Origin of the sequence: Roseomonas gilardii subsp. gilardii, from assembly GCF_023078375.1 — a bacterium.
GTDB lineage: Bacteria > Pseudomonadota > Alphaproteobacteria > Acetobacterales > Acetobacteraceae > Roseomonas > Roseomonas gilardii.
The window spans coordinates 4,100,958-4,156,240 of the sequence record NZ_CP095554.1; the positions used below are offsets into that span (position 1 = coordinate 4,100,958).

Annotated in this window: 57 protein-coding genes (2 of these 57 cut by a window edge); 27 read left to right on the forward strand and 30 right to left on the reverse strand. The window is 72.1% G+C overall.

Annotated elements, in window-relative coordinates; genetic code table 11:
- The 15 genes from MVG78_RS19040 to phoB form a co-directional block, all read left to right on the forward strand.
- Positions 1-294, forward strand: the 3' portion of a protein-coding gene (locus MVG78_RS19040) for a hypothetical protein (RefSeq protein WP_247555558.1). Its footprint begins 78 nt before the window's first position; the window shows 294 of its 372 coding nt (coding positions 79-372); the start codon falls outside the window, past its left edge; the stop codon is at positions 292-294.
- Between the two features lie 90 nt (positions 295-384).
- Positions 385-1,005 carry an ankyrin repeat domain-containing protein gene (locus MVG78_RS19045; RefSeq protein WP_247555561.1) on the forward strand — a complete coding sequence of 207 codons (621 nt, stop codon included), beginning with the start codon at positions 385-387 and terminating at the stop codon, positions 1,003-1,005.
- A gap of 90 nt (positions 1,006-1,095) precedes the next feature.
- Positions 1,096-1,275 carry a hypothetical protein gene (locus MVG78_RS19050; protein ID WP_247555562.1) on the forward strand — a complete coding sequence of 60 codons (180 nt, stop codon included), beginning with the start codon at positions 1,096-1,098 and terminating at the stop codon, positions 1,273-1,275.
- A gap of 134 nt (positions 1,276-1,409) precedes the next feature.
- Positions 1,410-2,708, forward strand: coding sequence for a flavin monoamine oxidase family protein (locus MVG78_RS19055; protein ID WP_247555565.1), 1,299 nt, complete (start codon positions 1,410-1,412; stop codon positions 2,706-2,708).
- Positions 2,708-3,805, forward strand: coding sequence for an ABC transporter permease (locus MVG78_RS19060; RefSeq protein ID WP_247555582.1), 1,098 nt, complete (start codon positions 2,708-2,710; stop codon positions 3,803-3,805). Before MVG78_RS19055 ends, MVG78_RS19060 begins: the two co-directional genes overlap by 1 nt.
- A gap of 39 nt (positions 3,806-3,844) precedes the next feature.
- Complete coding sequence (locus MVG78_RS19065; protein WP_247555601.1) at positions 3,845-4,600, forward strand: ABC transporter ATP-binding protein; 756 nt, start codon at positions 3,845-3,847, stop codon at positions 4,598-4,600.
- Positions 4,601-5,644: an MlaD family protein gene (locus tag MVG78_RS19070; RefSeq protein WP_247555637.1), complete on the forward strand. Its 1,044-nt coding sequence runs from the start codon at positions 4,601-4,603 to the stop codon at positions 5,642-5,644.
- Positions 5,641-6,285 carry an ABC-type transport auxiliary lipoprotein family protein gene (locus tag MVG78_RS19075; protein WP_247555658.1) on the forward strand — a complete coding sequence of 215 codons (645 nt, stop codon included), beginning with the start codon at positions 5,641-5,643 and terminating at the stop codon, positions 6,283-6,285. Before MVG78_RS19070 ends, MVG78_RS19075 begins: the two co-directional genes overlap by 4 nt.
- 119 nt (positions 6,286-6,404) lie before the next feature.
- Positions 6,405-6,938 carry a hypothetical protein gene (locus MVG78_RS19080; protein WP_247555660.1) on the forward strand — a complete coding sequence of 178 codons (534 nt, stop codon included), beginning with the start codon at positions 6,405-6,407 and terminating at the stop codon, positions 6,936-6,938.
- Between the two features lie 255 nt (positions 6,939-7,193).
- Complete coding sequence (gene pstS / locus MVG78_RS19085; protein ID WP_247555678.1) at positions 7,194-8,237, forward strand: phosphate ABC transporter substrate-binding protein PstS; 1,044 nt, start codon at positions 7,194-7,196, stop codon at positions 8,235-8,237.
- A gap of 213 nt (positions 8,238-8,450) precedes the next feature.
- Positions 8,451-9,311, forward strand: a complete 861-nt coding sequence (gene pstC, locus MVG78_RS19090; protein WP_247555681.1) for a phosphate ABC transporter permease subunit PstC — start codon at positions 8,451-8,453, stop codon at positions 9,309-9,311.
- Positions 9,312-9,315: 4 nt separating this feature from the next.
- Positions 9,316-10,209: a phosphate ABC transporter permease PstA gene (gene pstA, locus MVG78_RS19095; RefSeq protein ID WP_247555683.1), complete on the forward strand. Its 894-nt coding sequence runs from the start codon at positions 9,316-9,318 to the stop codon at positions 10,207-10,209.
- 107 nt (positions 10,210-10,316) lie between these two features.
- Positions 10,317-11,060, forward strand: a complete 744-nt coding sequence (pstB, locus tag MVG78_RS19100) for a phosphate ABC transporter ATP-binding protein PstB (RefSeq protein WP_247560535.1) — start codon at positions 10,317-10,319, stop codon at positions 11,058-11,060.
- Between the two features lie 17 nt (positions 11,061-11,077).
- Positions 11,078-11,794 (forward strand): phosphate signaling complex protein PhoU, encoded by a 717-nt coding sequence (phoU, locus tag MVG78_RS19105; protein WP_247555703.1) that lies wholly within the window; start codon positions 11,078-11,080, stop codon positions 11,792-11,794.
- Positions 11,791-12,504, forward strand: a complete 714-nt coding sequence (gene phoB / locus MVG78_RS19110; protein WP_247555720.1) for a phosphate regulon transcriptional regulator PhoB — start codon at positions 11,791-11,793, stop codon at positions 12,502-12,504. Before phoU ends, phoB begins: the two co-directional genes overlap by 4 nt.
- Positions 12,505-12,519: 15 nt before the next feature.
- Here phoB and MVG78_RS19115 read toward each other — a convergent pair whose 3' ends face one another.
- Positions 12,520-13,317: a glucose 1-dehydrogenase gene (locus tag MVG78_RS19115; RefSeq protein ID WP_247555722.1), complete on the reverse strand. Its 798-nt coding sequence runs from the start codon at positions 13,315-13,317 to the stop codon at positions 12,520-12,522.
- A 233-nt stretch (positions 13,318-13,550) separates the two neighbouring features.
- Between MVG78_RS19115 and MVG78_RS19120 the strand changes: the two genes are divergently transcribed.
- Together MVG78_RS19120 and MVG78_RS19125 are read left to right on the forward strand one after the other, a co-directional pair.
- Positions 13,551-15,158: an ABC transporter substrate-binding protein gene (locus MVG78_RS19120; RefSeq protein WP_247555725.1), complete on the forward strand. Its 1,608-nt coding sequence runs from the start codon at positions 13,551-13,553 to the stop codon at positions 15,156-15,158.
- Between the two features lie 193 nt (positions 15,159-15,351).
- Positions 15,352-16,575, forward strand: a complete 1,224-nt coding sequence (locus MVG78_RS19125; protein WP_247555728.1) for a multidrug effflux MFS transporter — start codon at positions 15,352-15,354, stop codon at positions 16,573-16,575.
- Here the strand turns inward: MVG78_RS19125 and MVG78_RS19130 are convergent.
- The 4 genes from MVG78_RS19130 to MVG78_RS19145 form a co-directional block, all read right to left on the reverse strand.
- Complete coding sequence (locus MVG78_RS19130; RefSeq protein ID WP_247555730.1) at positions 16,564-16,734, reverse strand: hypothetical protein; 171 nt, start codon at positions 16,732-16,734, stop codon at positions 16,564-16,566. The two genes, MVG78_RS19125 and MVG78_RS19130, sit on opposite strands and share 12 nt — an antisense overlap.
- Positions 16,735-17,074: 340 nt before the next feature.
- Entirely contained in the window at positions 17,075-17,284 is a 210-nt protein-coding gene (locus tag MVG78_RS19135) for a hypothetical protein (RefSeq protein ID WP_247555733.1), read from the reverse strand.
- Positions 17,281-17,796 carry an MFS transporter gene (locus tag MVG78_RS19140; RefSeq protein WP_247555736.1) on the reverse strand — a complete coding sequence of 172 codons (516 nt, stop codon included), beginning with the start codon at positions 17,794-17,796 and terminating at the stop codon, positions 17,281-17,283. The genes MVG78_RS19135 and MVG78_RS19140 overlap by 4 nt, the downstream gene beginning before the upstream one ends.
- On the reverse strand, positions 17,793-18,437 hold the full coding sequence (locus MVG78_RS19145; protein WP_247555739.1) for an MFS transporter: 645 nt from the start codon (positions 18,435-18,437) through the stop codon (positions 17,793-17,795). Before MVG78_RS19145 ends, MVG78_RS19140 begins: the two co-directional genes overlap by 4 nt.
- Positions 18,438-18,562: 125 nt before the next feature.
- Between MVG78_RS19145 and MVG78_RS19150 the strand changes: the two genes are divergently transcribed.
- Positions 18,563-18,889, forward strand: a complete 327-nt coding sequence (locus MVG78_RS19150; protein ID WP_247555758.1) for a YnfA family protein — start codon at positions 18,563-18,565, stop codon at positions 18,887-18,889.
- A gap of 46 nt (positions 18,890-18,935) precedes the next feature.
- Here MVG78_RS19150 and MVG78_RS19155 read toward each other — a convergent pair whose 3' ends face one another.
- From MVG78_RS19155 to MVG78_RS19165, 3 genes are all read right to left on the reverse strand, one after another.
- Positions 18,936-19,997: a Bug family tripartite tricarboxylate transporter substrate binding protein gene (locus MVG78_RS19155; protein WP_247555761.1), complete on the reverse strand. Its 1,062-nt coding sequence runs from the start codon at positions 19,995-19,997 to the stop codon at positions 18,936-18,938.
- Positions 19,998-20,095: 98 nt separating this feature from the next.
- Positions 20,096-20,830: a TrmH family RNA methyltransferase gene (locus MVG78_RS19160; protein WP_247555763.1), complete on the reverse strand. Its 735-nt coding sequence runs from the start codon at positions 20,828-20,830 to the stop codon at positions 20,096-20,098.
- 47 nt (positions 20,831-20,877) lie between these two features.
- Entirely contained in the window at positions 20,878-21,888 is a 1,011-nt protein-coding gene (locus MVG78_RS19165; protein ID WP_247555766.1) for an Ldh family oxidoreductase, read from the reverse strand.
- A 302-nt stretch (positions 21,889-22,190) separates the two neighbouring features.
- Here MVG78_RS19165 and MVG78_RS19170 point away from each other — a divergent pair, with 302 nt between their 5' ends.
- The 5 genes from MVG78_RS19170 (at position 22,191) to MVG78_RS19190 (ending at position 27,600) form a co-directional block, all read left to right on the forward strand.
- Positions 22,191-23,057 (forward strand): branched-chain amino acid aminotransferase, encoded by an 867-nt coding sequence (locus MVG78_RS19170; protein WP_247555768.1) that lies wholly within the window; start codon positions 22,191-22,193, stop codon positions 23,055-23,057.
- Positions 23,058-23,238: 181 nt separating this feature from the next.
- Positions 23,239-23,940 (forward strand): RluA family pseudouridine synthase, encoded by a 702-nt coding sequence (locus tag MVG78_RS19175; protein ID WP_247555770.1) that lies wholly within the window; start codon positions 23,239-23,241, stop codon positions 23,938-23,940.
- 230 nt (positions 23,941-24,170) lie between these two features.
- Entirely contained in the window at positions 24,171-25,157 is a 987-nt protein-coding gene (locus tag MVG78_RS19180; protein WP_247555790.1) for a sensor histidine kinase, read from the forward strand.
- A 59-nt stretch (positions 25,158-25,216) separates the two neighbouring features.
- Positions 25,217-25,852, forward strand: coding sequence for a DedA family protein (locus MVG78_RS19185; protein ID WP_247555793.1), 636 nt, complete (start codon positions 25,217-25,219; stop codon positions 25,850-25,852).
- A 185-nt stretch (positions 25,853-26,037) separates the two neighbouring features.
- Positions 26,038-27,600 (forward strand): TerC family protein, encoded by a 1,563-nt coding sequence (locus MVG78_RS19190; protein WP_247555796.1) that lies wholly within the window; start codon positions 26,038-26,040, stop codon positions 27,598-27,600.
- 13 nt (positions 27,601-27,613) lie between these two features.
- Here the strand turns inward: MVG78_RS19190 and MVG78_RS19195 are convergent, their stop codons facing one another.
- The gene (locus MVG78_RS19195; RefSeq protein WP_247555798.1) at positions 27,614-28,327 is read right to left on the reverse strand and encodes a glycosyltransferase family protein; all 714 of its coding nucleotides are present in this window, start codon (positions 28,325-28,327) and stop codon (positions 27,614-27,616) included.
- 310 nt (positions 28,328-28,637) lie between these two features.
- Between MVG78_RS19195 and MVG78_RS19200 the strand changes: the two genes are divergently transcribed.
- Complete coding sequence (locus MVG78_RS19200; protein ID WP_247555817.1) at positions 28,638-29,831, forward strand: PA0069 family radical SAM protein; 1,194 nt, start codon at positions 28,638-28,640, stop codon at positions 29,829-29,831.
- Between the two features lie 72 nt (positions 29,832-29,903).
- Here the strand turns inward: MVG78_RS19200 and MVG78_RS19205 are convergent, their stop codons facing one another.
- The 9 genes from MVG78_RS19205 to MVG78_RS19245 all read right to left on the reverse strand — a co-directional run bounded on the left by MVG78_RS19205 (position 29,904) and on the right by MVG78_RS19245 (position 40,246).
- Positions 29,904-30,413: a F0F1 ATP synthase subunit B gene (locus tag MVG78_RS19205; protein WP_247555820.1), complete on the reverse strand. Its 510-nt coding sequence runs from the start codon at positions 30,411-30,413 to the stop codon at positions 29,904-29,906.
- Positions 30,413-31,162, reverse strand: coding sequence for a F0F1 ATP synthase subunit B (locus MVG78_RS19210; protein ID WP_247555823.1), 750 nt, complete (start codon positions 31,160-31,162; stop codon positions 30,413-30,415). The genes MVG78_RS19205 and MVG78_RS19210 overlap by 1 nt, the downstream gene beginning before the upstream one ends.
- 56 nt (positions 31,163-31,218) lie before the next feature.
- Positions 31,219-31,458 carry an ATP synthase subunit C family protein gene (locus MVG78_RS19215; RefSeq protein ID WP_019459606.1) on the reverse strand — a complete coding sequence of 80 codons (240 nt, stop codon included), beginning with the start codon at positions 31,456-31,458 and terminating at the stop codon, positions 31,219-31,221.
- Positions 31,459-31,512: 54 nt separating this feature from the next.
- Positions 31,513-32,268 (reverse strand): F0F1 ATP synthase subunit A, encoded by a 756-nt coding sequence (locus MVG78_RS19220; protein WP_247555842.1) that lies wholly within the window; start codon positions 32,266-32,268, stop codon positions 31,513-31,515.
- Between the two features lie 15 nt (positions 32,269-32,283).
- Positions 32,284-32,490, reverse strand: a complete 207-nt coding sequence (locus MVG78_RS19225; RefSeq protein WP_247555866.1) for an AtpZ/AtpI family protein — start codon at positions 32,488-32,490, stop codon at positions 32,284-32,286.
- A 155-nt stretch (positions 32,491-32,645) separates the two neighbouring features.
- Positions 32,646-34,511 (reverse strand): ABC transporter ATP-binding protein, encoded by a 1,866-nt coding sequence (locus tag MVG78_RS19230; RefSeq protein WP_247555869.1) that lies wholly within the window; start codon positions 34,509-34,511, stop codon positions 32,646-32,648.
- 400 nt (positions 34,512-34,911) lie between these two features.
- Positions 34,912-39,015: a chromosome segregation SMC family protein gene (locus MVG78_RS19235; protein ID WP_247555872.1), complete on the reverse strand. Its 4,104-nt coding sequence runs from the start codon at positions 39,013-39,015 to the stop codon at positions 34,912-34,914.
- A 52-nt stretch (positions 39,016-39,067) separates the two neighbouring features.
- Positions 39,068-39,736, reverse strand: a complete 669-nt coding sequence (locus tag MVG78_RS19240; RefSeq protein ID WP_247555875.1) for a DsbA family protein — start codon at positions 39,734-39,736, stop codon at positions 39,068-39,070.
- A 21-nt stretch (positions 39,737-39,757) separates the two neighbouring features.
- On the reverse strand, positions 39,758-40,246 hold the full coding sequence (locus MVG78_RS19245) for a DUF721 domain-containing protein (RefSeq protein WP_247555894.1): 489 nt from the start codon (positions 40,244-40,246) through the stop codon (positions 39,758-39,760).
- Between the two features lie 213 nt (positions 40,247-40,459).
- On the opposite strand from MVG78_RS19245, the gene MVG78_RS19250 reads away from it, so the two are divergent.
- Positions 40,460-41,650, forward strand: coding sequence for an A/G-specific adenine glycosylase (locus tag MVG78_RS19250; protein WP_247555897.1), 1,191 nt, complete (start codon positions 40,460-40,462; stop codon positions 41,648-41,650).
- Positions 41,647-42,180 (forward strand): biotin transporter BioY, encoded by a 534-nt coding sequence (locus MVG78_RS19255; protein ID WP_247555915.1) that lies wholly within the window; start codon positions 41,647-41,649, stop codon positions 42,178-42,180. Before MVG78_RS19250 ends, MVG78_RS19255 begins: the two co-directional genes overlap by 4 nt.
- A 212-nt stretch (positions 42,181-42,392) precedes the next feature.
- Here MVG78_RS19255 and MVG78_RS19260 read toward each other — a convergent pair whose 3' ends face one another.
- The 8 genes from MVG78_RS19260 to MVG78_RS19295 all read right to left on the reverse strand — a co-directional run bounded on the left by MVG78_RS19260 (position 42,393) and on the right by MVG78_RS19295 (position 49,904).
- Positions 42,393-42,647: an acyl carrier protein gene (locus MVG78_RS19260; RefSeq protein WP_247555918.1), complete on the reverse strand. Its 255-nt coding sequence runs from the start codon at positions 42,645-42,647 to the stop codon at positions 42,393-42,395.
- 13 nt (positions 42,648-42,660) lie between these two features.
- Complete coding sequence (locus tag MVG78_RS19265) at positions 42,661-44,292, reverse strand: AMP-binding protein (protein WP_428480827.1); 1,632 nt, start codon at positions 44,290-44,292, stop codon at positions 42,661-42,663.
- 113 nt (positions 44,293-44,405) lie between these two features.
- Positions 44,406-45,296, reverse strand: coding sequence for a WcbI family polysaccharide biosynthesis putative acetyltransferase (locus tag MVG78_RS19270; protein ID WP_247555958.1), 891 nt, complete (start codon positions 45,294-45,296; stop codon positions 44,406-44,408).
- Between the two features lie 22 nt (positions 45,297-45,318).
- Complete coding sequence (locus tag MVG78_RS19275) at positions 45,319-46,653, reverse strand: hypothetical protein (protein ID WP_247555961.1); 1,335 nt, start codon at positions 46,651-46,653, stop codon at positions 45,319-45,321.
- A 200-nt stretch (positions 46,654-46,853) separates the two neighbouring features.
- A complete protein-coding gene (locus MVG78_RS19280; protein ID WP_282615029.1) occupies positions 46,854-47,939 on the reverse strand; it encodes a site-specific DNA-methyltransferase in 1,086 nt (361 codons plus the stop codon).
- Between the two features lie 148 nt (positions 47,940-48,087).
- A complete protein-coding gene (locus tag MVG78_RS19285; protein ID WP_247555963.1) occupies positions 48,088-48,348 on the reverse strand; it encodes a hypothetical protein in 261 nt (86 codons plus the stop codon).
- Between the two features lie 72 nt (positions 48,349-48,420).
- Positions 48,421-49,065 (reverse strand): ribonuclease HII, encoded by a 645-nt coding sequence (locus tag MVG78_RS19290; RefSeq protein WP_247555966.1) that lies wholly within the window; start codon positions 49,063-49,065, stop codon positions 48,421-48,423.
- Positions 49,065-49,904: an alpha/beta hydrolase family protein gene (locus MVG78_RS19295; protein ID WP_247556027.1), complete on the reverse strand. Its 840-nt coding sequence runs from the start codon at positions 49,902-49,904 to the stop codon at positions 49,065-49,067. Before MVG78_RS19295 ends, MVG78_RS19290 begins: the two co-directional genes overlap by 1 nt.
- Positions 49,905-50,269: 365 nt before the next feature.
- On the opposite strand from MVG78_RS19295, the gene MVG78_RS19300 reads away from it, so the two are divergent.
- Positions 50,270-51,157 (forward strand): cation diffusion facilitator family transporter, encoded by an 888-nt coding sequence (locus tag MVG78_RS19300; protein ID WP_247556030.1) that lies wholly within the window; start codon positions 50,270-50,272, stop codon positions 51,155-51,157.
- 18 nt (positions 51,158-51,175) lie between these two features.
- Here MVG78_RS19300 and MVG78_RS19305 read toward each other — a convergent pair whose 3' ends face one another.
- The 4 genes from MVG78_RS19305 to gcvT form a co-directional block, all read right to left on the reverse strand.
- Entirely contained in the window at positions 51,176-51,712 is a 537-nt protein-coding gene (locus MVG78_RS19305; RefSeq protein WP_247556033.1) for an NUDIX hydrolase, read from the reverse strand.
- A 17-nt stretch (positions 51,713-51,729) separates the two neighbouring features.
- A complete protein-coding gene (gene gcvP, locus MVG78_RS19310) occupies positions 51,730-54,657 on the reverse strand; it encodes an aminomethyl-transferring glycine dehydrogenase (RefSeq protein ID WP_247556053.1) in 2,928 nt (975 codons plus the stop codon).
- 7 nt (positions 54,658-54,664) lie between these two features.
- Positions 54,665-55,039 (reverse strand): glycine cleavage system protein GcvH, encoded by a 375-nt coding sequence (gcvH, locus tag MVG78_RS19315; protein WP_247556072.1) that lies wholly within the window; start codon positions 55,037-55,039, stop codon positions 54,665-54,667.
- A gap of 69 nt (positions 55,040-55,108) precedes the next feature.
- On the reverse strand, positions 55,109-55,283 hold the final stretch of the coding sequence (gene gcvT / locus MVG78_RS19320) for a glycine cleavage system aminomethyltransferase GcvT (RefSeq protein WP_247560539.1). The gene runs 932 nt beyond the window's last position; 175 of the gene's 1,107 nt are visible here — the last part of the coding sequence; its start codon lies off the right edge, out of view; it ends in the stop codon at positions 55,109-55,111.

The window sequence follows — 55,283 nt, forward strand, 5'->3', positions numbered from 1 at the left end:
TCGCCGCTGGTGGGGCAGTCGGAGGGCCAGCTCGTCTCCACCCTGGGCGTGCCGGTGCGGACCTATGAGGCGGATGGGCGGAAGTTCCTCGAATTCCAGAGCCAGCGCCTGACCGCCATGCCCGGCGACCCCTTCTGGGGCGGCGGTTTCGGCTATGGCGGGCGTCCCTTCGGCTGGGGCGGCGTCTGGGGGCCGCCCACCACGGTCTGGGCGCCGGTGACCTGCAACGTCACCTTCGCCCTGCGGGCCGACCGGGTGGAGGACTTCACCTACCGGGGCGACGGCTGCGCCTAAGGGCGGCCGCCCCCCCGCCCCGCCTGAATGTCACCGCGGGAATTTCCCCGCTGGCAGAATGCCGCTCTGCCCGCTAGACAGGCACGCATTATGCGCCGCCTGCTCCTCGCCAGCCTCGCCACCCTGCTGCTGCCTGCCGCGGCCGCGCAGGCGCAATTCGATCCGACCCGCCCACGCGGCCCGTTGCAGCCCAACACCCCGGGCGCGGCGCCAGCGATGGCGCCCCCGCCCCTGCCTGGCGCCGGCAACGGCCCTGGCGGCGCGATCCCGTCGGACAAGCCCGTCGCCAGCATGTCGCCGAATGACGAATTATTCGACGCCATCACCCGGGGCGACATGGCCGCCGCCCGCGACGCCGTCTCGCGCGGCGCCGATCTGGAGGCGCGGAACGTCCTGGGCCTGACGCCGATCGACGCGGCGGTGGACCGGGGCCGCAACGACATCGCCTTCTACCTGCTCTCGGCCCGCGCCTCCTTCCGGCCCAGTGGCCCGTCCTCCCCGCCGCCGCGCGAGGCTGCCGCGCCGCGTTCCGGCCCCTCCCGCTCCGCCGCGCCGCGCGAGGCCGCGCGCGGGCGCAGCCCGGACAGCGCCTCCAGCCCCCGCCCGACCCGCACCGCCGAGCAGGCGCCTGGCGGACGGGCCCCGGCGGGCAATGGCGGCACGCCCCGGCCGGAAGCCGGCTTCCTGGGCTTCGACGGCCGCGGCGGCTGATTCCGCCCCTCCGGCGAAACCCATCGGCCGGCGCGGGCTTTTCCCCGCACCGGGCCTCGGCCCGTTTCCGGAAACAAGGACGCGGGCCGCATGAAGGGCACCCCGATGAGCCTCTGGCTGAGTGCCGCCAACCGCACCATCGGCTGGTGGCAGGGCCATTTCGCCCATGCCTGGCGCCAGCAGAGCAGCAAGGCCATGCGCACCGCCCTGTCCCCCGCGCCGAAACCCTCCGCGCCCCGGACGAAGCGCCGGCGCGCGAAGAAGACCTGACCCCTGGGCCACCCACCCGTCCGGACATCTCCCGGCATGCGGGGCGGGCGCATCACACCTCAGGCATTCGTGGGTCGCCTGGACCGCAAGGTGGATTGGCGGCTGGGGCAGGCTGACGTACATCCATGTATGTAATGTCCCCTCCGAGCCATCCTGACGTCCTGATCCTCGGCGCCGGCGCGGCCGGCCTCGCGGCGGCGCGCGCCTGCCTCGCGCGGGGGTTGAGCTGCACCGTGCTGGAGGCGCGGGACCGCGCCGGTGGCCGGGCACTGACCGATCACGGCTTCGGCTGGCCGGTGGATCTCGGCGCCACCTGGCTGCACGCGGCATCCCGGAACCCGCTGACGGCCCTGGCACGGGATCTGGGCTTCCGGCTGCTGAACCACGACGACCATCGCCTCCACCGACTCTATCTGGATCAGGCCGGCGATGCCCCCGGCACGGGGCGCTGGGCAACCGAGGCGGAACAGGCGGAATTCGACGCGGCCTATGACCGGTGGATGGAGGCCGTGCGGGCCGCTCCGCGGGAGCCGGACCCCGCCCTGGCCGAAGTGGCGCCGCGTGGTGGCCCCTGGGATGCCAGCATCGCGGCCTGGGAGGGCCAGACCATCGCCGCGGCGGAGCCGCGCGACATGGGGGTGGAGGATTTCCTGCGCAACCAGTTGGAACCGCCCAACCTCCTGCCCGAACCCGGCTTCGGCACGCTGCTGACCACCTTGGCACAGGGCCTGCCGATCCTCACCGGCTGGCCCGTGGAGCGGCTGTGCTGGTCCGGCACCGGCATCCGCGCCGAGGGGCCGCGCGGCGTGCTGGAGGGCCGGGCGGCCATCGTGACCCTGCCGGCCAGCCTCCTGGCCGCCGAAGCGCTGTGCTTCGACCCGCCCCTGCCGCCGGGATACCAGGAGGCGCTGCGGGGCCTGCCGCTCGGGCTGCTGACCAAGTTCATCCTGCCGGCCCATGGCGAGGACCGGCTGGACCTGCCGCCCTTCGGAGGGGCCGAGCGTCGTGTCACGGAAGGCGAGACCCGCATGACCTTCGTGGCCTGGCCCTTCGGCCGGCCGCATCTGGAGGGCTTCCTGGGCGGCGATCATGCCTGGGCGCTGGAGCGTGAGGGGCCGGCCGCCCAGCTCGCCCATGCCCGGGAGGAGCTGGCGCGGCTCTATGGCAGCCGGGCACGGCGGGCCATCGACTGGGACCGCGCCCTGGTCAGCCGCTGGGGCGCCGACCCCTTCTCGCGCGGGGCCTACAGCTATGCCCGGCCCGGCGCGGCCGGCGCGCGCGCGGCCCTGTCCGCTCCGCTGGCGGATGGGCGCCTGGTCCTGGCCGGCGAGCACTGCCACCCCGATCAGGCCGGCACCGTCGGCGGCGCCTGGGAAACCGGCGAGGCCGCGGCCGCGACGATCGCCGGAACCCTGTCGCCGGGGGCCGGCTGATGGCGGGCGGGACGGAGACCGGCGCGCCCTCCTTCGAGACGGAGGGCGGGACACTGCGGGTTTCGGGGGACCTGACCACGGAAACGGTGGCCCCCTTCTGGAACCACCTGCCCGGCGAGGCCCAGGGGGTGCGGCATGTGGACCTGTCCGGCGTCGGGACGATCGACACGGGCGGCGCCACGCTGCTGCTGCGCGCGGCCGGGGCCTGCGAGAGCTTCGAGGGCGCCAGCCGCCCGGTCGCCGCCGTGCTGGAACGGGTGCGGCTGGCGCGGGAACAGCCGGAGCCCCGCCCGGACGCGCCGCCCCTGCCGCTGATCCCGGCGTTGGGCTCCTGGGGCGTGGGCGTGTGGCGGGCGATGCTGATCCGCATCGCCTTCCTGGGCGAGGCCGCCACCACGCTGGTGAGCGCCTTCCGCCGCCGCCGCCAGCTCCGCCCGTCGGAGCTGCTGCGCCATCTCGACGAGGCCGGGACGCGATCCTTCCCCTTGGTCGCCCTGCTGGGCGTGCTGATCGGCCTGATCCTGGCCTTCCAGTCCGCCGCCCCGCTGCGACAGTTCGGGGCGGAGACCTTCATCCCCCGCATGGTCGGGATCTCCCTGCTGCGCGAACTCGGCCCGCTCCTGGCCGGGGTGATCCTGGCCGGCCGCACCGGCTCGGCCTATGCCGCCGAGCTCGGCACCATGACGGTGAACGAGGAGGTGGACGCGCTCCGCATCATGGGCATCGACCCGATGGTGATGCTGGTGCTCCCGCGCCTGATCGCCGGGCTGGTGGTGATGCCGGTGATGACCCTGCTGATGAACCTGTCGGGGCTGATCGGCATGACGGGCGTGATGCTCAGCCTGGGCTATCCGCTGGTCTTCACCGTCAACCAGGTGGCGCAGGGCGTGGTGCTGAGCGACCTGCTGCAGGGGCTGCTCAAGGCGGCGGTCTTTGGCCTGGTCATCGCCGGCATCGGCTGCCGCGCCGGGCTGACGGCCGGGCGGGGGCCGCGCGCGGTGGGCGACGCCGCCACGGCGGCGGTGGTCGGCGGCATCGTGGCCATCGTGGTGCTCGACGGCCTCTTCGCCATCCTCTTCTACCGCCTGGGCTTCTGATCGATGGTGGAACAGACGGCACCGGAAGGAACGGCCGCCATGGGGCGCGCGGAGACGGTGATCCGGGCGCGGGACATCGCCATGCGCTTCGGCTCCAACCTGCTGTTCCAGGATGTGAGCTTCGATGTCCGGCGCGGCGAGGTCTTCGTGATCCTGGGCGGCTCCGGCTGCGGCAAGTCCACCCTGCTCAAGCTGCTGATCGGGTTGATGCCGCCCAGCGAGGGGCGGATCGAGATCCTGGGCACGGACATGCTGGCGGCGGAGGGCGCCGCGCGCCGGACGCTGCTGAGCCGGCTCGGCGTGATGTGGCAATCGGGCGCCCTCTTCGGCTCGATGACCCTGCTGGAGAATGTGATGCTGCCTCTGGAGGCCCATACCGACCTGCCGCCGGAGGGCCGGGCGGAGATCGCCCGCACCAAGCTCGGCCTGGTGGGGCTCAGCGAGGCGGCGAACCGGCTGCCGGCCGAGATCTCGGGCGGCATGGCCAAGCGCGCCGGCATTGCCCGGGCCATGGCGCTCGACCCGCCGCTGCTCTTCCTCGATGAGCCCTCGGCGGGGCTCGACCCGATCACCTCCGCGGGGCTCGACCAGCTCATCAAGGACTTCGCCCGCGACCTCGGCACGACCTTCGTGGTCGTGACGCACGAGCTGCAATCCATCCTGAACATCGGTGATCGCTGCATCATGCTGGACAAGGCCGCCAAGGGCATGATCGCGGAAGGCCGCCCCGGCGACCTGCGCGACGACCCGCCCAACGACACCGTCCGCCACTTCTTCCGCCGGGAGGCCGAGTAGATGGCCGCGCCCGGGCGAGGCTCCGGCCTCTATCTGCGGGTCGGGCTGCTGATCCTGGCGGGGATCGCGCTAGCGGTCGGCTTCGTGATGTTCTTCACCGCCGGACGGCTCAACCGCCATTCCGAGATCTTCGAGACCTATTTCCGGGAAAGCGTGCAGGGCCTCGATGTCGGCGCGCCGGTGCGCTACCGCGGCGTGCAGCTCGGCCGCGTCACCGAGATCACCCTGGTCAACTCCATCTACCGCAACCCGGAGGGGCGGCCCTTCCAGGCGGCCTTCCAGCTCGTCGTCGTGCGCTTTGCCATCGACCAGGACCGGCTGGGCCCGGAAGGTGCCGATCCCGAGCGCGCGGTCGGCTTCGGCCTGCGCACGCGCCTGTCGAGCGCCGGCCTGACCGGCGGCTCCTATATCGAGATGGATTTCGAGAACCCCGAGCGTTTCCCGGTGGAGAAGCTGCCCTGGACGCCGGAGCATCCGGTGATCCCCTCCATCCCCTCCACCGTGGCGCAGGTGCAGGATGCCGCGCAGAACCTGCTGAACCGCCTCCAGGGCCTGCCGCTGGAGGACATCATGAACAATCTCGACGGCGTGCTGGCGGATGTCCACCGGCAGACCAGCAGCGGCGACCTGGCGAAGACCCTGGCCGATGTCTCGGCCATGGCCGGCACGTTGCGCCAGACCCTGGACAGCACGGACATCCAGGGGATGGTGAAGGACATCCGCGGCGCCGTGGCGGATCTGCGCCGCACCGTGGCGGGGCCGGAGATGCAGGCGACGCTGCGGTCCACCCGCGACGCCGCCGCACAGCTCAACGCCTCGATGCAGAAGCTGCCGGCGGTGATCAGCGCGCTGGAGCGCACGGCGCGCACGGCGGGCCATACGACCAGCGACGTGAACGCCGACCTGCAGCCGATCCTGCGCGACCTGGGGGCGGTGGCCGCCAACCTGCGCGATACGACCGAGACCCTGCGCCGCGCGCCCTCCCAGGCGATCCTGGGCGCGCCGCCACCGCCACCCGCCTGGGCCACGGAGCGCAGCCGATGAACGGTCCCAACCGACCTACCCCGCTCACTCTCCCGCTGGGCCGCCGGCTGGTGCTGGCCGGGCTGCTGGCCCTGCCCGGCTGCTCCGCGCTGCAGAGCCGCCCTTATGTGGAGCCGCTGCGCTTCCGGCTCGATCCCGTGCGCTCCGGTCCGCCCGTGCGCGGCTTCGGACGGCAGACGGTCCTGGTCCGCCTGGCGCGCGCGGCACCGGGGACGGAGGGGCGCCTGCTGCGCTCCATCAATCCGGACGGCACGGTGCGTGTCGAATACTACGCCGAATGGGTCGCGCCACCGGCCGAGGCGATGGACGAGGCACTGCGCCGCTGGCTCACCGCCTCGGGCCTGTTCGCCGCGGTGCTGGCCCCTGGCACGCGCGCGAACAGCGATCTGGTGCTGGAAACCGAGCTGACCGCCCTGCATGCCGATCTTGGCCAGGGCCTGGCCCGGGCCAGCCTTTCCGCGGTGCTGCTCCGCGAAGGGACTCTGGACCGCCGCGCCGTGCGCCAGTTCACCGTGTCCGGGACCGCCCCCCTGCCGCCGGAGCGGCCGCTGCGTCCGGAGCCGCAGGCCCGGGCGATGGTGGAGGCGCTGGCGGGGGCTTTCGCCCAGCTCGAACAACAGATTTTGATCTCGTTAAGATAGTAATCATCTATTAATACAACTGTGGGTTAACTAAGCAGGACGGTGTTCACGAATACCTAGACATCCGTCAATCTTCGGCCAGGATGGCACGTTGAGGCGGGTGTTTCAGGGGTCGCCCCATGCCGTTTGATGGCCCGGACAGAGACGAGGACTGGAACGAGGTCTGGTCGGAATACGACCACCGCCGGGGCATGGCGCGCGGCCTGCTGCCCAAGCCGGTCCCGGCCGGGAAGACCCTGCCACTCCGGCGGGACCAGGGCCGGCGTAGCCTGCTGTTCCCGCTGCTGATCGCCCTGTTGCTGGTTTTCGGCATCGGACTCGTCGCGCCGTCCTGGATCATGGCGCGGGACTTCGCCGCGAAGCTGCGGCATGCGGATGGCGCCACGCTGTTGCAGATGGCCAACCAGCCCAGCCTCCGGGGTAATCTGTGGCGGGAATTCCTGCTCCGGGCCGATGCGGAGGACCTTTCGCCCACGGCCCGGAACTGGCTCGCGGACATGGCGGGGGACATGGTGGCGGGCTGGAATGACCCAAATCCGTCGGTGCCTGGCTGCAACTGCGCCGCTCGCCTCCCCTCCCATCCCAGCATGTGCTGCGCTCCCTCGGCGAACCCATCGGCACCAGCCATCTCCGCTATGCCGCCGCGCGGCTGAACTATGCCGGCGGAGTCGGCTTCGACCTTTCCTGGCAGGGCGGCCAGATGCGCATCCTGGGCCTGCGCTTCCAGGATGGCCGAACCTAGCCGGCCAAGCCTTTCCCATCGGTAAAGACACCGGCGGCCGCCCGGGTCTGTCATCGAACCTTCACAAAAGTGAAACATGACCGTCGCCTTGCGGGGCTAGGGAGCACTCGGCGGCGGGAATACCTGCCCCGCCGGCAAGAACAATCCGCTCCGGAGACCCCGCACGGTGTACAGACGCTCCCTCGCTCTCCTCACCGGCCTCGCGCTGCTGAGCGCCGCCGTGCCGCACGGCGCCCTGGCCCAGACGATCGAGATCACCGGTGCCGGTGCGTCCTTTCCCAATCCCGTCTACCAGCGCTGGGGCGAGGGGGCGAAGGCGATCGGCATCCAGTTGAACTACCAGTCCGTGGGTTCGGGTGCCGGCATCAACCAGATCCGCAACCGCACGGTGGATTTCGGTGCCTCCGACGCGCCGCTGACGCCGGAGCAGCTGACCGAGGCCAAGCTGGTGCAGTTCCCGGCCGTGATGGGCTCCGTTGTTCCCATCGTGAACCTGCCGGGCGTCGAGATCGACCAGTTGAAGCTGACCGGCGAGATTCTGGCCGACATCTATGCCGGTAAGATCACCAAGTGGAACGACCCGAAGCTGGTGGAGCTGAACAAGGGCGTGACCCTGCCCAGCGTCGCCATCGCGCCGATCTACCGCGCCGATGCCTCCGGCACCTCCTTCGTCTTCACCTCCTACCTCTCCGCCGTCTCCCCCGACTGGAAGAGCATGGTCGGAGCAGCCACCTCCGTGAAGTGGCCGGCCGGTGCCGGCGCGCGCGGCAACGAGGGCGTGGCCGGCACGGTGCGCAACACCCGCGGCGCCATCGGCTATGTCGAGAACGCCTATGCCACGCAGAACAAGCTGACCACCGTGCAGTTGCGCAACAAGGCCGGCCAGTTCGTGAAGCCGACCATGGACAGCTTCATCGCCGCCGCCGCGAATGCCAACTGGAACGCGCCCGGCATGGCCGCCAGCATCATCGACCAGCAGGGCGACGCCTCCTGGCCGATCGTCTCGCCGACCTTCATCCTGCTGCCGGCCAATCCGGAGAAGGCCGACCGCTCCCTCGCGGTGATGCGCTTCTTCGACTGGGCCTTCACCCATGGCGGCGACGCGGCGCGCCAGCTCGAATACATCCCCCTGCCCGAGACCGTGCAGGCCAAGGTGCGCGAGGCCTGGAAGCAGGTGAGCGTGGACGGCAAACCCGTCTGGAACCAGTAAGGTCCGTCACCGGAGCATGACCGGAGGGGCCGCGAGGCCCCTCCGGCACTTCTGACCGAGGAAGGTCCCGAGGTTGTCCCAGACCGTCTCCCACCTCGCGGGCGCCGCCGTCGGCGCCGATCCGGTCCCCCCCGGCCCAGCCGCGCCACGCGGCGCACCACCGGCTTCGGCGATGCCCTCTTCGCGGGTCTCTGCCAGGGGGCCGGCATCCTGGTGCTGGTGCTGCTGGGCGCCATCATCGTGGAGCTGTTCCTGGGCGGGCTGCCGGCCTTCCGGGCCTTTGGCGCAGCCTTCGTCACCTCGACGGAATGGAACCCGGTGCAGGAGGTCTTCGGCGGCGGCGTGCCCATCTACGGCACGCTGCTGACCGCGCTGCTGGCCATCCTCATGGCCGTGCCCGCGGCCTTCGGCATCGCCTTCTTCCTCACCGAGCTGGCGCCCGACTGGATGCGCCGCCCGGTCGGCGTGGCGGTGGAGCTGCTGGCCGCCGTACCCTCGATCATCTACGGCATGTGGGGCTTCTTCGTGATCGTGCCCTTCATGGCGACCACCATCCAGCCGCCGATCATCGACACGCTGGGCGAGGTGCCGGTCATCGGCGCGCTCTTCTCCGGCGCGCCCTTCGGCACCGGCCTGTTCACCGCCGCGCTGATCCTGGCGATCATGATCCTGCCCTTCGTCGCCGCCACGATGCGCGACGTGTTCGAGCAGGTGCCGCCGGTCTTCAAGGAAAGCGCCTATGGCCTCGGCGCCACGACCTGGGAGGTGATGCGCGGCGTCGTCCTGCCCTATACCCGCATCTCCGTGGTGGGCGGCGTCATGCTGGGCCTGGGCCGCGCCCTGGGCGAGACCATGGCCGTCACCTTCGTGATCGGCAACGCCAACCGCATCTCCACCTCGCTCTTCGGGCCGGGCAACACCATCGCCTCGCTGGTCGCGCTGGAATTCGGCGAGGCCAGCAGCGGCAGCCTGAAGCTCTCCGCGCTGCTGGCGCTGGGCTTCGTCCTCTTTGTCATCTCCTTCGCGGTGCTGGCCGTTTCGCGCTGGCTGCTGCGGCCCCGCCTGAAGGCCTGAACCGATGAGCGCCACCGCCGCCCGCCCGGGACATGTCGGCCCACGCAAGGACCCCGCCGTCGCGCGCGCCCTCGGCCGCAGCCGGCACCGCCAGGACCTGATCGTCCGCGGCCTGTGCATCGCCGCCACGCTTCTGGGCCTCTTCTTCCTCGCCTCGATCCTGCTCACCCTGCTGCTGCGCGGCCTGCACGGCCTGTCGCTGCAGACGCTGGTCACGGTGACCCGCCCGCCCGGCAGCGGCGGCGGGCTGCTGAACCCGATCGTCGGCAGCCTGATCCAGGTGGCCCTCGCCACGCTGGTGGGCACGCCGATCGGCATGCTGGTGGGCACCTACCTCGCGGAATATGCCCGGGGGTCGAAGCTCGGCGGCGCCGTGCGCTTCGTCTCGGACGTGCTGCTGTCCGCGCCCTCGATCCTGATCGGCCTCTTCGTCTACCAGCTCCTGGTGCTGCCCTTCGGCGGCTTCTCCGGCTGGGCGGGCGTGGCGGCGCTGGCCATCATCATCATCCCCGTCGTGGTCCGCACCACGGAGGACATGCTGAGCCTGCTGCCCGACATGCTGCGCGAGGCGGTGATCGGCCTGGGCTCGCCCAAGTGGAAGATGGTGGTGCTGGTGGGCTGGCGCGCCGCCGCCTCGGGCATCATCACCGGTGTGCTGCTGGGCGTGGCCCGCATCGCCGGCGAGACCGCGCCGCTGCTCTTCACCTCGCTCGGCAACCTGAACTGGTCGGTCAGCCTGTCCCAGCCGATGGCGAGCCTGCCGATCACCATCTACGCCTATGCCGGCTCCCCCTATGAGGACTGGGTCACCCTGGCCTGGGCCGGCGCCCTGATCATCACCCTGGGGGTTCTGGGCCTGAACCTCGTCGCCCGCACCGTGCTGCGCGCCAAGCGCTGAGAGGCTTCGCCATGAACGGAAACGCCACCCACTTCAGCATGCCGGGTTCCTCCCAGAGCAGCCTGGTGGACACCTCCCGCCCCTCCACGCCCCTGAACGAGGCGGGGATGAGCGTGCGCGACCTGAACTTCTGGTACGGCGACAAGCATGCGCTGAAGGGCATCAACCTCGACCTGCCGCACCGTCAGGTGACCGGCATGATCGGCCCCTCCGGCTGCGGCAAGTCCACCCTGCTGCGCATCCTGAACCGCATGTACAGCCTCTATCCCGGCCAGCGGGCGGAGGGGCAGGTGCTGCTGGACGGGGAGAACATCCTCGACCCGGGCATGGACCTGAACATGCTGCGCGCCAAGGTCGGCATGGTGTTCCAGAAGCCCACCCCCTTCCCCATGACGATCCGCGAGAACATCGCCTTCGGCATCCGCCTGCACGAGCGCCTGGGCCGGACCGACATGGCCGAGCGCATCGAATGGGCACTGACCCGCGCCGCGCTGTGGGATGAGGTGAAGGACCGGCTGGACACCAATGCCGCCGGCCTCTCGGGCGGGCAGCAGCAGCGCCTCTGCATCGCCCGCACCATCGCGGTGCGGCCGGACGTGATCCTGCTCGACGAGCCGACCTCCGCGCTCGACCCGATCAGCACCGCCCGCATCGAGGAGCTGATCGACGAGCTGAAGCAGGACTTCACCATCGCCATCGTGACGCACAACATGCAGCAGGCGGCCCGCTGCGCCGACCAGGTGGCCTTCTTCTACCTGGGCGAGCTGGTGGAGGTGGCGCCGGCGGCGCAGCTCTTCACCACCCCGCGCGAGCGGCGGACCCAGGACTACATCACCGGCCGCTTCGGCTGAGGGAAAGGAAGGCGGCCATGCCCAATCAGCCCGAACACATCGTCAAGTCCTACAGCGACGAGCTGCGCCGGCTGCGCGAACTGGTCGCGCGCATGGGCGGCCTCGCCGAGCGGCAGGTGGCCGATGCCGCCTATGTGCTCACCCGGCGCGACGCCACGGCGGCGGCCGAGGTCGCCGCCCGCGATGCCCCGATCGACGGGCTGGAGCGCGAGGTGGAGAGCTTCTGCGTCCGCCTCCTCGCGCTGCGGGCACCGATGGCGGCGGATCTGCGCTTCATCATCGCGGCGATGAAGATCAGCCAGGAGCTGGAGCGCATCGGCGACTATGCCCGCAACGTCGCCAAGCGGGTCATGGTGATCGCGCAGCAGCCCAACCTCGTCGGCCTGGGCACTTTCGAGGCGCTGGCGCAGCTCGTGCAGCGCAACCTCAAGGACGTGATCGACGCGCTGCTGAACGAGGATGCCGAGGCCTGCCGCCGCGTCTGGGCCAGCGACGTGGCGGTGGACGACATCTACAACGGCCTCTTCCGCCAGTTGCTGACCCACATGATGGAAGACCCGCGCAACATCACCGCAGCCACGCACATGCACTTCATCGCCAAGAACTTCGAGCGCATCGGCGACCACGCCACCAACATCGCCGAGACGGTGTATTTCTCGATCACCGGCCAGAACCTTCCCGACGACCGGCCGAAGGTCGAGGCCCCCGGCGACCTGTCCCCGTCCGACGCATGAGCGCCGCGATCGAGACCAGCGCCCGCCCCACCATCCTGGTGGTGGAGGACGAGGCGCCGCTGCTGACCCTGCTGCGCTACAACCTGGAGCGCCAGGGCTTCCGCGTCGAGGAAGCGGCCGACGGGCAGGAGGCGCTGCTGCGCGTCTCCGAAGGCCGGCCCGACCTGGTGCTGCTGGACTGGATGCTGCCCAGCCTGTCCGGGCTGGAGGTCTGCCGCCAGCTCCGCCGCCGCCCGGCGACGCGCGACCTGCCGATCATCATGGTGACGGCCCGCACCGAGGACCAGGACGCCGTGCGCGCCCTGGACACGGGGGCGGACGACTACATCGCCAAGCCCTTCACGGTGGAGGCGCTGCTCGCCCGCATCCGCGCCCTGCTGCGCCGCTCCGGCCCCGGCTCGATGCGCGAGGCCCTGGTCTGGCGCGACATGGTGCTGGACCCGGAGGCGCATCGCGTGACGCGCAACGGCCGGCCGCTGCATCTGGGGCCCACCGAGTACCGCATCCTGGAATTCATGATGCAGCATCCGGGCCGCGTCTTCTCGCGAGAACAGTTGCTGGACGCGATCTGGGGCCGCGACATCCATGTCGAGCTGCGCACCGTAGACGTGCATATCCGCCGGCTGCGCAAGGCGGTGAACGGGCCGGACGAGGAGGATGTCATCCGCACCGTCCGCTCCGCCGGCTACGCGCTCGACGTGGAGGGCTGAGCGGCCCTCCCCGCCTCAGCCATTGTCGCGGAAGCCGGGATAGAGGCACATGCCGCCATCCACGGTGATGGTGGTGCCGACCACGTAGTCCGACATGTCGGAGGCCAGCCAGACGGCGGCGTTGGCGATGTCCTCCACATCGCCGATGCGGCCATAGGGGATCAGCCCCAGCAGCTTCTTTCCCGCCTCGCCCACCACGTTCTCCGCGTTGATGCGCGTGGCGATGGCGCCGGGCGCGATGGCGTTGATGCGGATGCGCTGGCCCGCCATCTCCTGCGCCAGCGTGCGCATCATCATCGCTATGCCGCCCTTCGAGGCAGCGTAGTTCACATGCCCCGCCCAGGGGATGACCTCGTGCACCGAGCTCATGTGGATGATCTTGCCCAGAGCGCGGGACAGCTTGCGGTCGCCCTGTTTCAGGAACTGCCGGATGCCCGCCTGGGCGCAAAGGAACTGGCCGGTGAGGTTGGTATCGATCACCTTGCGCCAGTCCTCCACCGTCAGCTCCGCGGCCGGCGCATCCTTCTGGATGCCGGAATTCGCCACCACGATGTCGATGGCGCCCATCTGCCGCACGGCCTGATCGAAAAGCACCGCGACGGCATCCGGATCGGAGACATCGGCCTGGATGGCCACGGCCCGGCCGCCCCGGCCTTCGATCTCCGCCACCAGCGCCTCGGCGGGCTCGCGGCCGGAATGGTAGTTCACGATCACCGCCGCACCGGCCGCCGCCAGCCCGCGTGCGACCCCCGTGCCGATGCCGGAGCTGGCGCCGGTGACCAGCGCGACCTGTCCATCGAGGCGGCAATCCATGAGATGTTCTCCTGCCAGTGCCGCGGCGCGGCGGCCCTGTCCCCTGCGGTGTCCCCGAGGGGCGGAACAGGCAGCGGCGGGCAGAGTTGCGCGCGAAGAGGCCGGGCCCCGGGCCTGACCGGGTAGGGTGTTGACGGGATGGTCCGGTTTTCGCCAGCCTCCGCGCCCCGGGTCGTCGCAGGCCACGAATCCCGCGCCCACCCCAAGCCGGACCCCAGCCAGGACTCACTGCCATGCCGCCGAGCACGCCCCTCCCCCGACGGACCTTCCTGGCCGGCGGCGCCGCGCTGGGTGCCGCCTCCCTCGCCCGCCCGGCCCTGGCGCAAGGCGATGCGGCGCGGGTGCTGCGCTTCATCCCGCAGGCGGATGTCACCATCCTCGACCCGCTGGCCACCACCGCCTATCCGACGCGCAACCACGGCCACATGTGCTGGGACACGCTCTACGGCATCGATGCCAGCTTCAGGCCGCAGCCGCAGCTCGCCGAGGGCCATGTCGTGGAGGATGACGGGAAGCGCTGGGTCTTCACCCTGCGCGACGGCCCGCTCTTCCACGATGGGGAGAAGGTGCGCGCCCAGGATGCCGTGGCCTCCATCAAGCGCTGGATGCCGCGCGACACGCATGGCCAGACCCTGGCGCTGCGTCTCGACGAGATCCGCGTGCTGGACGACCGGCGCTTCGAGATCCGCCTCAAGCGCCCCTTCGGCCTGATGCTGGACGCGCTGGGCAAGGCCTCCTCCTATCCCTGCTTCATCTATCCGGAACGCTTCGCCGGCCAGGACCCGACCAAGCCCTTCACCGAGGTGGTGGGCTCTGGCCCCTATCGCTTCCTCGCCAATGAGCGCGTGTCCGGCGCCCAGGTCGTCTACCAGCGCTTCGACCGGTACGTGCCGACGCCGGTGGGCACGCCCAGCATGATCGCCGGGCCGAAGCTCGCCCGGTTCGAGCGGGTGGAGTGGAAGGTGATCCCCGACCCCGCCACCTCGGCCGCCGCGCTGCAATCAGGCGAGGTGGACTGGTGGGAGGTCGTGCCCTCCGACCTCAACCCGGTGCTCAGGCGCGCCCGCGACGTGGTGCTGGAGCGCATCGACGAGTCCGGCACCTATGCCAGCTTCCGCTTCAACCACCTGCAACCGCCCTTCGATAAGCCGGAGGCCCGCCGCGCCCTGCTCGGCGCCGTGCTGCAATCCGACTTCATGGCGGCGGCGAATGGCGACGATCCCCGTCTGTGGAGCGACAAGGTCGGCTGCTTCCCGGTGGGCAGCCCGATGGCCAATGACGCAGGGCTGGAGGTGCTCACCAGTCCGCGCGACTACAACAAGGTGAAGGCCGACCTCGCCGCCGCCGGCGTGGCGGGGGCCAGCGTGACGGCGCTGCATGCCACCGACGTGTCGAACCAGAACGCGCTGATGACGGTCGGCGTGGACATGCTGCGCAAATCCGGCTTCCAGGTGCAGGACGCGACCTCGGACTGGGGCACGCTGCTGCAGCGGCGGCAGAACCGTGGCCCGGCCAGCCAGGGCGGCTGGAACGCGCTGATCGCCCTGTTCAGCGGCATGGAGTTCGCCACCCCGGCCGGGCACCTGCTGCTGCGCGCCAATGGGGAGAATGCTTGGTTCGGCTGGCCGACCTCGCCGAAGCTGGAGGCGCTGCGCGACGAGTGGTTCGACGCGCCGGACCTGGAGGCGCAGAAGCGCCTGGGGCGCGAGATCCAGGCACAGTTCTTCGTGGACGTGCCCTATATCCCGCTCGGCCAGTATTTCGTGGACAGCGCCTATCGCCGCGGCCTGACCGATATCCGGCCCGGCCTGCCGATCCCGCTGAACGTACGCCGGAGCTGAGGCCGCGCCGCAAACTCTCCTGGCGGAAGGCCCTGGTGCCTTCCGCCCGGAAGACCTGCATCGCGGGCACGGTGACGGGTCAAGCTTGTTGCACTGCGGCAGGATTGCTATCGCAGGCCCCCGTGCCCCTGGAGCGACCCGGCCTCCTGTGCTGGCCGCGATCGCTGTCCGGGGTCCGAGAAGGGAACCCGCATTGGCATTCCGGCATAAGGGGCTGGCCTTCACCGTCTTCCTGGGCGCGCTCTCGGCCCTGCCACCCCTGTCCATCGACATGGGCCTGCCGGGCTTTCCGGCGCTGGAGGCCGATCTGGGCGCCACACCCAGCGAGGCCACGCAGACGCTGAGCATCTTCCTGCTCGGCTTCGCCTGCGGCCCGCTGCTGCTCGGCCCGCTGTCCGACCGCTTCGGCCGGCGGCCGGTGCTGCTGGCGGGGCTGCTGATCTTCGCCCTGGCCGGCTTCGGCTGCGCCCTGGCCGGCTCTCCCGGCACGCTGCTGTTCTGGCGGCTGGTGCAGGGCATCGGCGCCGGGGCGGGCGCGACCCTGCCCTTCGCCATCGTCCGCGACCTGTTCGACGGCACGGAGGCGCGGCTCCGCATGTCCTATGTCACGCTGGTTCTGGGTGTCGGGCCGATCGTCGCCCCGATGCTGGGCACGCTCGTGCTGGCGCTGGGCGGCTGGCGCGCGATCTACGGCACGCTGGGCCTCGGCGGGCTGGTCCTGCTGCTGGTCACCGCCTGGGGCTTCGCGGAATCGGCGCCGGACGGGCGGCACCACAGCCTGCATCCCCGCCAGATCCTGATGCGCTATGGCGAGGTGCTGCGGCGCCGGGTCTTCCTCGGCCATGCCCTGTCCAACGCCGCCTGCTTCGGCACGCTCTTCGCCTATATCTCCGGATCGCCGGCGGTGCTGATGGGGCAGTTCGGCGTGGCGCCGGGGGGCTACAGCCTGCTCTTCGCCTGCTCCGCCGTGACGCTGATGCTGGGCTCGGCGCTCAGCGGCCGTCTGGCCAGGGCGCATGTGCCGGGGCGGCTGGTGTCCCGCATCGCCCTGGCCCTGACATCCTGCGGCGCCGTGCTGGCTCTGCTCCTGACCCTGCTCGGCGCGCTCGGGCCGGCCAGCCTCGTACCTCTCGCCGCCATCGGCAGCTTCGGCTTCGGCCTGCTGGCGCCCAATGCCACCCATGGCGCGTTGCAGCCGATGGGGCGGATGGCCGGGGCCGCCTCGGCGGCGCTGCGCAGCCTGCAGATGCTGTTCGGTGCCCTGGCGAGCGGACTGGTCGGATTCTTCTATGTGGAGGGCAGCGCCCTGTCGCTCACGGCGGTGATGGCCGGCTGCGCGCTGCTCGGCCTGGGGCTGCAACTCGCTTTGCTCCCGGGCCGGGAGCCCCTTCCGGACCCCACGGCCTCACCCGGCTGACGGGACACCGTGTGAAGGTGCTGCGGGGGCCTTGGGCGCGCTTTCGGCCGCCGCGGCGATGGCGCGCGCCACGACCAGCAGGCCCTGGCGCTGATGGTCATTCATGGCGGTGACGAGTTTCTGCAGCTCCGCCTGGAAGCTCTGGCTCGAAGACTGCACGTCCTGACGCCCCTCCTTCGAATTCGAACCAGAAACATCTTTATCGGCATAAATCGCATTTTTTGGATGGTGACAAGCACCCTTTCCATATCGTTACGATTTTCGCAACAGACAGTCGGTATGGGCATGAATACCGCCGCCAGACCCGGACTCCATCCCCGGTTGCATCGACGAAGGGAAGCATGCCTCAGGCTGGGCCAGGGCGCGGTATTTTGTTCCTGTTCAATAATAAACTTTTCGCGATCAACCTTGTTCCGGGATCACAAAGCCATGTCCCGCCAAGCCGGATGATGGAAGGGCGAGACGGGCCCTCCTCTTCCCGCGACGCCCTGCCCACCCGTCACGGGCCGACGGTTTCCTCTTTCTCCGCCTCCGCCATGGGATGCAGGGGCGCCACCGCCGGGGTGGTGCCGGGCAGGCCCTGATAGGGTTGCTGCTGCTCGGCGGGCAGGGTCGCCCGGGCCGTCAGGCGCCACAGGCCGAAGCCGAGGCAGGCCAGCGACACCAGCCCGGCATAGAGGAACAGGCCGCTCCGCCCCGTCAGGCTCATGCCCGCCGAGGCCAGGACCGGCCCCGCCGCCGCGCGAAGGAATAGGCCAGCACGAGCCCGCCGCTGGCTGCCACCCGGTCCCCCGCACCCAGCCAGTCATTGGTGTGCGAGACGCAGAGCGGATAGAGGGCGAAGACCAGCCCGCCGAACAGCGCGCCGGTCCCGAGCAGCCAGGACACGCCGATCGGCACGGCCAGCAGCACCAGGACACTGGAGGCCACCAGCGCCGCCAGCGTGCCCAGGATCACCAGCCGCCGGTCGAAGCGGTCGGACAGGCGCCCGAGCGGCCATTGCAGCGCCATGCCCCCCAGGATCAGCGCGGTCATGAACAGCGTGGTCCCGGCGAGGTCGAGCCCGTTGCCCCGGGCGAAGAGCGGCGCCAGGGCATAGACGGCGCCCAGCAGCAGGCCACTCGTCACCGTGCCGACCATGCCGAGCGGCGAGATCCGGTAGAGCTGGCGCAGGCTGAGCGAGGCCACGTCGGGCAGCGCGGTGGGGCTCTTGCTGGTCATCGAGACGGGCAGGACGGAGAGCCCATCAGGATGGACAGCAGCAGGAAGGGCCTCGGGTCCCCCGCCCCACCGATGTTCAGCAGCCCCTGACCCGCCGCCTGGGCGCCATAGACGCAGACCATGTAGGCGGCGAGCAGCGCGCCACGCCGCGACGGTTCCGCCCGGTCGTTCAGCCAGCTCTCGATGCAGATGAAGAGCCCGGCCATGCAGAACCCGTCCACCAGCCGCACCAGCGCCCAGAGGGCGGCGTTCTGCCACAGGGCATAGACGAGGCCGGTGGCCGAGACCGTGGAGGCGAAGACCGCGAAGGCCCGGATGTGCCCGACGCGCAGGATGACGCGGAAGGCCTGCATGGCGCCGATGGTCAGGCCGAGGAAATAGGCCGTGGCGACCAGGCCCGTCAGCGCCGGCGACGCCCCGGCCCCGTTCAGGCGCAGGCTGATCAGCGTGGTGAGCGGCCCGTTGCCGAGCATCAGCAGCACCACCGAGAGAAGCAGCGCGCGGACGGGCCGCAGCAGCGGGGAGCGGTGGTCGCCAAAACGGTCTGTCTCCCTGCCTCGGTTCGTTCCGCTCGCGGCGGGCCCCATGATGCGCATGACCGGGGCGCGGCGGACGTGACGCGGCGCGGGGGCGGAGCGCAAGCCCCCGCCGCTTCGCGTCCTCGCGAGGCCGGTGCCGCGTGGGCACGGATACCCGGCCCGGAAGGGGCACCGGGCCGCCCGCCGCCCCTTCCGGACCGGGGGGCACGGATGGCAAGCGGAGCCGCATGGCTTCGACCTTCCTCTACCTCCTGGCCGCCCTGGCGGAGATCGCCGGCTGCTTCAGCTTCTGGTCCTGGCGGCGCCTCGGGCAGAGCCCGCTCTGGCTGCTGCCCGGCATGGCCTCCCTCGCCGCTTTCGCCTTCCTGCTGACCCTGGTGGACAGCAGCGCGGCGGGGCGCGCCTATGCGGCCTATGGCGGGGTCTACATCGCCGCCTCACTGTTCTGGCTCTGGGGCGTGGAAGGGGTGGTGCCCGATCGATGGGACCTCGCCGGCAGTGCCCTCTGTTTCCTCGGCAGCGCCGTGATCCTCTTCGCGCCGCGCACCGGCTGACCGCCGCTTCCTCCGCCGTGGCCCCCCCGGGGCGCTCCGGGCGGGATCAGTCCAGCGTCGCGCCCGAGGCCTCCACCAGCTTGCGCCAGTATTCCGCCTGCGCCTGCAGATAGGCGCCGAAGGCGGCGGGGCTGTCGTCCCAAATGGGGGTCAGCCCTTCCGGCACTAGGCGGTCCCGAAAGGCCTCCGAGCGCACGAGCCCGGCGAAGGCCGCGAAGAGCCGGTCGATCCGGTCCTGCGGGGTTCCGGCCGTGGTCAGCACCGCGTACCAGGCTTGTGCATCGATGCCGGAGCCCGGCAACAGTTCCTCCATGGAGGGCACGTCGCGCAGTTCCGGCACGCCGGCCACACGCTTCGCCGAGCCGACCGCCAGGGCCCGGAACTCACCGCTGCGCAGATGCGGCAGGAGCGCCGGCGCCACGTCGAACATCATGTCCACATTGCCGATCAGCAGGTCGCGGATCGCCAGGCTGCCACCGCGATAGGGCACATGGGTGATGTCCACCCCGGCCGCCTTCTCCAGCGCAGCCAGCGTCAGGTGGCTCACCGTGCCGGTGCCGGAGGAGCCCATGGTGATCTTGCCCGGCGCCGCCTTCGCCGCGGCGATGAGGTCGGCGAAGCTCTTCCATCTCCGGTCGGCCCGCACCACCAGCACCACCGTCCCGGTCGCGACACGGGTGATCGGGGCGAGGTCCTTCAGCGGGTCGAAGCCCATGGAGCGGCGATACAGGAAGCGGTTCGCGGCCAGGACCGTGGCCGAGCCGAGCAGCAGCCGGTAGCCGTCCTTCGGCGCGCGGACCACGGCCTCCGCGCCCAGGTTGCCGCCCAGACCGCCCCGGTTCTCGACCTGGACCGGCTGCCCCAGGGCGGGCTGCACCTGCTCCGCCAGAAGGCGGCCCAGCATGTCCACCGCCCCACCGGCCACATAGGGTACGATCATCTGGAGAGGATGGTCCGGAAAGGCTGCCGTGGCGGTTCCGGTGTCGCCCTCCGGCCTGGCTGGCACGTCCGGTGCCACGGCCTGGGCCTGTGCGACGGCGGATGGAGGCAGGCCAGCCAGGGAGGGGATGATCAGGGGGATCAGCATGGCGCGACGGCGTGGGATCATCCGCTCGACTCCCGGATTCAGCGGCCTCCCCTCCTCGCAGGCAGCCCGCCCGTGCGCAAGACGGTCCGGGCCCGGACCGGGCTGCCCCCGACGGAAAACTAGCGCGCCGAGAGGCTGTGGATCAGCACCGCCGCCGCGACGGAAACGTTGAGGCTCTCCACCCGGCCGGACCCCGGCAGCGTCACCCGCGCGGCGCAGGCCGCGGCGCTGGCGGGGGCGACGCCCTGCTCCTCATTGCCCAGCACGAGGGCGATGGGCCTGCCGCGCGGCAACTCCCCGGGTGGGACGCCGCCGGTGGCGACCGCCGCCACGGTCAGCACCTGCGCGGAGACAGCACGCAACGTCCCGGGCAGGTCCGGCGCGGCATGGAGGGACAGCGCCTCCAGCCCGCCCTCGGCGGTGCGGAAGGCGGCCTCGCCCAGCCAGGCCTGGCGCGGATCGCCGGACAGCACCATGCCGGCGCAGCCGAAGAAGGCCGCCGAGCGGGCGATGGCACCGAGGTTGTGCGGATTGCCCACCCCGTCCAGCACCGGCAGGACCGGCGCGGCGAGGAGCGGTGCCGGCAGGGGCACGGGCAGCAGCGGCAGGCGGCGCGGCACGGCGATGGCCACGATGCCACCGTGATGCGTGGTGCCGGCGATGCGCGCCAGCTCCTCCGGCCGCACCTCGCGATAGGGCCGGCGTTCCCGCGCCAGGGCGGCGCAGACCGGCCCGGCTTCCGGGCGCATCGCCGGCAGGTAGAAGAGGCGCAGGATATCGCCCGGCCGGTGCCGGAAGGCGGCCTGCACGGCGGCGCGGCCGCAGATGCGGTCGGGATCGGGGGCGCGCGGCATGGCGGCTGATTTCCGGGGCTGTTGGGGGCTGTGTTGCAGGCTGGGGGCTAGAGCTTACGCCCCGCAAGCCCTTCCAGCGTCTCCAGCATGGCCGCGGAGATCTCCATCCCCTCAGCCTCGCTGCGCGCCTCGGCGGCGAAGCGGCGGGCACCCGGCAGGCGCACGCCCTCATCCTCCAGCATCGCGGCGACCAGCGTCTCCACCCGGTCGAGGAAGCGGTCCTGCCCCGCCAGCGCACCGGGATCGATGGCGATGATGGCCTGGCCCAGCCTCGGCCTGTTGCCCTGCTCCACGAACAGGCTGTCCGCCTCCACGCTCAGCGCCGCACCGGTGAGCGCCGCGCAGAGCAGTTCCACCACCATGGCCAGCAGCGCGCCCTTGGTGCCGCCCGCCGCCAGCATGGTCCCGGACAGCGCCGCCTTCGCATCGGTCGTCGGGCGCCCCCCGGCATCCAGCGCCCAGCCCTCGGGGATCGGCTCGCCCTGCTGGGCGGCCTTCATGATGCGGCCGCGCGCCACGCTGCTCAGCGCCAGGTCGATCACCAGCGGCGGCGCGTCGCGGCGCGGGAAGGCGGCGGCGACCGGGTTGGTGCCGAAGAATGGCCGCTTGCCGCCCGGCGCCGGGATCGAGGCCGGCGAGTTGGCGAAGGCCAGCGCCACCAGCCCCTTCTCCGCCATGCGCGCCACGGGGATGCCCAGCGCCCCGGCATGGTTGCTGTTGGTCACGCCGGCGAAGCTGATGCCGTGCTCGCGCGTGCGGAGCATTGCCTCGGCCTCGGCGATCTCCAGCGCCGGATAGGCGAGGCCGTGCCGCGCATCGACCAGGACGGTGCCGCCGCGCTCGGCACGGATCGCCGGCAACGCCTTGCCGTCGGCCCGGCCGCTGCGCAGGAAGCCCGCATACATCGGCACGCGGGACAGGCCGTGGCCGGACCAGCCGGCGGCCTCCGCCCCGACCAGGGCGCGGGCCGTGGCGCCGGCCATGATGCCGGAGGACCCGGCATTGACGAGGGACTTGCGGACCAGGAGATGCGCCTGGGCGGTGTTGATGCGCGGCATGGCCCCCTAGGGCCGCCTGGGGCGCGGCACGTCAAGGGTCTTCGCGCATGGGCCTGCCCCACCTTCCGCCAGGAAACCCGCCGGGGCCGGCGCGAGGATGCCCCGGCGGCCCCGGCGCCTTTCCCCAAGGGCAGCGAAGGAGGTGAATCCTGTCGAAATGAGGTCGAGAGGGAGAAATCCATCCCGGCAAGCCCCTCATCCGGGGAATGTCTCTCCCGCGATCGGCGGGCGGGCCTTCACCCCCTCGCTCCGGCATGGCAGGCTCGCCTCCTTCCTCACAGCATGACGCGGGAGTTCGGCGCATGGCGGGCGTGTTCTGGTATGACGGGCGGTGGAGCACCGAGGAACCGAAGGTCCTCGGCCCGATGGACCACGCCTTCTGGCTGGGCTCGATCGTCTTCGACGGCGCCCGCGCCATCCGCGGCCTGGTGCCGGACCTCGACCTGCACTGCCAGCGCGCGATCCGCTCCGCCCGCAACATGGGCATGGACCCGAAGATCGCCGCCGGGGAGATCGAGGAGCTCTGCCGCGAGGGCGTGCGCCGCATGGGCCCCGATGCCGAGCTCTACATCCGCCCGATGTTCTTCATCCGCACCGGCATCGGCGCGGCCTTCCCGGACCCGGCCTCCACCACCTTCATCCTGTCGATCTACGACGCGCCGATGCCGGAGCCGAAGGGCTTCTCCGCCTGCATGGTGCCCTATCGCCGCCCCGCCGCCGACATGGCGCCGACCGATGCCAAGGCCTCGGCCCTCTACCCCAACTCCTCCCGCGCCGTGCGCTGGGCCAAGGAGAAGGGCTTCGAGAACGCGGTGATGAGCGACCCGGACGGCAATGTCGCGGAATTCGCCACCTCCAACATCATGATGGTGAAGGACGGGGTGGTGATGACGCCGGTGGCCAACGGCACCTTCCTGGCCGGCATCACCCGCTCCCGCATCATCTCCCTGCTGCGGGAGGCCGGGCGCGAGGTGCGCGAATGCACGGTGACGCCGCAGATGCTGGCCGAGGCGGACGAGATCTTCGCCACCGGCAACTACGGCAAGGTGCAGCCCTGCACGCGCTTCGAGGACAACCGGATGCAGCCCGGCCCCGTCGCCGCCCAGGCGCACAAGCTGTATTTCGACTGGGCCGAGGGCTCGCGCATCCTGCCGAGGAAGGCCGCCTGAGGAAGCGCCGCCCCCGCGCGGCATCCGCCGGCCAGCGGAAGGCCCGGGCTTGAGCCGGCGGCAAGGCCAGGGCAGCGGCGTGACCCGCCCGCGCCCCGGCCCCGCGCGGAGCGGCCCGCGTGCCGGCGCGCGGCCGGCGGGAGGGCAGGATGACCGCGCCCGCCCCGGGAACGAACGGGAGATGCCGCGCCCCCGCCCGTCCGGCGAGGCTCCGCCGCCCTGGCTGGCGCAACGCATCCTGCACCAGGACGGCGAGGTCCTGATCCTCGACAAACCCGCCGGGCTGCCGGTCCATGCCGGGCCGCGCGGCAAGCCGAGCCTGGAGGACTGGCTGCCCCTGTTGCAACAGGGCAAGCGCCATGTGCCGCAACCGGCCCACCGGCTGGATGCCGACACCGCCGGATGCCTCGCCCTGGGCCGCACCAAGCCGGCCCTGGCGGCGCTCGGCGCGCTCTTCGCCGGCGGAAGGGCGGAGAAGACCTACTGGGCCGTGGCACTCGGCGCCCCAGAGGCCGGGAGCGGCACCGTGGACGCGCCGCTGCGCAAGACCAGCACCGCCCAATCCGGCTGGCGCATGGAGGTGCATCCGGAGGGGCAGCCCGCCCGCACCGCCTGGCGCGTGCTGGGGCGCGGCCCTGGCCTGACCTGGCTGGAGCTGCGTCCCGCCACCGGCCGCACGCATCAGCTCCGGCTGCATTGCGGGCTGATCTGCGGCCCCATCCTGGGAGACCCGCTTTACGGCCAGCCGGCTCCGGGCGGGCTGCACCTGCTCGCCCGCTCTCTTCGATTGCCGCTGGAGCCGCCCCGCGCGGCCGAGGCACCGCTGCCCGAGGCCATGCGGGCTGGGTTCGCCGACTGCGGCTGGAGGCCCGGCAAAGACTGAACCGGAAATGGGGCGCCGCGCGGTCTGGCGACGTACGGACAGGACAGGGTGGGATTCGAACCCACGGTGCGCGCCATCCAGGAAAACGCGTTCCGGAGCCCGGTCCGTATCCACCGGGCCAATGCTCGCGCCGATGCTCGCGAGGGTTTGCGATTCGCCGGTTCGCGAAGCCCTCGACGGCATGCGGCGCCGCTGTCATCCCATGCCCGCATGAGCATGGAGAGCTGAGGTTGGACGGGCAGGCGAGATCGCATCGGCTCGGCCATGGCTGGACCAGCGGGCAGCGCCTGGCCGCGCTCTACACTGGATATGCACTGCTGATCCTGCTGGTCGTGCTGGCGCAGCTTCGCTGGATGGATGTCGTGGAGACGGGGCCGGTGCTCTTGTCCGGCCTGCTGCTGCTGCTGGGCCTGGGCGGGGTGGCCTGGGCCTCCCGCGCGCTGGTCGTCCAGCCGGTGGCCGCCGCCGCGCGCCGGCTGGAAGGGGACTGCCCCGCCCCTGACTTCGCCGGCTCCGCCGGCAGCGACTACGACGAGAACCAGGCCCCCGCCGAGATCGCCGAGCTGGTGCAGCGCCTGGGCGCCGCCCGTGCGACGCAGGAGGAGGCAGTGCGGCTGCGCGACCTGCTGCTGCGGGAATCGCATCACCGGCTGAAGAATCACCTGACCCTGCTGGGCTCCTTCCTGCGGATGCAGGAGCGGCAGATCGATGACCCGGCCGCCGTGGCGGCGCTGCGCGCGGCCCAGGGGCGGATGATGGCCATCGCCGCCACCTATGACCTGATGCATGAGGCCGGGACGGCGGAGGTCTCGCTGGATGGCATGCTGGAACGCCTCGCCCGGGCCCTGCCGGAGCGCGAAGGCTCCGCGGCCTCCATGCACACCGAGCTGGCGCCGGTCTCCGTGCCGGCCGATGTGGCGGTGAAGCTCGGCCTGGTGGTGAATGAACTCGCCACCAACGCCCTGCGGCACGGCCCGCCGGGTGGGCGGGTGCGGATCGCCCTGCGCGCCGAGGGGGATGGCCTCGTCCTCCTGGTCAGCGACGAGGGGCCGGGGCAGCCGGCGGAGGTGCCCAAGGGGCTGGGCATGACCATCGCCGAAAGCCTCGCCCAGGCACTGGGCACGCGCCTCAGTCGCCTTCCGCCGCCGCAGAATGGCTGGGAGGTCGCCTGGTCGCCACGCCGGGCCCCGAACGGGGCCGGAGTTGGGGCCTCGTGAGGATCATCCGCCCCATCGGATCGCTGGCCAGGAGCGGCGGGTGATGTTAACAATCGTTCATGATGGAAGAATGGACCGCCGCCTTCGAGGGCTGGATGCGCGCCAACGCCGCCTGGGTCGGCCCCGCTACCTTTCTCATCGCCTTCCTGGAATCCTTCCCCGTGGTCAGCATCGTGGTGCCCTCCACGGCGCTGCTCCTGGCCATCGGTGCCCTGATCGGCAGCGGGCTGGCGGACCCCTGGCCGGTGCTGGCCGCCTGCGCCCTGGGCGGCGTGATGGGCGATGCCGCCGGATACTGGCTGGCGCGGGCGGTCGGCCCCTATGCGGTGCGGCGGCGCCTGCCGGCCTCCTGCCGGCGCGTCTATGCCTGGTCGGTCGCCGTGTTCCGGCGCTGGGGGTGGTGGGCGGTCTTCGTCGGGCGTTTCCTCGGCCCCATGCGGGCGGTGACGCCGCTGGCGGCCGGCGTGACCGGCATGCGCAACCGTTCCTTCCAGAGCGCCAACATCCTGTCCGCTATCCTCTGGGCGCCGCTGGTGCTGATGCCCGGCTCCATCGGCGGCTGGCTGGCACGGGAACTGGGGCAGGAGCCCGATCCGCTGCTCCTGGCCGCCACGGCCGGCGGCGCCCTGCTTCTCTGGCTGAGCTACCTGCGCCTGAAGCCGGTGCTGAGCGGCGCGCTGAAGACGCGGCGCTGAGCCTTTCGCCCGCCGTCCCCCCAGGGACGGCCCCGGGCCGGGCCGCAAGCCCCCGCCCCGCCCCCGGACACCCCCACCCGCGGCGCCCCATCCTGGCCGCGCCCCGATCCCATCGGCCGCCCGCCCCGCCCATCCCGGCCGGGGCGGTTCCCTGACGGCCACCGAACCGGAGCCCCCGTACCACCATGGAATGGATCGCCGACCCCACCGCCTGGCTGGGCCTCGGAACGCTGATCATCCTCGAGCTCGTGCTCGGGATCGACAACCTGATCTTCATCGCCATCCTCGCCGACAAGCTACCGCCCGAGCAGCGCAACAAGGCCCGCATCATCGGCCTGTCCCTGGCCCTGCTGATGCGGCTGGCGCTGCTGGCGGGCATCGCCTGGGTCGTGGGCCTCACCACGCCGCTGTTCCGCGTCATGGGGGTGGAGATCACCGGCCGGGGCCTGATCCTGGTGCTCGGCGGCCTGTTCCTGATCTTCAAGGCCACCAGCGAGCTGCATGAGCGGCTGGAAGGCGGCGAGCAGGCACGCGAAGGCGCGAAGGTCTGGGCCAGCTTCTGGCAGGTCGTGGCGCAGATCGTCGTGCTGGACGCGGTCTTCTCGCTGGACAGCGTGATCACCGCCGTCGGCATGGTGCAGCACCTGTCGATCATGTACATCGCGGTGATCGTGGCCATCGTGGTGATGATCGCCGCCAGCCGCCCGCTCATGCGCTTCGTCTCGGCGCATCCGACGGTGGTGATCCTCTGCCTCGGCTTCCTGCTGATGATCGGCTTCAGCCTGATCGCCGAGGGGCTGGGGCTGCACATCCCCAAGGGCTACCTCTATGCCGCGATCGGCTTCTCCGTGCTGATCGAGGCCTTCAACCAGATCGCCCGGCGCGGCTATGCGCGGCGCATGAGCTCGGGCGACCTGCGCGACCGTACCGCGACGGCGGTGCTGCGCCTGCTCGGCGGCGGGCCGCAGGATGCCGCCGGCCACGAGGCCGCGCCCTCCGGCGAGGCGGATGACACGGCGGCGCCGGTCTTCAAGCCGCAGGAACGCTCCATGGTGCAGGGGGTGATGGCGCTGGCGGAACGGCCCGTCCGCTCCATCATGAGCCCGCGCAGCGAGGTGGTCTGGATCGACGTGCTCGGCACGCCGGAGGAGCACCGGCGGGTGATCCTGGACAGCGGCCGCTCCCGCTACCTGATCTCACGCGGGGAGATCGAGGAGATCGTCGGCGTGGCCCTGGCCAAGGACCTGCTGAGCGACCTGATGCGGGGCGGCGCCATCGCCCTGGACCGTTCCGTCCGCCCGCCGCTCCTGGTGCATGACCGGATGGACGTGCTGACGCTGATGGAGCGTCTGCGCGGCTCCCCCGTGCAGATGGCCGTGGTGCTGGACGAATACGGCACGCTGGAGGGCGTGGCGACGCCGACCGACATCCTGGAGGCCATCGCCGGCGAGTTCGACGAGAGCGGAGAGGACCCGCGCCTCGTGGAAGAGGCGGACGGCAGCCTGCTGGTGGATGCGCAGATGGACCTGCATGCGCTGGACCAGCGCCTCGGCACCCGGCTGGCGGATGCCGCCGGCCCCTATTCCACCCTGGCCGGCTATCTCATGGAACGGCTGCAGCGCCTGCCTGTCCTGGGCGAGCGGCTGGAAGCGGATGGGCTGAGCTTCGAGATGGTCTCCATGCGGGGCGGCTTCCGGCTGGAGCAGGTGCGCGTCAGCCGCCTCCCGCCGGGGGGCCATCCGGCCTGAGGCCGGCCCCTGCCTACCGGGCCAGCGCCACAGTCCAGCCGGAGCCGCGCGGCGCCAGGGACGATGGCATGATGGATGGCGCCGACGCGCCTGCGTCGGCGAGCGCGTAGCGGAGGTCGCGGCCCTCGGCGAGCATCTGCCGGAACAGGGCGGCCATGGAGAGTTCCTGCCCGCCGCGCCGCTCCAGCCGGTTCAGCACCCCCCGGAACAGCGCCACGGAACGGAGGCGGTACAGGCCGGTGCAGCAGAGCCGCGACAGGCCGCGCTGCTCCGCCAGCCCTTCCAGCCGCCCCATCGCATCCCCCTGGACGAAGCCGCGAAGAGGCTGGGCACCCTCGGCGCATTCCAGCCAGCCATCCGCTTCCGGGGATGGCGGCAACTGGGCAGGGTCCCGCAGCGCCTCCGCGCCCAGCACGGTCAGCGGCGCCTCGACGGGCGCGCCGATGGCGCCGAGGCCGAGGCGCACCGTCTCCGCCTCCCCCCGCGTCGGCCGGGACAGCGCGACCAGTTCCGCATCGAGACCGGAACCCGCCAGGCGGGCGCGGAGGAATTCCGCCACGCCCGGCCGGTCAAGATGGATGATCAGCAGGCCGGCGGCCTGAACGGTGCCGGACAAGGCCGAAAGGAAACCATCGAGCAGAGAGGACCCGCGTTCGGCGGGGCGCAGCCATTCCGGCGGGATCTCGTCGCTCCGTCCCGGACGGCCGAGGGCGGGAATCACGATCATCCCGGCATCGCTCCGCTGACATGCGGCGCTGGCCCGGGCCGAGGCGGAGTCACGGACTGGCCAGGTGGTGGAGAAAGGACGTGATGGGATCATGATCGTTTCGGACGGCTTCCAGGCGGGGCCATGGGCAATGGCATGGCACCACATTCTTGAAGTGTGCCACTTCCAAAACAATCAACCGGAAGTCAATGCCCCGAATGGGTGAGGCCGCATCCCATGTTCTCACATTGTTCTTGACCTGACTCCGGATCGGCGCCCATATTCCGTGAGAACGAAGAAAGAACGCGGCCACGTCCCCCCATGACACAGCATGAGGGTTCCCCCCGTGGCCGCCCCGGACGGAGCTTCGTGTCATGCCCGATGGCAGCCTGGGCCGCCCCCTTGCCCTGACCGGGTCCCCCTTCCCGGTGTCCGTAGAGGCCGCGGTGCCTCTACGAACCCTGCCATCCGATACGAGAGCTCCGTCCGGGACCCCTTCGACGATGGCTGGAACACCCTGCCCGAGGCCCTGGCCGAACTGCCGCCCCTCGCGACCACCCTGACGCGGGATGCCACGCGCAAGGCCCTGGCCTGGAACGACAGCCCGGATCTCGGCTTCGACCGCAGCATCAATCCCTACCGGGGCTGCGAGCATGGCTGCATCTACTGCTATGCCCGCCCGACCCATGCCTGGCTGGGCCTCTCGCCCGGCCTGGATTTCGAGACCCGGCTGGTCTTCAAGCCGGAGATCGCCACGCTGCTGGAGAAGGAGCTGCGCCGGCCCGGCTATGTGCCGAAGCCCATCGCGCTCGGCTCCAACACCGATCCCTACCAGCCCGTGGAGCGGCGGCTGCAACTGACCCGCGCGGTGCTGGAGGTGCTGGACCGCTTCAACCACCCGGTCTCCATCGTCACGAAATCCGCCGGCGTGCTGCGGGACATCGACATCCTGCGGCGGATGGCGTCCCGCAACCTCGTCCATGTCTGCCTTTCCGTCACCACGCTGGACCACAGGCTGGCGCGGCTGATGGAGCCCCGTGCCGCCGCCCCGGTGCGGCGCCTCGCCGCGTTGCGCGCGCTGACCGAGGCCGGTATCCCCACCGCCGTCCTGGCGGCGCCGATGATCCCCGGGCTGAACGATGCCGAGCTGGAGCGCATCCTGGGCGCCTGCCGGGAAGCCGGGGCAAGCCGGGCGGGCTATGTGCTGCTCCGCCTGCCGCTCGAGGTCGCGGAGATGTTCGAGACCTGGCTGCGGAACCACTACCCGGACCGGGCCGGCCGCATCCTGGCGCTGATCCGCGAGACGCGCGGCGGGCAAAGCTACGATTCCCGCTTCGGCCTCCGGCAGGTCGGCACGGGGCCCTATGCGGATACGCTGCACCAGCGCTTCCACCTGGCTCTGAAGCGCTTCGGCTATGGCCTGACCTTTCGCGGCATGGGTGGCCGTGGCGACGATCCCCTGGACTGCTCGCGCTTCACCGTGCCGCCGTCGGAGGCCGCGCCGCAGCAGCTCAGCCTGTTCTGATCCGCCCCCATGGAAAAGGCCCGCCGGAGCGATCCGGCGGGCCTTTTCTCATGTGTTCTGCCGGACAGCGGTTCAGGCGGCGCGCAGTGCCTTGGGCAGATCGGCCACGGAACGGTCCACCAGGGCGGCATCGGCCTGGGCGTCGAACTTCGCCGCGATGACCTCCTGCGCGGCATGGGTGGCGACCTCGGCGGCGGTGCGGCGCACCTCCGCCACGGCGCTCGCCTCGGCGGCCGCGATGCGGTCCAGGGCCATGCGCTCGCTGCGCCTGGCGCTGGCCTCGGCCTCCTCGGCGGCCTTCTTCGCGAGGCGCTCGGCCTCGGCCTTGGCGCGGGCGATCATCTGCTCGGCCTCGGCGGCGGCGGCGGTGCGGTCGGCCTCGGCCTGCTGGCGCAGCGCCTCCGCCTCCGCCCGCAGGCGCCCGGCCTCCTCCAGCTCCATCCGCACGGCCTTGGCACGGGCGTCGAGCATGCCGGCGAGGCGCTGCCACATCAGGCGGCCGGTCAGCACGACGAAGAGGATGAAGGCGACGCCGACCCAGAATTTCGGGTCGAGCCAGAAATGCTCGTAGTGGTGTGCCATCAGGCCTGTCCTCGCGCCGCGATCTGACGGTCAACGGCCTGCGCGACGGCCGCCTGGTCCTTGATGCCGGAAAGGGTCTCGACCAGAGCCGTGGCGGCATCGGTCGCGACCTCCCGCAGCGCGCCCATGGCGGCGTCGCGGGCCTGCCCGATGCGCGTCTCGGCGGCGGCGATCTGCTCCTGCAGCCGGGCGTTCAGCGCCTCGGCCCGCTTGGCGGCCTCGGCATTGGCGGCGGCCACGGCGGCGTTGATGCTTTCCTGCGCCTGGGCACGGGCCTGCCGGGTCGCGGCCAGATGCGCGGCATTGGCCTCGTCGGCCTCGGTCTTGGCGGCGCGCGCGGCCTCCAGGTCGGCACCGATGCGCTGGCGCCGGTTGGCCAGGACCTCGCCCACCGGCGGCAGCAGCCACTGGTAGCTGATCAGCACGAAGAGGCCGAAGATGACGAAGAGCCAGACGACCTGCGCCGTGGTCAGCGGGTTGGCGAAGTCGAGCTGCGGCATGCCGCCCTTGCCCTCGGCCTGAGCCTGGGCGTCGTGATAGTCGGCGCGGTCCTGGGCGGAGCCGATGGCATGCGCGCGGTCGGTGTCGGAAAGCGGGGCACCCGTCGTCTGCGGCAACTGGCTAGGCAGCGCGACCGTGCCGGAGGGGGTGGAATGGGGCGCGGCGGGCGCGGAGGGAACCTGTGCGACGGCGAGCACCGGCAGGAGAACCAGCGCCGCGGCCAGCGCGGTCGTCTTGCGGCGGATCATCACGGCTCCTGAAGGAACCGGTGCCGCGGGGATGCGCCCCGCGGCACCAGGGGGTGTCAGGTGAACAGGATCAGGAAGGCGATCAGCAGGGCGAAGAGCGCCACGGCTTCCGTCAGGGCGAAGCCCAGGATGCCGATCGGGAAGACGGTGTCGCGGGCGCCGGGGTTGCGGGCCACGCTGCTGATCAGCGAGGAGAAGATGTTGCCGATGCCGAGGCCGACGCCGAAGAGGGCGATGACCGCGAGGCCGGCGCCAAGGGCCTTGAAGGCGCCGAGGTAGGCGACAGGATCGTTCATCGAGAAGTTCTCTTTCCTTGTCTCAAGGGGAAGAAGGGAGACGCGCTGTCTTTATTAGTGCAGGTGCACCGCGTCGTGGAGATAGATGCTGGTCAGGATCGCGAAGACATAGGCCTGCAGGAAAGCGACCAGCACCTCGAAGCCGATCAGCGCGACGTTGACCGCCATCGGCAGCAGCGCACCGAGGAAGCCCAGCGCACCAAAGGAGCCGATCAGCACCACGAAGGTGGCGAAGACCTTCAGCATCACGTGCCCCGCGACCATGTTCGCGAAGAGACGGATGGAGAGGCTGATCGGGCGGGACAGGTAGGAGACGATCTCGACCGGGATGATGATCGGCGCCAGCCAGAGCGGCGCGCCCTCGGGGAAGAAGTAGCCGAAGAACTTCCTGCCGTGCAGGACCAGGGCGACGATCGTCGTCGTCAGGAACACCAGCACCGCGAGGCCGAAGGTCACCGCGATATGGCTGGTATAGGTGAAGGCATAGGGGAACAGGCCCAGCATGTTCCCGAACAGGATGAACATGAACAGGGCGAAGACGAAGGGGAAGTAGCGGCGCCCCTCCTGCCCGACCTGCCCGATCACCAGCCCTTCCACGAATTCGTAGAAGATCTCGGCCAGGGCCTGGAGGCGGCCCGGCACCACGGCGCGGCGGCGCATGCCGAAGATCATCAGGGCCGAGACCAGACCGACCGCGAGCAGCATGTGGGCGGTGGACTGGGTGAAACCAACAGCGCGGCCGACAGGCCCCAGGACGGGAATGAGCTCGAACTGGCTCAGCGCGTCGATCGTCTTGCCTTCAGTCGCCAAGGCCCTACCCTCAATTCAACGGTCGCGCTCACGCCCCGGGGAAAGAACACGGTACAGGTTCAGTACCCCGGCAGCGCCGCCCACGAGGAAGAAAACCAGCAGGAACCAGGGGGCGGTGCCGAACCAACGGTCCAGCGCCATGCCGATCACGGTGCCCACGACCAGGGCCGAGACCAGCTCGGCACCGATCCGCAAGCCAAGACCCCAAACGCCCGCGGGCAAGCCTCCCTTCCCCTTGCCAGGGTCCGGTTCCAGGCCCTGCTGGGCCCGAGCTTTCCGCAAGCGCTCGTCGAAGTCGCCGTGCTTACCCACCCTCGCTCCTTGCGGGCCAAAACCCCCGGAAGGCAATGGGCTCGTAAGGAACCGTTCACACGGTGTCAAGCTGAGACGAACCCGCCGGACTGCCGCTCCCACAAGCGCGCGTAGGCTCCGCCATGCGCCAATAATTGCGCATGCGTGCCCATCTCCACGATGCGCCCGCGCTCCAGCACCACCAGCCGGTCCAGCCGCGCGATGGTGGAGAGCCGGTGCGCGATGGCGATCACGGTCTTGCCCCGCATCAGATGCTCCAACTGCTCCTGGATCGCGGCCTCCACCTCCGAATCGAGCGCGCTCGTCGCCTCGTCCAGCACCAGGATCGGAGCATCCTTCAGCAGCACGCGGGCGATGGCGATGCGCTGCCGCTGCCCGCCGGACAGCTTCACGCCCCGCTCCCCGACATGGGCCTCGTAGCCGGTGCGGCCACGCCAGTCCTCCAGCCCCCGGATGAAGCCGTCCGCCTGGGCCTGCCGCGCCGCTTCCTCGACCGCCGCGTCATCCGCATCCGGGCGGCCATAGCGGATGTTGTCGCCGACGGAGCGGTGCAGCAGCGCGGTGTCCTGCGTCACCACGCCGATGGCCGCGCGCAGCGACTCGGCTGTCACCGCGGTAATGTCCTGTCCATCAATCAGGATGCGGCCGGAATCCGGCTCGAAGAAACGCAGCAGCAGGTTGATCGCGGTGGTCTTGCCGGCGCCGGAATGGCCGATCAGCCCGATCCGCTCGCCCGGCGCGATGGTCAGGTCGAAGCCGTCCAGCACCGCCTGCCCCTCCCGCCCATAGCCGAAGCGGACCTTCTCGAACCGCACCTCGCCGCGCGTGACCACCAGATCCCTCGCCCCCGGCGGGTCCGGCGCGGTGGGCGGCACGGCGATGGAGCCCATTCCCTCCTGCACCACACCGATATTCTCGAAGATCGAGGAGACGTTGAAGGCGACCCAGCCGGAGATGTTCACGATCTGCCAGGCCATGGGCAGCGCCGTGGCCACCACGCCGAGCCCGATCTCCCCCCGCGACCAGAGCCAGATCGACAGCGCCGCCATCCCCGTCATCAGCAGCGCGTTGAGCGTGGAGAGCAGCAGCCCGTTGATCGTCACCATGCGGGTCTGGCGCTGGAACCGCTCGGTGAGCTGGTTCAGCCCCTCCCCCACGAAATCATCCTCATCCCGCGCCCGGGCGAAGAGCTTCACGGTCAGGATGTTGGTATAGCTGTCCACCACCCGCCCGGTGAGCAGCGAGCGCGCCTCCGAGGCCCGCCGCGCCCGTTCCCGCAGCCTCGGCACGATGAGGCGGAGCTGGACCACGTAGAGGCAGAACCAGAGCAGCACCGGCAGGGCCAGGCGCCAGTCGGCCGAGACCAGCCAGAGCACCGCCCCGCTGGCATAGACCAGGATGTACCAGACGGCATTGACGCCGGAGACGATGCTTTCCCGCAGCGCCGGCCCCGCCTGCATCACCCGTGTGGCGATGCGGCCGGAGAAATCCTCCTGGAAGAAGGCCCAGCCCTGGCGCACCACGTGCCAGTGCGCCTGCCAGCGGATCATCCCGGTGAAGCCCGGCACCACCGCCTGCTGCACCACGAGGTTCTGCATCAGGATCGAGGCCGGCCGCACCAGCAGCATCACCAGCGCCATGCCGAGCAGCGGCCCCCCGGCCTCGGCGAAGAGCCGCTCCGGCGGATGCGCCTGCAGCAGCGAGACCACGCGGCCGATGAAGATCGGGATCAGCGCATCCAGCAGCGCCACCCACATGCCCATCACGAACAGCAGCAGGAAGACCAGCTTCGCCTGCCGGGCATAGTGCCAGTAGAACCCCAGCAGCGATCGCGGCGGTGCCCCGTCCGGCACCGGCACGCCCAGAAAGCGCGCGGCCCTCTCCCCCGGATTCGCGGCCGGGTTCACCAGGTTTTCGAAGAAGCGGAACATCGCGGGAACAGGACGCCCGTGCGGGGAGTCGGGTCAACGCACAACGCGTTCATGTTCGGGGGGCGCACATCATGGCTGCCCCCGGGAGAGAGGCGCTGCCTCTCCCCCGGAACCCCCACTCCGCCAGGACCCTGCGGGCCCTGGACCCCGGGAGTTGCCCCAGGCGGTTGTCGTCAGCCCTGCGGCTGCATCCCGAAGCGCGGCGGACATGGGGTACCAGAAAGGAGAAAACACCCTGTCCGCGCCGGTGGCACCCGCAGCCGCCGGAGAGCCATGCTCTCCGGCGTGATCCGGCCGCATCGGCACCAGCGAGTGGGAGGTCCAGGAACCTCAGGTTCCTGGCGGATAGGGGGCTGGGGAAAGGCAGCGCCTTTCCCCAGGGCCACGGGAGCAACGCCCCTCAGGCCGTCGCCTGGGCCACCATCTCCACCGCCCGCGACAGATCCACGCTGAGCAGGCGGGATACGCCACGCTCCTGCATGGTGACGCCGTAGAGCCGGTGCATGCGGGCCATGGTCAGCGGGTGGTGGGTGACCACCAGGAAGCGGGTGCCCCCTTCCGCCATCGCCTCCAGCAGCCCGCAAAGGCGTTCCACATTGGCATCGTCGAGAGGGGCGTCCACCTCGTCCAGCACGCAGACCGGGGCGGGCTGGCACCGGAACACGGCGAAGATCAGGGAGAGCGCCGTCAGCGCCTGCTCTCCGCCCGAAAGCAGCGACAGGGCGGCCAGCCGCTTGCCCGGCGGCTCGGCGAAGAGCTCCAGCCCGGCCTCCAGGATGTCCTCCGACCCGACCAGCGCCAGATGCGCCCGCCCGCCCCCGAAGAGCCGGGTGAAGAGTGCCTGGAATTCCGCGTTCACCCTGTCGAAGACGGCGCGCAGCCGCTCCCGCGCCTCGCGGTTCAGATGGCCGACCGAGCCGCGCAGCTTGTTGATCGCGGTGGCGATGCTGTCGCGCTCGGCATCCAGCCCGGCGAGGCGCGCCTCGATCTCCGCCACCTCGCCCTCGGCGCGCAGGTTGACCGGCCCCATCTCCTCGCGCTCCCGCGCCAGGCGCTCGGCCTTGCGGCGGGCGCGCTCCTCGGCCGCCTCGGACAGATCCTCCGGCGCTCCGGGCAGCACCGCCTCCGGCCCCAGCCGCTCGGCGATGCGGGCCATCAGGGCGCGGGCGGCGTCCTCGGCCCGCTGCACGGCGGCATCGGCGGCGAGGCGCGCCTCGCGGGCGGCGGCATGGGTGGCCTCGGCGCGGTGCCGGGCCTCCGCCGTGTCGCGCACCGCCTGTTCCGCCCCGGCCAGGATGCGGGCTGCCTCGGCATGGGCGGATTCGGCCTCGGCCAGGATGCGGGCGGAGGCCTCGCGGCGGGAACCGGCGGCGTCCGGCGCCTCGGCGGCCTCGCGGCACAGGCGGCGGGCCTCCTCGGCGCGGCGTTCCAGCTCGGCCAGATGCGCGGCGGCCTCGGTGCCTCGGGCCACCCAGCCGGCACGCTCGGCGGCAAGGGCCTCGCGCCGGGCGGCGATCCGCGCGGCCTCGGCGCGCAGCGCGGCCACAGCCTCGCGCAGCCGGGCCTCCGTGTCGCGCGCGCCGGCCAGCGCGGCGCGGGTGGCTTCCAGCGCGGCGCGGGCGGTCTCCACGGGCACCTCGCCGGCGCGCCCCGCGATCTCCAGCGCCGCCTGCGCCTCGGCCTGCTCGGCCAGGGCACGCTCGATCTCCGGCAACAGCGCGGCGAGGCGGCTTTCCGCCCGCGCCGCATCGGCGGCCAGCCGGTCGCGCGCCGTGCGGGCGGCATCGAGGCTCAGCCCGGCCTCGCGCCGCGCGGCACGGGCCTGCGCCTCGGCGGTACCGGCCTCGGCCTCGGCGGTGCGGGCGGCGTCGCGGGCCCGGGCGGCCTCGCCGGCATCCGGCAGGGCGGCGAGCGCCTCCCCTGCCGCCGACAGAGCGACCTGCGCGACCTCCAGCTCGGCGGCGGCCTGTTCCAGCCGCGGTGCCAGCGCGGCCTCGCGCCCGGCCACAGCGGCGGCCTCGGCGGCAAGGCGGGATTCCTCGGTGCGTGCCCTGGCCAGTCGGGATTCGGCGGCGCGGCGCGCCTCGCGGCTGGCATTCTCGCGGGCGATCGCCTCGCGCTCCGCTGCCTCGGCCCCGCTCCGCGCCTCCCGCGCCCCGGCCGCCCGTTCCTGGGCGGCGGCGAGGTCGGATTTCAGCGCACGCAGCCGGTTGCGGCGTTGGAGGCGGATCGCGGCGGCGCTCGGGGCCCCGGCGCGGACCGTATAGCCATCCCAGCGCCAGAGCCCGCCCTCGGCGGAGACCAGGATCTGCCCGGGGGCCAGCGCGGATTGCAGCGCCGCCCCATCCGCTCCCTCCGGCAGCAGCCCGACCTGGGAGAGCGCGCGGCGCAACGGGGCCGGGGCCTCCATCAGCCGGTCGAAGCCCCGCACCCCGTCCGGCAGCGGCCCGGCACCCGGCAGCGGCGGCAGTTCGCGCCAGTGGCGCGGCGCCTCGGAACCGGCGGCGGCCTCCAGCGCCTCGCCCAGCGCGGCGCCCAGCGCCACCTCCAGTCCCGGCGGCACGGTGGTCGCGTCCAGCAGCGGCGCATCACCCTTGCCCGCATCGGCGCGCAGCAGCGCCTCCAGCCCCTGCGCCTCGGCGGCGAGGAGGGCCTGCCCGGCTTCCGCCTCGCTGGCGGCCTCCCGGGCGCGGGCCAGGGCGGCACGGGCAGCCTCGCGGGCGGTCTCGGCCTCGCGCGCCGCCTCGGTGGTGGCGGCATGGGCGGCCTCGGCCTCGGCAAGCTCCCGCCGCGCGGCTTCCAGCACTCCATCCGGCAGGCGGGCGGCCGCGATCCGTGCCTGTTCGGCGGCGAGCTGCTCCGAATCCTTCCGTGCCCGGTCCAGGCGGGCGGCGGCGGAATCGCGGTCGCCCGTGGCGCGTTGCAGGGCGGCGGCGGCGGAATCGGCGCGCAGCCGGGCGGCCGCATGGGCTTCCTGCGCCGCGACGCGGGCGGTCTCGGCGGCCTCCAGCGCGGCATCGGCGGCGGCCCGTGCCGCCTCGGCCTCGGCGAGCCTCGTCTCCGCGGCGGGCAGCGCCTCGGGCGGCGGGATGGCTGCCTCGGCCTCGCCGCGTTCGGATTCCAGCCGCGCCAGCGCCCCGGCGGCGCGGTTGGCGCGGGCCTCGGCGGCCTCGCGGGCGGCGCGGCGATGCGCCTCGTCCGCCGCCGCCGCCGATGCCTCCTCGGCGGCGCGCTCGGCGGCGCGGCTGGCCTCGTCCAGCGCGGTGCGGGCCGCCTGGGCCTCCGCCTCGGCCTCGGCCAGCCGGGCAGGCATCGCTTCGGCCTCGGCCGCGAGCCCGGCCTCCTCACCGCCCAGCCGGGCCAGCGCCTCGTCGGCGGCGCGGGCGGCGATGGCGGCGCGTTCCAGATCCTCCTGCACCTGCCGCAGCCGCGCCTCGGCGGCTTCCAGCGCAGCGCGGGCACGGGCCTCCTCGGCGGAAAGCCCCTCGGCCTCCACCCGGCGGCGCTCCAGCAGCGTGCGGGCCAGGACCTCGGCCTCGCGCGGCGCGGGCAGGGCGTTGGTGGCGGTATGGGCGGCCACGGCGGCGCGCGCCGCCTCCGCCTCGGCCGCCTGCAAGGCCGCCTGGGCCTGGGCGCGCCGGGTGCGGGCCTCGTGCAGCCCGGCCTCGCCGCGCCCGGCCAGGATGGCGAGCCATTCGGCCTCCGCCTCCCGCGTCAGGCCGGACAGGTTGCGGTAGCGGGCCGCCTGCTTCGCCTGCTTGCGCAGCCCCTCGCGCTGGCGCTCCAACTGGGCGCGCAGGTCCTCGGCGCGGGACAGGTTTCCTTCCGCCTGCCGCAGCTTCAGCTCCGCCTCGTGGCGCCGGGCGCGCAGCCCGGCGATGCCGGCGGCCTCCTCCAGCACCTGGCGGCGATCCTCCGGCTTGGCGCCGATCAGCGCGGCGACCTTGCCCTGGCTGACCATGCCGGAGGCGCGGGAGCCGGTGCCGAGATCGGCGAACATCGTCGCCACGTCGCGCCCGCGCACCTCGCGCCCGTTGATGCGATAGCCCGTGCCCTCGCCGCGCTCGATGCGGCGGACGATCTCCAGCTCCGTTACCTCGGCATTCGGCGGCGGAGCAAGGCCGGCGGCATCCTCCAGCCAGAGCGCGACCTCGGCATGGGAACGGGCGGCACGGGTGCTGGTGCCGGCGAAGACCACGTCGTCCATCCCGGCGCCGCGCATGGCCCGGGCATTGGACTCGCCCATGGCCCAGCGCAGCGCCTCCACGACATTGGACTTGCCGCAGCCGTTCGGGCCGACGATCCCGGTCAGGCCGGGCAGGACCTCGACCGTCTGCGCCTCGGCGAAGGATTTGAAGCCGGCGATGCGCAGGCGGGTGAGCGTGGCGGAGCGCAGGCCGCGCTCCGTGGTCCCGCTGTCCCGGGAAGAGGCGCGGGCGGTGCCGCCCTCCTCCCCGTCACCCCCTTCATCGCCGGGCAGGTCGCGCGGCGGAATGGAGTCCATCTAGAAAACGATCCTCAAGCGATCCTCTGCCAATCCTTGCCCCCTCGGTGTGTCAGCCGGGCGTGGCCTGCTTCACCAGTTCGGCGAAGCGCTCGAAGGGGATCTCGCCCGGCACGGACTTGCCGTTGAAGACGAAGGTCGGCGTGCTGTTGACGTTGAACTCGTTCTCGCCCTGCTGCCGCATCTCCATGATGGCGCGCTGCAGGTTCCGGTCGTTCACGGCGGCGTCGAAATCGGCGCGCGACATGCCGGCCAGCGCGGCGATCTTCGCCACCTCGCCCAGATTGTCGATGCCGCGCGCGAAGGCCCAGCGGTCCTGGTTGGCGAAGAGGGCGCTGACGAAGCCCTCGTAGCGGTCCACCGGCAGGGCGCGGGCGGCGCAGGCCGCCGCCAGGGCGAGCTGGTCCAGAGGGAAGTCGCGCCACACCATGCGGGCCTTGCCGGGCTCCACCAGGCCGGACTTCACCTTCGGCCAGACCTCGTTGTGGAAGCGGGCGCAATGCGGGCAGGTGAGGGAGAAGTACTCCAGTACCGTCACCGGGGCATCGGGCTTGCCCGCACCGCGCTCGGCCATGCGGGGGTCCGGTGCAGCCGGGGCCGGGGCGGCGGGAGTCTGGGTCGGTGTCTGGGCTGATGTCTGGGCCTGGGCCGGGCGGAGCGCCAGCAGGGCCGGGGCGCCGAGGGCGGTGGCCGCGAGCATGCCGCGTCGGGAAATCGTCATGATGGATCGCTCCGCTTGCCGTCAGCGCTTCCGATAAACGCCCTGGGCCATTCTTTCCAGCGCCGCCCGGAGATCCGGATCCTGCACCCCGGCCAGGCGCTCGGCCAGATCCCCCGGCAGGGTGGCAGGGTCGCGCGGGGCGGCGGGGCGGGCCGCCCGGCCCGCCGGGGCCTGCTGCACGAAGCGCAGCGCCTCCACGGCGATGCTGCCCAGGCTGGTATTGATGCGGGCCATGAGCTGCGGGCCGAGATGCTGCAGCTCCATGGCCATGGGGCCGGAACAGGCGATGGTCAGCGTGCCGCGCGTGAGGCGCAGCGGCTGCGTCACGGCGGCGAGCTGCGGGCCGACGATGGCCGCCCAGTCCGAGATCAGGCTGGCCCCGGCGGGGCTGCGGCGGCGGAAGACCGGGCGGGTGATGGGCGGCAGGACGATTCCCAGGGGGCGCAGCCCGGCCTCCGGCCGGCGCGGCGCGAAGGGGCGGGCCGCCGGCCCGGCACCCCGCTGGGGCACCTCCCCCCGGGCCACCTCTCCCCGGGGAACGGCGGCGCGCACCGGGGCCGCGCCCGGTTCCGCCTTTCCGGCTCCCAGCCCCGGTCCCTGCCCCGTTCCCTGGCCTGTTCCCTGGCCCACACCCTGCGAGCGGCGTCCCGTGCCCGGCCGGGCGGCCGGCTTCGCCCCATCGGGGCTTGATCGGCGGCCTGTCCCGCCCTCCTTTGCCACCCGATGCATCCCCCTGCCCCCGACATCCTCGACTGGTACGATCGCCACCGGCGCAGCCTGCCCTGGCGTGGCGAGCGCGATCCATACCGCATCTGGCTCTCGGAGGTGATGCTGCAGCAGACCACCGTGGCCGCGGTCGGCCCGCGCTACGCCCGTTTCCTCGCCCGCTTCCCCGATGTCGAGGCCCTGGCGGCGGCGCCCTGGGAGGCCGTGGCGGCGGAATGGGCCGGGCTCGGCTACTATGCCCGGGCGCGCAACCTGCATGCCGCCGCCCAGGCCGTGGCGGCGCGCGGCGGCTTTCCGGAAACCGAATCCGGCCTGCGGGCCCTGCCCGGCATCGGCGCCTATACCTCGGCCGCCGTCGCCGCCATCGCCTTCGGCCGCCCCACCGTGCCGGTGGACGGCAATGTGGAGCGGGTGGTGGCCCGGCTCTTTGACATCCGTGATCCGCTGCCGGCCGCGCGGCCCCGCCTCGCCCAACTGGCCCGCGCCTTCATGGAACAGCCCGCGGCCCGGGCCCGGCCGGGGGATTTCGCCCAGGCGCTGTTCGACCTCGGCGCCACGATCTGCACCCCGCGCCGCCCGGCCTGCGCCCTGTGTCCCTGGCGCGGCCACTGCGCCGCCCAGGCCGCCGGGGTGCAGGACAACCTGCCGGTCAAGGCGCCGAAACCAGTGCGGGGGCTGCGCCACGGCATGCATTTCCTGCTGCGCGACGGCAGTGGCCGGCTGCTGCTGCGGCATCGCCCGCCGCAGGGGCTGCTGGGCGGCATGCCCGAGATCCCCGGCACGCCCTGGCGCGAGGGCGCGGCCTGGAGCGAGGCGGAGGCCCTGGCCCATGCGCCGCTCCCCGCCGAATGGCGCCTGCTGCCCGGCGTGGCCCGGCACGGCTTCACTCATCTGGAGCTGGAGATGCGGCTGCTGACCGCCCTCCTGCCGGACGGCGCGGCGGTCCCGGAGGGCTTCTTCTGGCTCGGCGAGGCCGAGGCGAGGGGTGCCCTGCCCACCGCCATGGGCCGGCTGCTGGCCCTGGCCATCCCGGATGGGATGACCCCCATGGCACAGGTCGCGGCACCGGCCGGCACCGGCCTGCTTGCGGGCGAGGCCCCGGCCATGGCACCCAGGGCCACCCCGGCCCGGGGGCGCCCACGCGGCGCCCCCGGTTCCGGGCCTCCGAAACGCCGGACGAAACCATGAACGCTCTTCTGACTCAGGCCCGGTCGCGCGGCGGCCTTCTCTCCTTCGCCCGCTTCCTGGGCCTTGCCCTGATCGGCTCGGGCATCCTGGCCGCCTCGGCGCAGGTCACCGTGCCGATGTGGCCGGTGCCGGCGACGCTGCAATCCCTCGCGGTGCTGCTGCTCGGCGCCCTCGGCGGCTCCCGCCTCGGCGCCGCCAGCGTCGCGCTCTACCTGGCCGAGGGCGCGATGGGCCTGCCGGTCTTCGCCGGCGGCGCCACCGGCCTCACCGCCTTCGCCGGGCCGACCGCCGGCTACCTGCTGGGCTTCCTGCCCGCCGCCTGGATCGCCGGGCAGGCCTCCGGCTCCTGGCTGCGCGGCGCCCTGGTGCTGACCGTGGCGCATCTCGCGCTCTTCGTGCCGGGCGTCGCCTGGCTGGCCGGTTTCGCCGGCTGGGAGAAGGCGCTGATGGCCGGCTTCGTGCTGTTCATCCCCGGCACGCTGGTGAAGACCGGCCTCGCCTTCGCGGCGCTGCGCCTCGCCCGCCGCTGAGCCTTCGCGGCCGAAAGGGCGCCGGGCAGGGAGATGTTGCCCGGCGCCCCATACGGACCGGATGTGGGCCCGTCCACATCCGGCCGGGCCGCGTTCCCGGGGAGGGGCGCGCGGCCTGCCGCCCCGGGGGGCGGAGTTCTTCCCCCCGGGGCGATCCTGCTTCGCCGGCATGGCCGCTGGGGCGGCCACCCGGCGCGTCATCCCGGGGGCCCTCAGCCCGGCAGGCGCTCCCGCACCAGTGCCATCAGCCCGCCCACATCCGGGACCTGCGCCGCCGCCTCGGGCGGGATCTCGATGCCGAAGGCGTCCTCCAGGTCCATCAGCAGATTCACATGCGCGACCGAATCCCAGCCGGGCACGTCGGCGGCGGTCAGCCCCTCGTGGAAGGCGCCGCGGAAGCCCGGGAAGGCCTGACGCAGCACCGTCTCGAAACGCGCGGCCAACCCGGCCTCCACGGTTTCCGCCATCACCGAGCCCCTTTCATGGCGCCGCCTGTCCGCCGGCCTGCAGGAAGGCCGCACGGTTGAGAGCGCGGCTGATCTTGCCGCTGGTGGTCTTGCGCAGGGTGCCGGGAGGCAGGCGGCCGACATGCACCGGATTGACGGCGAAGCGTTCGGCCAGCAGGGCACGCACCGCGCGTTCGGTGGCCTGGATCGCGGCCCCGTCCTCCGGCTCGCCTTCCGCCGCCTCGTAGAGCACCACGATCTGGTCGCTGCCGACGCGCTCGTCGGGAATGGAGAAGACCACCGCGCGGCCCGGCTTGATGGCCGGCACGGCGGCCAGCGCCGCCTCCAGGTCCGGCGCCACCAGGTTGCGGCCGCGATAGATCAGCACATCGTCCAGCCGCCCCAGCACATAGAGCTCTCCGTCATGGAGGAAGCCGAGGTCGCGCGTGCGCAGCCAGCCATCGACGAAGCGCTCCCCGCTCAGCGCCGGCTCGCCGAGATAGCCGTCGAAGAGGCAATCGGAGCGGAGCAGGATCTCACCCAGATCGCCGCCGGGATCCCCGGCCGGGAGGAAGCGCAGCATGCAGCCCTCGATCGGCCTGCCGCTGGACACCAGTTCCACCGCGTCCGGCATGCCGGGCAGGACGGGCACGACATGCCCCGCATCGAGCGCCGCGCGGTCCAGCAGCAGGCGCGCCGGGCCGGCGGGGTGGGACACCCCATGCTCCCGTGGCGGGCGCAGCAGGCTCTGCGTCACGGCGAAGACGTTCTCGGCCAGGGCGTAGCAGGTGTGCAGCGCCTCCGGCGCCAGGCCATGCGCGGCGAAGGCATCGAGGAACCGGTCCATCGAGGCCGCGCGGCAGACCTCCGAGCAGTTGATCACCGCGCGCAGGCCCGACAGGTCCAGCGCCGCGCCGCGCAGCCGCCGCGCCGCGCCTGCCAGATGGTCGAAGGCGAAGTTCGGCAGCCAGAGCAGCGTGGCGCGTTCCGCCTCCGCGAGGCGCAGGACCGAAAGCGGGTCGGCCAGCCATTCCAAGGGATCGAGCGCCAGCACCGGCATGGCCGCGACGAAGGGCAGCACGGTGCAGGCGATCAGCCCCATGTCGTGATAGAGCGGCAGCCAGCTCACCACCTTGTCGCCCGGCTGCAGATCCAGCGCCGCGCCATAGGCATCGGCCTGCCGCACCAGCGCGTCATAGCCGAGCATCACGCCCTTCTTGAGCCCGGTCGTGCCGGAGGAATGCTGCAGCAGCGCCAGGTCGCCCGCCACCGGCTCCGGCACGGGCCGCCGCGCCGTGGGATCATCCAGCGCCGAGAGCGCGCCGAAATCCAGCGCCGGCACGCCGGTCTCGCCCAGCGCCCCGATCGCCTCGCCGAGGCCGCAGACCAGCCCCGGCCGGATGCGCGCCACCAGCGCGCGATGCGCCTCGCGCCAATGGGCGGTGTCCTGCTTCGCGGTGGGCGGCGGCATCACCGAAGGCACGGCGCCCAGGAACTGCGCCGCGAAGAAGCTGGCGAACAGGTCGGCACGCGTGTCGGAGAAGATCAGCACCACCTGCCCCGGCCGCAGCCCGGCGCGGCGCAGCGCCACCATCCGCGCGGCGATGCGCCGGCCCAGCTCGGCGGCGCTCAGGGCCTCCGTCCCGGAAGCTCGGTGGAGCAGCAGCGCCGTTTCCTCCGGACTTTCGTCCAGCGCCAGCAGGAAGCCGGCGAAGTAGCGGGCCCGCGGCGTGTCCGCCACCAGAGGCTGGCCGAGGGACATGGCCGGTTGCGCGCCCTTCATGTGAAATACGGCCGCCAGCGGATGTAATCCACGATGTAGTCGCGGAAGCTCAGCGCGCTGGCATTCACCAGCACCCGTTCCGCCGGATCGTGCCAGCGCAGGCCGAAATGCCGCGCCACCAGTGGGTTGACCGGGATCTGCGCGAAGTGCTGGCCGCGATAGCTCTCCGTCAGCCCCTGGATCTCGGCCTGGGCCTGTGCGGCGTCGATCTCCAGCAGCCCCGCCGAGGCTTCCAGCATCTGCCGCAGGATCTCCCGCAGCAAAGGGGCGGCGATGTGCATGTAGTCGTGGAACAGGCGCTCCTCGCGGAAGCGTCCGGCGACGAAGGGCGCCAGGGCGATGTCGCTGTCCTTGTCCCGCGCCTCCGCGCGCGCCAGGTCGAAGCCGAGGCGGCGGTCGAGGCGCGGCAGCTCCGTGGCGCAACGCTCCAGATACAGGTCGAAGAGCGCATCGTCCGGCAGCGCGATCGCCTCGCCGTCCACGGACAGCATCATGGCGATGCGGTCGCCCAGGCGGTAGCGCTCGCCTTCCGGATAGGCCCCATCCTCCGGCCCGCCCTTGCGCGGGTCCAGCGCCTCGAAGGGCCAGAGCGCGGTGATGTTCTGCGGCGGGAAGCGCAGCACCGGCGTGCCCTCCGGCATGCGCCCGCGCAGCGCGGCGCGCTCCTCGACGAAGGCGTTGTCGAAGACCTGCTCCCACAGCAGCGCCGGAGCGTCGCGGAAATCGGGATAGCTGTCCCATCCCGCCTCCGCCCGGTCGAGCGTGTGGTAGCCGACATGGATCACGTCGAAGCGTTCGGCGAGGCTGGGGATGCGCCCCAGCACCTCCGCCATCTCCTGCCCCTGGCAGTTCGCCCCGATCACCAGGCGCGCGCGGGCCTCGCTCATCCTGCCCTCCCCTTCGCCCGCCTCAGCGTGCCCATGGCTGCCACCGGATGTAGCGGAGCATGTATTCCCGGAAGGTCCAGCGGTTGCCGAACCAGGCGAAGCGCGTGTCGCCATCGCACCAGTCGAGGCCGAGGCGCCGCGCCACCTCGGGATGCAGCGGCGTCTGATGCGTGCAGGACAGGCCGAGCCAGCCGCGGCTCGCCTGCCGGTATTCCTCCAGCGCCGCCTCGCGCGCCGATGCGTCCAGCAGCGAGGTCCGGCGCAGCAGCGCCTCGGTCACGAAATGGAAGGGCGCGCCGGCCGGATCGTTCGGCGTGTTGAACAGTGGCGCGCGGCGCATCATCGCCCGCATCTCCGCCGCGACGCGGATCTCGCAGTCCGTCTCGGCCTGTTCCCAGGCGGAGAAGCCGGAGGCCGCCCAGTCGCCGGCGATGTCCAGCGCCTCACAGGAGACGGCGAGGTAGCGGCGGTACAGATCGCCATCCGTCAGCCCCGGCGCCTCCGCCGCGAGGCCGGCGGCGATCCGGTCGGTGTAGAGCGCGCCGCCATAGCGCCCGCCGGGCCAGAGCCGTTCCGGCCGGTTGCGCGGATCGGGTGCCAGCAGCGGCCAGTGCAGATGCCCCCGCAGCACCGGGAAGCGAAGCCGTTCGGCCAGCCTGCCCGCCTCCCCGGCCCCCTGCCCGGAAGCCTGGGACCAGAGGGCCACCGGCCCCTCCTCCCCTGCCTCGGCCAGGATGGAGGCGAGATCATCCCCCTCCCCGACATGGCGCAGGGCCAGCCGCCCCGAAAGGCTCCGCAGGCGGCCGAGGTTGCGGGCGATCTGCCGCGCCTGGTGGTTGCCGGCGATGAGCAGGGTGATGGCGGCGTGCGTGCCCTCCGCCGGGCCGAGGGCGGCGACGCCCGGCACTGGGGAAAGGCGCAGCGTCTGCCAGGCGAAGGCCAGCCGGCGCGTATCGCCCGAGGGCGGCTGCCCGGGCCGCGAGGGCGGGCGGGATGCGTCGGGCTGCTCGAAGACGAGGTCGTTGGCGGCATCCGCCCGCAGCAGTTCGGACGGCAGGTCCAGCGTGAAGCTGCCGGTGGCCTGCGCGACGATCTCGGGCAGGACCGTACCGTTCAGGACCGGCCGCAGCCGCTGCACGCGGTGGCCGCTCTCGTGGTTCAGCGCGGGAAAGCCCCGTGCCTCCAGCCGCAGCGGCACGCCAGGGCGCAGGGGGAGGAGTTCCGGGGGGAGTTCCAGGCGGCAGCGATCGTCCATGCTCCAGACGATCTCGGGTTCCTGATGCGACCAGCCTTCCCGGCGGAACAGGTGGCTGTTCCCATCCGCCCCGAAATAGATCAGCAGCACCTGCGCCGCCATGCACCAACCCCCGGTGAACCGTTAACAATATCTACCAGGGGTTGCGTTACCGCAAGAAATTGCACTGCAACAGGGTGCCTTGCCGGCCGGCGCCCGTTTTTGTTCAGAAGGTGTCGTGAATGCCCGCCCAGCGGTTGGCCGGCCCGGAATGGAGCAGGCCGCGAAAGGGGAGCAGGGCCGGACGGAGGCCGGGGCGGCCCTCAGACCTGCCCGGCGAGTTCGGCGCGGAACTCGTCCAGCAGGCGCAGCGAGCCATCGCGGCGCTCCACATGCCAGAAGAGCCAGCCGTTGCAGGTCGGCGCCTCCTGCACCTCGGCACCGACCTTGTGGATGGAGCCCAGCGACTTGCCGCAGCGGAGCGTGCCATCCGCCCCGACCTCGGCCCGCCAGCGGCGGTGACGGTCCACGAGGCGCGAGCCCGGCGGCACGAGGCCACGCTCCACCAGCGTGCCGAAGGGGATGCGCGGCTGCTCGCGCCGGGCCGGCAAGCTCAGCGCCAGGCTTTCCGGCAGCGGCTCCACCGCCTCGATGCGCGCCCGCGCCGCCTCGGCATAGGCTTCGTCGCGCTCGATGCCGATGAAGCGGCGGCCGAGGCGCCGCGCCACCGCCGCCGTGGTGCCACTGCCCATGAAGGGATCGAGCACCACCTCGCCCGGCGCGGTGCAGCTCAGGATCACCCGGTGCAGCAGCGCCTCCGGCTTCTGCGTCGGGTGCAGTTTCTTGCCCTTCTCGTCGCGCAGGCGCTCATTGCCCGTGCAGAGCGGGATCAGCCAGTCCGAGCGCATCTGCACGTCGTCGTTCAGCGCCTTCATGGCGGCGTAGTTGAACTTGTAGCGGCTTTCCGGCCCGCGCGAGGCCCAGATCAGCGTCTCATGCGCATTGGTGAAGCGGCGGCCGCGGAAGTTCGGCATCGGGTTCGACTTGCGCCACACCACGTCGTTCAGGATCCAGTAGCCGAGATCCTGCAAGGCCGTGCCGAGGCGGAAGACGTTGTGATAGGCGCCGATCACCCAGATCGTGCCGTCCTTGCGCAGCACGCGGCGGCATTCGGTCAGCCAGGCGCGGGTGAAGGAGTCATAGGCCGGGAAGCCGTCGAACCGGTCCCAGGCGTCGTCCACCCCATCCACCAGCCCGCCCTCGGGGCGCACGAGATCGCCCTTGAGCTGCAGGTTGTACGGAGGGTCCGCGAAGATCGCATGCACCGAGGCCGGCGGCAGTTGACGCAGCATGTCGAGGCAGTCGCCGACCATGACCTGGTCGAGCGGAAGGTCCAGCCCGGTGCCCACAGCAATCCCCCTCTGTCGAGTCGGCAAAGTGCTGAAGCCGAGTCGCCCCGTCAAGCGAGGGCGACTCACACGGCAACTCGCGTCAGCCGCGAACCTCGTGCGACGCCGTTGTCAACGGGATCAAAGGCCGAACAGGGCCCTGGCGATGTCATGGCCTTCCGGATCGGTGGCGGCGCCACGCGGCGGCATCTCCCGATTCTGCGCGGCGGTACCAGTAGCCAGCATTGCCGAGATCGCCCTCGATCCGGTGCAGCCAGGCATGGACCCAGGCGGCCTCGCGCCCCGGCTCGTCCTGCACCAGCGCATGCGCGGCCTCCCACTCCCCGCGCAGCCCGTGCCACACCGCCCGCAACGCCGGCGACACGCCCTCCGGCGCCGCATCCGCCGCCAGCATCTCCTCCATCGTCATGCCTCCGCTCCTGCTGCCGCTGCGTGATCGGGCCGGGGCCAGAGGGGCGGAGCCCCTCTGGCCCCGGCCCGATCACGCAGCCGGCTCCAGCAGCAGGAGGGCCTGATCGACGGGGGCGAAGCCACGGCGGTGCTGGGGGCAAGGGCCGAGGCGGGCCAGGGCTTCGCGGTGGGTGGGGGTGGGGTAGCCTGCGTGCCGGGCGAAGCCGTAGCCGGGGTGGCGGGCGTCGAAGCGCACCATGGCGCGGTCGCGCAGCACCTTCGCCACGATCGAGGCGGCGGCGATGGAGAAGGAGAGGCCGTCCCCGCCGATCACGCAGCGCGTGGCGCAGGGCAAGGCGTGGGGCGCGCGGGGCGCCATGTTGCCGTCGATCAGCGCGAGGTCGGGCACGGGGCCCAGGCGGCGCACGGCACGCAGCATGGCGAGATGGGTGGCGCGCAGGATGTTGAGCGCGCCGATCTCCGCCGCCGTGGCGGCGCCCCAGCCAACCCGGGCCCGGCCGGCGCGCGCGGCCTCGCGCAGCGCGGCGAAGGCGGCCTCGCGCCGCGCGGCGTTGAGCTTCTTGCTGTCGTCGAGGAGGCGCGCGAGGGCCGGCGGCGGCTCTGCCGTGAAGATCACCGCACCGGCCAGGACGGGCCCCGCCAGCGGGCCGCGCCCGGCCTCGTCCACGCCGGCGACACGTCCGCCGGCGGCCAGTTCCAGGCTGTAGTCGGGCATCAGATCGAACGCGTCTCCCAGACATCCTGCGCATGCAGCAGGCCCGGCGCGCCATCCCGCAGGAAACGCGCCGCCGCCGCATCGCCCAGCAGGGTGGCACGCAGGAAGGCCGTGGCAAGCCCCGCTGTGCGGGTGTGATAGGTCGGGTCGCTCCAGCGCGCCCCGGCCCCGGGCTCGTCGGCGAAGGAGGCATGCACCGCGCCGTTCAGCACCGCCAGCGCGCCGGGATTGCGCGCCGCCTCGAAGGGCTCGCGCCGCTGCGCCGCGCGCACGCCCTCGATCCAGCCATCGTCGTTGCTGCCGGTGACATGCAGCATGGGCGCGACGAAGCCGGCATAGGCCAGGCGCGGGGGCAGGCCCTGCGCGGGGATGGGCGACAGCGCGATGCCCGCCTTCAGCCGCGGATCGGGCAGGTCCAGCCCCCGGTCGCCACCCGGCAGGCGCTGGCCCAGCATGGCCTGCACCGTCCAGGCGCCGAAGGAATGCCCGGCGATGGCGAGGCGGCGCGGATCGGCCTGAGGTGGCAGGCTGTCGAGCGCGAAGCGGACATCGCGCAGCCGGTCCAGCGCCACGTTCACGTCGGAGGCCGCCGCCGCCAGGGCCATGCGGTCCCCGCCATGGCGCCAGAGGCTGTCATCGCTGCCCGGATGCTGCAGGTGGATGGCCAGGAAGCCCGCCCGCGCCAGGGCGCTGCCCAGATAGGCGAGGCCATGCCGGGAGCCGCCCAGCCCATGGCTGAGCAGGACCGTGGGAAAGGGCGCCTGCCCTGCCGGGATGCGCAGCAGCACGGGGATCTCGCGGTCGCGCGCGGGGTCCCGCCAGCGGGCTTCGCTTTCCACGGGTGGGGGCGGGGCAGCCTCGCCTCCGGATGGCCGCAGCAATGGCGCGGCCGCCAGTACGCCAAGCAGCGCGCGCCGCCCGCCCGCCATGGGAGCCCGGGAAGAGTGTCGTCGCTGCGCCATGCCGTGAACACCGCCACGCGGCCCACGCCGCGCTCCTGAGGATGGGGGATAGGCCGGGCGGGGCACGGGCCGGACCGGCCCGCCTTGAACCCCTCATCTGGGGGCGGATGGTGGGATCGTCCAGCAAGCCCGGCGTGATGGCAGCGCGATACACCCCACACCTTTAACATAAAAACAGCTATTCATACGTTGACTATAAAACGGCACCTCGCTATCGCCCCCTTCTCCGCAGGGAGAAGCCCATGTCCCCCGCCATCCGCCTCGCTCTCGGCAGCATCCTGGTCGGCCTCGTGGTGCTGGGCCTGAAATTCGCCGCCTGGTGGATCACGGGCAGCGTCGCGCTTTATTCCGACGCGCTGGAAAGCATCATCAACGTCGCCACGGCCGGCACGATGACCCTGGCCCTGTGGATCAGCCAGCGTCCCGCCGATGCCGGGCATCCCTATGGCCATGGCAAGGCGGAATACTTCTCCGCCGTGCTGGAAGGCGTGCTGATCGTCCTCGCCGCGCTTTCCATCCTGCGGGAGGCCTGGCTCGGCTTCCTGTCGCCCACACCGGTCGCGGCACCGCTGATCGGCATGGTCATCAACGCCGCCGCCACGGTGCTGAACGGCGTCTGGGCCATGGTCCTGCTCCGCGCCGGGCGGGCCCGGCAATCCCCCGCCCTGCTGGCGGATGCGAAGCACCTCCTCACCGACGTCTTCACCTCCGGCGGCGTGCTGCTGGGCTTCGCCCTGGTGCCGCTGACCGGCTGGCCCTGGCTCGACCCCGCCCTGGCCGCGCTGGTGGCGCTGAACATCCTCTGGAGCGGCGCCGGGGTGGTGCGGAACTCCGTCGGCGGGCTGATGGATGCGGCGCCGGACAGGGGGGTGATGCAGCGGCTGCGCGAGACCATCTCGCGGAACGCCGATGGGGCGCTGGAGGCGCACGAGTTGCGCGCGCACCGTGTCGGCGGCCGGCTTTTCCTCGAATGCCACCTCGTCCTGCCGGGCGACATGCCGCTTCGGGAGGCGCATGCGATCTGCAATCGCGTCGAGGAAGCCCTGCGGCGGGAGGTGGGGGATATCGTGGTGACCATCCATCCGGAGCCGGAGGAGGAAGCGCAGCGGCAGGGCGTGCTGGTGCTCTGACGCCACCCTCCCGCGAATTCAGAAGCGCAGTCGCCCCGCCGCGCGCAGGCAGAGCAGCAGCGCCGAGACATGCATGGCCTGCTGCATGACGCCCTCATCCAGCCGCGCCAGCACCTCCCGCCAGGGATGCAGCTCCACGGTGATGTCCTCGCCCGGCTCCAGATGAGGCTCGGCGACCTTCCGCGCATCCAGCGCCAGGACGCAGTGGCTCCGGTTGCGGTGGGAGGCCGGGTTGGGCGAGAGGCTGGAAACGAGGCGCAGCGAGGAGGCCGCGTAGCCCGTTTCCTCCAGCATCTCGCGCGCCCCGGCGGGCAAGGGGTCCGCCTCGCCCGGGTCCATGCCGCCGGCCGGGAGTTCCAGGCAGAACGCCCGCGCCCCGTGGCGGTACTGGCGGATCAGCACCAGATCGTCCGCCGGGGTGAGCGCGACCACATGCACCCAGTCGGGATATTCGAAGGTGTAGTAGGGATCGAGCAGGTTGCCCCGCGCGTCCTCCACCGCCTCCGCATTCACATGGATCCAGCGATCCCGCAGGACGGTGCGGGATCGCTGCACCGTCCAGGGCTTCTGCGTCACTCGGCGGCGATGCGCATGTCCTGCGCATAGGCTTCGAGCGGCGCGCAGGTACAGGCGAGGTTGCGGTCGCCATACACGTTGTCCACGCGCTTGACCGGCGGCCAGTACTTGCGGCCGGCGACCCAGGGCGCCGGATAGGCGGCCTGCTGGCGGGAATAGCCATGCGTCCACTCCGCGGCCGTCACCTCCTCCGCGGTATGGGGCGCGTTCTTCAGCGGGTTGTCGGCCCGGTCGAGACGCCCTTCCGCCACCTCGGCGATCTCCGCGCGGATGGCGACCATCGCCTCCACGAAGCGGTCGAGCTCCGCCTTCGGCTCGCTCTCGGTGGGCTCCACCATCAGCGTGCCGGTGACGGGCCAGGACATGGTCGGCGCGTGGAAGCCGAAATCCTGGAGACGCTTGGCGATGTCCTCCACCGCGATCCCCGCCTCGGCCTGGAAGCCGCGGCAGTCGAGGATGCATTCATGCGCCACCATGCCCTGACGGCCGCGGTAGAGCACCGGGTAATGCTCCTCCAGCCGCTTCGCCACATAGTTGGCCGAGAGGATCGCCACCTGCGTCGCGCGCTTCAGCCCCGCCGCCCCCATCATGCGGATATAGGCATAGGGGATCGGCAGGATGGAGGCAGAGCCGAAGGGCGCGGCCGAGACCGGGCCGAAGCCGGTCTCCGGCCCCGCCTCGGCCAGCAGCGGGTGGTTCGGCAGATGCGGCGCCAGATGCGCCGCCACGCCGATCGGGCCGACGCCCGGCCCGCCGCCGCCATGCGGGATGCAGAAGGTCTTGTGCAGGTTCAGGTGGCAGACATCCGCCCCGATGCTGGCGGGCGAGGTCAGCCCGACCTGCGCGTTCATGTTGGCCCCGTCCATGTAGACCTGGCCGCCATGCCGGTGGATCAGCGCGCAGATCTCGCGGATGCCCTCCTCGAACACGCCATGCGTCGAGGGATAGGTGATCATCAGCGCGGCGAGCTGCGCGGCATGCTCCTCCGCCTTCGCGCGCAGGTCGTCGAGATCGACATTGCCGTCATTGTCGCAGCGCACGACCACGACGCGCATGCCCGCCATCGCCGCCGAGGCCGGGTTGGTGCCATGGGCCGAGGACGGGATCAGGCAGACATTGCGCTGCTGGTCGCCGCGGGCATGGTGCCAGGCACGGATGGCGAGGAGCCCGGCATACTCGCCCTGGCTGCCGGCATTCGGCTGCAGCGACACGGCGGCGAAGCCGGTGACGGTGCAGAGCCAGCTTTCCAGCCGCCGCACCAGCGTCAGATAGCCCGGCACCTGATCCGCCGGGGCGAAGGGATGCACGTTGCTGAAGCCCGGCAGCGTGATCGCCATCATCTCCGCCGTGGCGTTCAGCTTCATCGTGCAGGAACCGAGCGGGATCATGCTGCGGTTCAGCGCGACGTCGCGGTCCTCCAGCGACTTCAGGTAGCGCAGCATGCCATGCTCGCTCCGGTGCGCGGAGAAGACCTCGGCGGTGAGGATCGCGCCCTCGCGCTCCAGCGCGGCGGGAATGCCGCCCGCCGCCTCGATCCCGTCCAGCCCGGAGCCCGGCGCGCCGGCGGCCTCGCGGAGCGCCTCGGCCAGCTTCGCCAGATCGCCGCGCGACACGGTCTCGTCGAGGCTGATGCCGACGCAGCCCGCATCGACGCGGCGCAGGTTGAAGCCGCGCGACAGCGCAGCCCGCATCAGCGCATCCGCCTTCGTGCCCGCCTCGATGGCGATGGTATCGAAGAAGCCCTCATGCCGCAGCGTGAAGCCCGCCCGGACCGCCGCGCCGGCCAGCAGCCGCGCCTGGAGATGCACGCGGTCGGCGATGCGGCGCAGCCCGTCGGCGCCATGCCAGACGGCATAGAGCCCGGCCATCACCGCCAGCAGCACCTGCGCGGTGCAGATGTTCGAGGTCGCCTTCTCGCGCCGGATATGCTGCTCACGCGTCTGGAGCGCGAGGCGCATGGCCGGGCGCCCGGCGGCATCGACGGAAACGCCGACGATGCGGCCCGGCATCAGGCGCTTCAGCCCATCCTTCACCGCCATGAAGGCGGCATGCGGGCCGCCCCAGCCCATCGGCACGCCGAAGCGCTGCGAGGAGCCGATGACGATGTCGGCGCCCATCTCGCCCGGCGGCTTCAGCCGCACCAGGGCCAGCGGGTCCGCCGCGACGATGGCGGTGACGCCGGTATCATTGGCGAGGCGGATCTCCGCCTCCAGCTCCGCGCGCAACTCGCCGGTCGTGCCGGGATAGGAGAAGATCGCGGCGAAGGGCCCCTCGCTGCGGATCGCATCGGCCATCTCGCCGGGCGCGTGCGGGCGGATCTCGATGCCCAGCGGCGCGCCGCGGGTGCGCAGCACGGCCAGCGTCTGCGGGTGCAGGTCGCGCGAAACCAGCATCACGCGCCGGTTGGTGGCGCGCGGTCCCTTCACGGCGGCCAGCGCCATGGCCATCGCCTCCGCCGCCGCCGTGCCCTCGTCGAGCAGGGAGGCATTGGCCACCGGCAGGCCGGTGAGGTCGGCGATCATGGTCTGGAAGTTGACCAGCGCCTCCAGCCGGCCCTGCGCGATCTCCGCCTGGTACGGCGTATAGGCCGTGTACCAGCCGGGATTCTCCAGCACGTTGCGCAGGATCACCGGCGGCACATGCGTGCCGTGATAGCCCATGCCGATCAGCGATTTCACCGCGCTGTTCTGCGCGGCGAGCGCGGCCAGCTCGGCCACCACCTCGGATTCGCCAATGGCGGGCGGCAGCGCGTCGAGCGTATCCCCCAGGATGGCGGCGGGCACGGTGCGCGCGGTCATGGCATCGAGGCTCTCCGCCCCGATCGCCGCGAGCATCGCCGCGATCTCCCCCTCCGAGGGGCCGAGATGACGGCGGACGAAACCGCCCTGGTCCTCCAGGGCGGCAAGCTGTTCGAGGGCGCTCATCACGGCATCAACCAGCGGCGGCCACGGCCTCATAGGCCGCTTCGTCCAGCAGCCCGTCCACCTCGGCGGCGTCCTTCGGCCTGATGCGGAAGAACCAGCCCTCGCCCATCGGGTCGCGGTTCACCAGGCCGGGATCGTCGCTCAGCGCCTCGTTGGCGCCGGTGATGGTGCCGGCCACGGGGGCATAGATGTCGGAGGCGGCCTTCACGCTCTCCACCACCGCGATGGACTCGCCCGCCTCGACCTCGCGCCCCACCTCGGGCAGATCGACGAAGACGATGTCGCCCAGGGCTTCCTGGGCGTGGCCGGTGATGCCGACCACGGCCTCCTCGCCCTGCGGGCGGACCCATTCATGGCTGCTGGTGTAACGGATCTCGGACATCGGGGCTGGCTCCTGCGAAACGGTCCATGGGCCCCGCCCCGTCGGCGGGGCGGGGTGGAAAAGGGGCGGTCAGGCGCGGCCGGCGCGCTTGTAGCGGTGCGGCACGAAGGGCATGGGCGCGACCGTCGCGGCGACGGGCTTGCCGCGCACCATCAGGTCCAGCGCCGTACCGTCCGTGGCGAGGCCGGGGCGCACATAGCCCATGGCGACGGGCGCCCCGAGCGTCGGGCCGAAGCCGCCGCTG

Excerpts from the sequence above, each read along its gene's own strand:
- MVG78_RS19045 (WP_247555561.1), top strand. The coding sequence starts at position 385 with ATGCGCCGCCTGCTCCTCGCCAGCCTCGCCACCCTGCTGCTGCCTGCC.
- MVG78_RS19050 (WP_247555562.1), top strand. The coding sequence starts at position 1,096 with ATGAAGGGCACCCCGATGAGCCTCTGGCTGAGTGCCGCCAACCGCACC.
- MVG78_RS19055 (WP_247555565.1), top strand. The coding sequence starts at position 1,410 with ATGTCCCCTCCGAGCCATCCTGACGTCCTGATCCTCGGCGCCGGCGCG.
- MVG78_RS19060 (WP_247555582.1), top strand. The coding sequence starts at position 2,708 with ATGGCGGGCGGGACGGAGACCGGCGCGCCCTCCTTCGAGACGGAGGGC.
- MVG78_RS19065 (WP_247555601.1), top strand. The coding sequence starts at position 3,845 with ATGGGGCGCGCGGAGACGGTGATCCGGGCGCGGGACATCGCCATGCGC.
- MVG78_RS19070 (WP_247555637.1), top strand. The coding sequence starts at position 4,601 with ATGGCCGCGCCCGGGCGAGGCTCCGGCCTCTATCTGCGGGTCGGGCTG.
- MVG78_RS19075 (WP_247555658.1), top strand. The coding sequence starts at position 5,641 with ATGAACGGTCCCAACCGACCTACCCCGCTCACTCTCCCGCTGGGCCGC.
- MVG78_RS19080 (WP_247555660.1), top strand. The coding sequence starts at position 6,405 with ATGCCGTTTGATGGCCCGGACAGAGACGAGGACTGGAACGAGGTCTGG.
- pstA (WP_247555683.1), top strand. The coding sequence starts at position 9,316 with ATGAGCGCCACCGCCGCCCGCCCGGGACATGTCGGCCCACGCAAGGAC.
- pstB (WP_247560535.1), top strand. The coding sequence starts at position 10,317 with ATGAGCGTGCGCGACCTGAACTTCTGGTACGGCGACAAGCATGCGCTG.
- phoU (WP_247555703.1), top strand. The coding sequence starts at position 11,078 with ATGCCCAATCAGCCCGAACACATCGTCAAGTCCTACAGCGACGAGCTG.
- phoB (WP_247555720.1), top strand. The coding sequence starts at position 11,791 with ATGAGCGCCGCGATCGAGACCAGCGCCCGCCCCACCATCCTGGTGGTG.
- MVG78_RS19115 (WP_247555722.1), bottom strand. The coding sequence starts at position 13,317 with ATGGATTGCCGCCTCGATGGACAGGTCGCGCTGGTCACCGGCGCCAGC.
- MVG78_RS19120 (WP_247555725.1), top strand. The coding sequence starts at position 13,551 with ATGCCGCCGAGCACGCCCCTCCCCCGACGGACCTTCCTGGCCGGCGGC.
- MVG78_RS19135 (WP_247555733.1), bottom strand. The coding sequence starts at position 17,284 with ATGAGCCTGACGGGGCGGAGCGGCCTGTTCCTCTATGCCGGGCTGGTG.
- MVG78_RS19140 (WP_247555736.1), bottom strand. The coding sequence starts at position 17,796 with ATGACCAGCAAGAGCCCCACCGCGCTGCCCGACGTGGCCTCGCTCAGC.
- MVG78_RS19150 (WP_247555758.1), top strand. The coding sequence starts at position 18,563 with ATGGCTTCGACCTTCCTCTACCTCCTGGCCGCCCTGGCGGAGATCGCC.
- MVG78_RS19155 (WP_247555761.1), bottom strand. The coding sequence starts at position 19,997 with ATGATCCCACGCCGTCGCGCCATGCTGATCCCCCTGATCATCCCCTCC.
- MVG78_RS19160 (WP_247555763.1), bottom strand. The coding sequence starts at position 20,830 with ATGCCGCGCGCCCCCGATCCCGACCGCATCTGCGGCCGCGCCGCCGTG.
- MVG78_RS19165 (WP_247555766.1), bottom strand. The coding sequence starts at position 21,888 with ATGCCGCGCATCAACACCGCCCAGGCGCATCTCCTGGTCCGCAAGTCC.
- MVG78_RS19170 (WP_247555768.1), top strand. The coding sequence starts at position 22,191 with ATGGCGGGCGTGTTCTGGTATGACGGGCGGTGGAGCACCGAGGAACCG.
- MVG78_RS19175 (WP_247555770.1), top strand. The coding sequence starts at position 23,239 with ATGCCGCGCCCCCGCCCGTCCGGCGAGGCTCCGCCGCCCTGGCTGGCG.
- MVG78_RS19185 (WP_247555793.1), top strand. The coding sequence starts at position 25,217 with ATGATGGAAGAATGGACCGCCGCCTTCGAGGGCTGGATGCGCGCCAAC.
- MVG78_RS19190 (WP_247555796.1), top strand. The coding sequence starts at position 26,038 with ATGGAATGGATCGCCGACCCCACCGCCTGGCTGGGCCTCGGAACGCTG.
- MVG78_RS19195 (WP_247555798.1), bottom strand. The coding sequence starts at position 28,327 with ATGATCGTGATTCCCGCCCTCGGCCGTCCGGGACGGAGCGACGAGATC.
- MVG78_RS19200 (WP_247555817.1), top strand. The coding sequence starts at position 28,638 with ATGAGGGTTCCCCCCGTGGCCGCCCCGGACGGAGCTTCGTGTCATGCC.
- MVG78_RS19205 (WP_247555820.1), bottom strand. The coding sequence starts at position 30,413 with ATGGCACACCACTACGAGCATTTCTGGCTCGACCCGAAATTCTGGGTC.
- MVG78_RS19210 (WP_247555823.1), bottom strand. The coding sequence starts at position 31,162 with ATGATCCGCCGCAAGACGACCGCGCTGGCCGCGGCGCTGGTTCTCCTG.
- MVG78_RS19215 (WP_019459606.1), bottom strand. The coding sequence starts at position 31,458 with ATGAACGATCCTGTCGCCTACCTCGGCGCCTTCAAGGCCCTTGGCGCC.
- MVG78_RS19230 (WP_247555869.1), bottom strand. The coding sequence starts at position 34,511 with ATGTTCCGCTTCTTCGAAAACCTGGTGAACCCGGCCGCGAATCCGGGG.
- MVG78_RS19235 (WP_247555872.1), bottom strand. The coding sequence starts at position 39,015 with ATGGACTCCATTCCGCCGCGCGACCTGCCCGGCGATGAAGGGGGTGAC.
- MVG78_RS19240 (WP_247555875.1), bottom strand. The coding sequence starts at position 39,736 with ATGACGATTTCCCGACGCGGCATGCTCGCGGCCACCGCCCTCGGCGCC.
- MVG78_RS19250 (WP_247555897.1), top strand. The coding sequence starts at position 40,460 with ATGCATCCCCCTGCCCCCGACATCCTCGACTGGTACGATCGCCACCGG.
- MVG78_RS19255 (WP_247555915.1), top strand. The coding sequence starts at position 41,647 with ATGAACGCTCTTCTGACTCAGGCCCGGTCGCGCGGCGGCCTTCTCTCC.
- MVG78_RS19260 (WP_247555918.1), bottom strand. The coding sequence starts at position 42,647 with ATGGCGGAAACCGTGGAGGCCGGGTTGGCCGCGCGTTTCGAGACGGTG.
- MVG78_RS19270 (WP_247555958.1), bottom strand. The coding sequence starts at position 45,296 with ATGAGCGAGGCCCGCGCGCGCCTGGTGATCGGGGCGAACTGCCAGGGG.
- MVG78_RS19275 (WP_247555961.1), bottom strand. The coding sequence starts at position 46,653 with ATGGCGGCGCAGGTGCTGCTGATCTATTTCGGGGCGGATGGGAACAGC.
- MVG78_RS19285 (WP_247555963.1), bottom strand. The coding sequence starts at position 48,348 with ATGACGATGGAGGAGATGCTGGCGGCGGATGCGGCGCCGGAGGGCGTG.
- MVG78_RS19290 (WP_247555966.1), bottom strand. The coding sequence starts at position 49,065 with ATGCCCGACTACAGCCTGGAACTGGCCGCCGGCGGACGTGTCGCCGGC.
- MVG78_RS19300 (WP_247556030.1), top strand. The coding sequence starts at position 50,270 with ATGTCCCCCGCCATCCGCCTCGCTCTCGGCAGCATCCTGGTCGGCCTC.
- gcvP (WP_247556053.1), bottom strand. The coding sequence starts at position 54,657 with ATGAGCGCCCTCGAACAGCTTGCCGCCCTGGAGGACCAGGGCGGTTTC.
- gcvH (WP_247556072.1), bottom strand. The coding sequence starts at position 55,039 with ATGTCCGAGATCCGTTACACCAGCAGCCATGAATGGGTCCGCCCGCAG.